At 62.4% G+C, this 41766-nt stretch carries 42 protein-coding genes and 3 pseudogenes; 19 read left to right on the top strand and 26 right to left on the bottom strand.

The features are described from left to right. Both AC1DF3_RS32885 and AC1DF3_RS32880 read right to left on the bottom strand, forming a co-directional pair. A pseudogene (locus AC1DF3_RS32885) lies at positions 1–138 on the bottom strand (IS5/IS1182 family transposase); the annotation flags it as partial. Between the two features lie 112 nt (positions 139–250). Then, positions 251–1360, bottom strand: coding sequence for an NADH:flavin oxidoreductase/NADH oxidase (locus AC1DF3_RS32880; protein ID WP_478142236.1), 1110 nt, complete (start codon positions 1358–1360; stop codon positions 251–253). Positions 1361–1497: 137 nt separating this feature from the next. On the opposite strand from AC1DF3_RS32880, the gene AC1DF3_RS32875 reads away from it, so the two are divergent. Then, positions 1498–2667, top strand: a complete 1170-nt coding sequence (locus tag AC1DF3_RS32875; protein WP_478142235.1) for a thiolase domain-containing protein — start codon at positions 1498–1500, stop codon at positions 2665–2667. A 3-nt stretch (positions 2668–2670) separates the two neighbouring features. Continuing rightward, positions 2671–3081, top strand: a complete 411-nt coding sequence (locus AC1DF3_RS32870; RefSeq protein ID WP_478142234.1) for a Zn-ribbon domain-containing OB-fold protein — start codon at positions 2671–2673, stop codon at positions 3079–3081. Positions 3082–3122: 41 nt separating this feature from the next. Here AC1DF3_RS32870 and AC1DF3_RS32865 read toward each other — a convergent pair whose 3' ends face one another. From AC1DF3_RS32865 to AC1DF3_RS32835, 7 genes are all read right to left on the bottom strand, one after another. Further along, a complete protein-coding gene (locus AC1DF3_RS32865; RefSeq protein ID WP_478142233.1) occupies positions 3123–4175 on the bottom strand; it encodes a flavin reductase in 1053 nt (350 codons plus the stop codon). Between the two features lie 121 nt (positions 4176–4296). Then, entirely contained in the window at positions 4297–4716 is a 420-nt protein-coding gene (locus tag AC1DF3_RS32860) for a hypothetical protein (RefSeq protein ID WP_478142232.1), read from the bottom strand. A gap of 347 nt (positions 4717–5063) precedes the next feature. After that, the gene (locus tag AC1DF3_RS32855) at positions 5064–5642 is read right to left on the bottom strand and encodes a nuclear transport factor 2 family protein (protein ID WP_478142231.1); all 579 of its coding nucleotides are present in this window, start codon (positions 5640–5642) and stop codon (positions 5064–5066) included. A 57-nt stretch (positions 5643–5699) separates the two neighbouring features. Then, positions 5700–6485 carry an enoyl-CoA hydratase-related protein gene (locus AC1DF3_RS32850; RefSeq protein WP_478142230.1) on the bottom strand — a complete coding sequence of 262 codons (786 nt, stop codon included), beginning with the start codon at positions 6483–6485 and terminating at the stop codon, positions 5700–5702. Beyond that, the gene (locus tag AC1DF3_RS32845) at positions 6482–8593 is read right to left on the bottom strand and encodes an acetate--CoA ligase family protein (protein ID WP_478142229.1); all 2112 of its coding nucleotides are present in this window, start codon (positions 8591–8593) and stop codon (positions 6482–6484) included. The genes AC1DF3_RS32850 and AC1DF3_RS32845 overlap by 4 nt, the downstream gene beginning before the upstream one ends. Then, on the bottom strand, positions 8586–9695 hold the full coding sequence (locus tag AC1DF3_RS32840; protein ID WP_478142228.1) for an acyl-CoA dehydrogenase family protein: 1110 nt from the start codon (positions 9693–9695) through the stop codon (positions 8586–8588). The genes AC1DF3_RS32845 and AC1DF3_RS32840 overlap by 8 nt, the downstream gene beginning before the upstream one ends. Further along, positions 9692–10855 carry an acyl-CoA dehydrogenase family protein gene (locus AC1DF3_RS32835; protein ID WP_478142227.1) on the bottom strand — a complete coding sequence of 388 codons (1164 nt, stop codon included), beginning with the start codon at positions 10853–10855 and terminating at the stop codon, positions 9692–9694. The genes AC1DF3_RS32840 and AC1DF3_RS32835 overlap by 4 nt, the downstream gene beginning before the upstream one ends. 322 nt (positions 10856–11177) lie before the next feature. Between AC1DF3_RS32835 and AC1DF3_RS32830 the strand changes: the two genes are divergently transcribed. The 12 genes and pseudogenes from AC1DF3_RS32830 to AC1DF3_RS32775 all read left to right on the top strand — a co-directional run. After that, positions 11178–12278, top strand: coding sequence for an LLM class flavin-dependent oxidoreductase (locus AC1DF3_RS32830; RefSeq protein WP_478142226.1), 1101 nt, complete (start codon positions 11178–11180; stop codon positions 12276–12278). Between the two features lie 21 nt (positions 12279–12299). After that, positions 12300–13538 carry a CaiB/BaiF CoA transferase family protein gene (locus AC1DF3_RS32825; RefSeq protein ID WP_478142225.1) on the top strand — a complete coding sequence of 413 codons (1239 nt, stop codon included), beginning with the start codon at positions 12300–12302 and terminating at the stop codon, positions 13536–13538. Beyond that, positions 13538–14341 carry an enoyl-CoA hydratase/isomerase family protein gene (locus AC1DF3_RS32820; RefSeq protein WP_478142224.1) on the top strand — a complete coding sequence of 268 codons (804 nt, stop codon included), beginning with the start codon at positions 13538–13540 and terminating at the stop codon, positions 14339–14341. The genes AC1DF3_RS32825 and AC1DF3_RS32820 overlap by 1 nt, the downstream gene beginning before the upstream one ends. A 48-nt stretch (positions 14342–14389) precedes the next feature. Beyond that, a complete protein-coding gene (locus tag AC1DF3_RS32815; protein ID WP_478142223.1) occupies positions 14390–15316 on the top strand; it encodes an SDR family NAD(P)-dependent oxidoreductase in 927 nt (308 codons plus the stop codon). After that, a complete protein-coding gene (locus AC1DF3_RS32810) occupies positions 15291–16193 on the top strand; it encodes a MaoC family dehydratase (protein ID WP_478142222.1) in 903 nt (300 codons plus the stop codon). The genes AC1DF3_RS32815 and AC1DF3_RS32810 overlap by 26 nt, the downstream gene beginning before the upstream one ends. A 67-nt stretch (positions 16194–16260) precedes the next feature. Next, positions 16261–16653, top strand: a complete 393-nt coding sequence (locus tag AC1DF3_RS32805) for a VOC family protein (RefSeq protein ID WP_478142221.1) — start codon at positions 16261–16263, stop codon at positions 16651–16653. Continuing rightward, positions 16650–17639 (top strand): Bug family tripartite tricarboxylate transporter substrate binding protein, encoded by a 990-nt coding sequence (locus AC1DF3_RS32800; RefSeq protein ID WP_478142220.1) that lies wholly within the window; start codon positions 16650–16652, stop codon positions 17637–17639. The genes AC1DF3_RS32805 and AC1DF3_RS32800 overlap by 4 nt, the downstream gene beginning before the upstream one ends. 205 nt (positions 17640–17844) lie before the next feature. Next, the gene (locus AC1DF3_RS32795; RefSeq protein ID WP_478142219.1) at positions 17845–18747 is read left to right on the top strand and encodes a LysR family transcriptional regulator; all 903 of its coding nucleotides are present in this window, start codon (positions 17845–17847) and stop codon (positions 18745–18747) included. A gap of 116 nt (positions 18748–18863) precedes the next feature. Next, positions 18864–19853, top strand: coding sequence for a Bug family tripartite tricarboxylate transporter substrate binding protein (locus AC1DF3_RS32790; protein WP_478142218.1), 990 nt, complete (start codon positions 18864–18866; stop codon positions 19851–19853). A gap of 1 nt (position 19854) precedes the next feature. Next, positions 19855–20655: an SDR family NAD(P)-dependent oxidoreductase gene (locus AC1DF3_RS32785; protein WP_478142217.1), complete on the top strand. Its 801-nt coding sequence runs from the start codon at positions 19855–19857 to the stop codon at positions 20653–20655. Between the two features lie 54 nt (positions 20656–20709). Continuing rightward, positions 20710–21624, top strand: a complete 915-nt coding sequence (locus tag AC1DF3_RS32780) for an SDR family NAD(P)-dependent oxidoreductase (RefSeq protein WP_478142216.1) — start codon at positions 20710–20712, stop codon at positions 21622–21624. Between the two features lie 110 nt (positions 21625–21734). Next, positions 21735–21932: pseudogene (locus AC1DF3_RS32775) on the top strand (hypothetical protein); the annotation flags it as partial. Positions 21933–22114: 182 nt separating this feature from the next. On the opposite strand, the gene AC1DF3_RS32770 reads toward AC1DF3_RS32775, so the two are convergent. The 6 genes from AC1DF3_RS32770 to AC1DF3_RS32745 are packed head-to-tail and all read right to left on the bottom strand — an operon-like array spanning position 22115 to position 27882. Further along, positions 22115–23143, bottom strand: a complete 1029-nt coding sequence (locus AC1DF3_RS32770; protein ID WP_478142215.1) for a cyclase family protein — start codon at positions 23141–23143, stop codon at positions 22115–22117. A 4-nt stretch (positions 23144–23147) separates the two neighbouring features. Beyond that, positions 23148–24167: a branched-chain amino acid ABC transporter permease gene (locus AC1DF3_RS32765; protein ID WP_478142214.1), complete on the bottom strand. Its 1020-nt coding sequence runs from the start codon at positions 24165–24167 to the stop codon at positions 23148–23150. Then, the gene (locus AC1DF3_RS32760; RefSeq protein ID WP_478142213.1) at positions 24167–25051 is read right to left on the bottom strand and encodes a branched-chain amino acid ABC transporter permease; all 885 of its coding nucleotides are present in this window, start codon (positions 25049–25051) and stop codon (positions 24167–24169) included. The genes AC1DF3_RS32765 and AC1DF3_RS32760 overlap by 1 nt, the downstream gene beginning before the upstream one ends. Positions 25052–25097: 46 nt before the next feature. Then, complete coding sequence (locus AC1DF3_RS32755) at positions 25098–25859, bottom strand: ABC transporter ATP-binding protein (RefSeq protein WP_478142212.1); 762 nt, start codon at positions 25857–25859, stop codon at positions 25098–25100. Further along, a complete protein-coding gene (locus AC1DF3_RS32750; RefSeq protein ID WP_478142211.1) occupies positions 25852–26637 on the bottom strand; it encodes an ABC transporter ATP-binding protein in 786 nt (261 codons plus the stop codon). Before AC1DF3_RS32750 ends, AC1DF3_RS32755 begins: the two co-directional genes overlap by 8 nt. A gap of 9 nt (positions 26638–26646) precedes the next feature. Continuing rightward, positions 26647–27882 carry an ABC transporter substrate-binding protein gene (locus tag AC1DF3_RS32745; protein WP_478142210.1) on the bottom strand — a complete coding sequence of 412 codons (1236 nt, stop codon included), beginning with the start codon at positions 27880–27882 and terminating at the stop codon, positions 26647–26649. 161 nt (positions 27883–28043) lie between these two features. On the opposite strand from AC1DF3_RS32745, the gene AC1DF3_RS32740 reads away from it, so the two are divergent. The 4 genes and pseudogenes from AC1DF3_RS32740 to AC1DF3_RS32725 all read left to right on the top strand — a co-directional run bounded on the left by AC1DF3_RS32740 (position 28044) and on the right by AC1DF3_RS32725 (position 31511). Continuing rightward, positions 28044–29000 (top strand): SMP-30/gluconolactonase/LRE family protein, encoded by a 957-nt coding sequence (locus AC1DF3_RS32740; protein ID WP_478142209.1) that lies wholly within the window; start codon positions 28044–28046, stop codon positions 28998–29000. A 611-nt stretch (positions 29001–29611) separates the two neighbouring features. Next, positions 29612–29686 (top strand): annotated as a pseudogene (locus tag AC1DF3_RS32735) (DUF6988 family protein); the annotation flags it as partial. Between the two features lie 54 nt (positions 29687–29740). Continuing rightward, a complete protein-coding gene (locus AC1DF3_RS32730; RefSeq protein ID WP_478142237.1) occupies positions 29741–30274 on the top strand; it encodes a VOC family protein in 534 nt (177 codons plus the stop codon). A 22-nt stretch (positions 30275–30296) separates the two neighbouring features. Further along, positions 30297–31511 carry an ABC transporter substrate-binding protein gene (locus AC1DF3_RS32725; protein WP_478142208.1) on the top strand — a complete coding sequence of 405 codons (1215 nt, stop codon included), beginning with the start codon at positions 30297–30299 and terminating at the stop codon, positions 31509–31511. Positions 31512–31659: 148 nt separating this feature from the next. On the opposite strand, the gene AC1DF3_RS32720 is transcribed toward AC1DF3_RS32725, so the two are convergent. Together AC1DF3_RS32720 and AC1DF3_RS32715 are read right to left on the bottom strand one after the other, a co-directional pair. Then, positions 31660–31905, bottom strand: coding sequence for a hypothetical protein (locus AC1DF3_RS32720; RefSeq protein ID WP_478142238.1), 246 nt, complete (start codon positions 31903–31905; stop codon positions 31660–31662). Then, positions 31818–32090 carry a TniB family NTP-binding protein gene (locus tag AC1DF3_RS32715; protein ID WP_478142207.1) on the bottom strand — a complete coding sequence of 91 codons (273 nt, stop codon included), beginning with the start codon at positions 32088–32090 and terminating at the stop codon, positions 31818–31820. Before AC1DF3_RS32715 ends, AC1DF3_RS32720 begins: the two co-directional genes overlap by 88 nt. Positions 32091–32196: 106 nt before the next feature. Here AC1DF3_RS32715 and AC1DF3_RS32710 point away from each other — a divergent pair, with 106 nt between their 5' ends. Continuing rightward, a complete protein-coding gene (locus AC1DF3_RS32710; RefSeq protein ID WP_478142206.1) occupies positions 32197–32469 on the top strand; it encodes a hypothetical protein in 273 nt (90 codons plus the stop codon). Position 32470: 1 nt separating this feature from the next. Here the strand turns inward: AC1DF3_RS32710 and AC1DF3_RS32705 are convergent, their stop codons facing one another. From AC1DF3_RS32705 to AC1DF3_RS32665, 9 genes are all read right to left on the bottom strand, one after another. Next, positions 32471–33148 carry a CoA-transferase subunit beta gene (locus AC1DF3_RS32705; RefSeq protein WP_478142205.1) on the bottom strand — a complete coding sequence of 226 codons (678 nt, stop codon included), beginning with the start codon at positions 33146–33148 and terminating at the stop codon, positions 32471–32473. After that, entirely contained in the window at positions 33145–33834 is a 690-nt protein-coding gene (locus tag AC1DF3_RS32700; RefSeq protein ID WP_478142204.1) for a 3-oxoacid CoA-transferase subunit A, read from the bottom strand. Before AC1DF3_RS32700 ends, AC1DF3_RS32705 begins: the two co-directional genes overlap by 4 nt. Then, positions 33827–34240 (bottom strand): methylmalonyl-CoA epimerase, encoded by a 414-nt coding sequence (mce, locus tag AC1DF3_RS32695; protein WP_478142203.1) that lies wholly within the window; start codon positions 34238–34240, stop codon positions 33827–33829. The genes AC1DF3_RS32700 and mce overlap by 8 nt, the downstream gene beginning before the upstream one ends. Further along, a complete protein-coding gene (locus tag AC1DF3_RS32690; RefSeq protein WP_478142202.1) occupies positions 34233–35414 on the bottom strand; it encodes a CaiB/BaiF CoA transferase family protein in 1182 nt (393 codons plus the stop codon). The genes mce and AC1DF3_RS32690 overlap by 8 nt, the downstream gene beginning before the upstream one ends. A 13-nt stretch (positions 35415–35427) precedes the next feature. Then, a complete protein-coding gene (locus AC1DF3_RS32685) occupies positions 35428–36312 on the bottom strand; it encodes an enoyl-CoA hydratase/isomerase family protein (protein ID WP_478142201.1) in 885 nt (294 codons plus the stop codon). A gap of 64 nt (positions 36313–36376) precedes the next feature. Further along, complete coding sequence (locus AC1DF3_RS32680; RefSeq protein ID WP_478142200.1) at positions 36377–37699, bottom strand: MFS transporter; 1323 nt, start codon at positions 37697–37699, stop codon at positions 36377–36379. A 365-nt stretch (positions 37700–38064) separates the two neighbouring features. Next, the gene (locus AC1DF3_RS32675) at positions 38065–38967 is read right to left on the bottom strand and encodes a LysR family transcriptional regulator (RefSeq protein WP_478142199.1); all 903 of its coding nucleotides are present in this window, start codon (positions 38965–38967) and stop codon (positions 38065–38067) included. Positions 38968–39041: 74 nt separating this feature from the next. Beyond that, entirely contained in the window at positions 39042–40427 is a 1386-nt protein-coding gene (locus AC1DF3_RS32670; protein ID WP_478142198.1) for an amidohydrolase family protein, read from the bottom strand. Between the two features lie 646 nt (positions 40428–41073). Next, a partial coding sequence (locus AC1DF3_RS32665) for a branched-chain amino acid ABC transporter permease (RefSeq protein WP_478142197.1) occupies positions 41074–41766 on the bottom strand: 693 nt, incomplete at its 5' end.

Below are 41766 nucleotides of genomic sequence, written 5' to 3'. Positions count from 1 at the left end.
TCGAGCCGGCTTTGGTGGCCGGCCAGCCCCTGGCTTGCGCACATAGATCTTGTCTGCCGCCGAGCGCGCAGGAATCAGCGGCTCCACACGCTGCCAGAACTCATCGGTCACCACCCACGACTCAACACGTTTCGCCAAGATCTCGATCCGTCGCCGCGCCCAATGCGGCTCGGATCGACAGTTTACCTATTTACGGATAAATTCTAACTCACGACACTAGCCATCGCAAATCAAAGTCCGAGCTTGGCACTCATGTCGCACGGACGATCGTGTCCTGAGACGGCATTCCAGCACGGGTTTCGCCTCGCATGTACTGGTGTGGAACCTGCGTCTTCGCACCCAAGGCCTCTGCCGCATGCCAAGCCCAGCGCGGATCGTTGAGCATGCCACGGCCCAAAGCCACCAGATCCGCCTCGCCGTCAGCGACGATCGCCTGCGCATGCAACGGGTCTCGGATCAATCCCACGCACATGGTGGGCACGTCGACCTCACGCCGCACCTGCGCGGCGTAAGGCACCTGGTAGCCTGGCGCCAGGGGAATTTCGGCTGGCGCACTGCCGCCCGATGACAAGTCCATGTAGTCGCATCCACGGGCCTTGAGCTCACGCGCAAAGGCCACCGCATCGTCCCCTTGCAGGCCCTCCGGCAGCCAATCGGTGCCGTTGAAGCGCATGCCCAACGGCTTTTGCGCGGGCCACGCCGCGCGCACCGCGTCGAAGACCTCCAGCGGAAACCGCATGCGATTGCGTTGACTTCCACCGTATTCGTCGGTGCGCCCATTGCCTAGCGGCGAAAGAAAGGCGCTCAAGAGATACCCGTGAGCAGCATGAATTTCCAACAAGTCCAGGCTCGCGCGGTCGGCACGCTGCGCAGCCTGGGCAAATGCGCACACCACGCGGTCCATGCCCGCCCGGTCGAGCGCGAGCGGCGCATCCCATCCCTTGTCGAAGGGCTGCGCCGTGGGCCCATAAGTTTGCCAGCCGCCTTCTTCTCGCGGCAAGGGACCGCGCCCCTGACCCGGTCGCCTCACCGATGCCTTTCGGCCTGCATGGCTCAGCTGGATGCCGATCGGCATGCTCGCGTAAGGGCGAATGGTGCGAATCACGCGCGCAAGCGCTGCTTCGTTCTCGTCGGACCACAAGCCCAGACATTCGGCGGTGATGCGCCCCGCTGGTTCAACGCCAGTGGCCTCAATCATCACGAGACCAGCGCCGGACACCGCGTATTGCCCCAGGTGCAGGATGTGCCAATCGGTCGCGCTGCCATCGACGGCGCTGTACTGACACATCGGTGAGACAACGATGCGGTTGGGCAACGTGAGGCCACGCAGGGTGAGGGGCTGAAAGAGAGCGCTCGACATCTTGTCTCCGGCATGTGGGAAAGCCATTGTCCGTGTCGCAGCGCGCCGCTCAAGCCATTGCGCCATTGAACGCCACAAAGCTGCTTTGCGCGCCTTGCAAGCATTGCTTGCAGGGCGCGCCGGTATGCTGTGTCGCCATGACGATCAAGGCACAGGCCTGCATTGCAGGCGCATTCGAACACCCCACTCGGCACGCACCGGAGAAATCCGTCGCCCAACTGCATGCCGAATGCGCGCGCGGCGCGCTGGCCGATGCGGGCCTCTCGAAGGACGACGTCGATGGCTACTTTTGCGCGGGGGATGCGCCTGGCATGGGTCCGTTGTCGATGGTCGACTACATGAATCTTCGCGTGCGCCACGTCGACTCGACGGACACGGGCGGGAGTTCCTACCTGATCCACGTCGCACATGCGGCACAGGCCATCGCGAGCGGAAAATGCAATGTCGCGCTCATCACGCTGGCAGGCAAGCCGCGCAGCGACGGCACGGCTACAGGCACGGCCCCGCGCCCCGGAAATCCCAACCAGCCCGATCTTGAATGGGAGCTTCCTCATGCGCCCGCCACCGTGAACATGTATGCAATGGCTGCCATGCGGCACATGCACGAGTTCGGCACCACGAGCGAGCAGCTCGCCTGGATCAAGGTGGCGGCGTCGCACCACGCGCAGCACAACGCCAATGCCATGCTGTGCGATGTTCTGACGGTTCGGCAGGTGCTGGATTCGCCGATGGTGGCGGACCCGTTGCACCGGTTGGATTGCTGCGTGATCAGCGACGGCGGCGGTGCGCTCATCGTCACGCGACCCGAGATTGCGAAGAGCCTGGGGCGGCCGATGGTGCGGGTGCTCGGGGCTGGCGAAAGCATCAAAGGCCAGATGGGCGGCGCCGTCGACCTGACCTACACGGGTGCGGCCTGGTCCGGTCCAGCGGCATTCGCCGAAGCGGGCGTGGCGCCGAAAGACATTCAGTACGCATCGATCTACGACAGCTTCACCATCACGGTGCTGATGCAGCTCGAAGACCTGGGTTTCTGCCGCAAGGGAGAAGGCGGTCGTTTCGTGATGGACGGCCAACTGATCTCCGGCGTCGGCGGCTTGCCCATCAACACCGACGGTGGCGGCCTGTGCAACAACCATCCGTCCAATCGCGGTGGCATGACCAAGGTGATCGAAGCGGTGCGCCAGCTGCGCGGAGAGGCGCACCCTGCCGTTCAGGTGCCCGACTGCCGGCTCGCGCTTGCGCATGGCACCGGGGGCTCATTGGGCACGCGCCACGGCAGCGCCACGTTGATCATGGAAAGGGTCTGAAGAATGAGCACGGTAGCTTTGGAAGAATCCACGCGCGTCCTGGCAGACGTTGGCCGTCAACCTGAATCGCTGAGGTTCCAAGAGGGCGCTGCGCAAGGCAGGTTCATGCTGCCCCGTTGCAGCGACTGCGGCCGCACGCACTGGTATCCGCGTGCCTTGTGTCCGTTCTGCTTCAGCGACAAGGTCGCATGGCACGATTCGCCGGGTCGAGGCACCGTGTACAGCTACACCGTGATGCGCCGGTCCAGGCCGGTCTACGCCGTAGCCTATGTCGCGCTGGAAGAAGGCCCTGCCATGATGAGCAACATCATCGGCTGTGACGTCGATGCCATTCGCATCGGCATTGCCGTGCAGGTCGTCTTCCACGCGGCGGGCAACGGCACGCTGGTGCCCATGTTCAAACCGGTGAACTGAGCACGGAAAACGCGGGCCTGGCCCGCGTGCCTGCACGCAGGTCAGGTCGGCATGGTTGGCGCGTTGGCGCTGGCCACCGCCATCTCGCGCTGGAACTTCTCGACATGCCCGAAGTACGTGGTCATGGCCTCCGTGGCGCCTTCCGCATCGCGGGCGCGCATGCGCTCCACCATCTTGTGCCGCAACGGTGTCAGCTCTGGCTGGTGCATGGCTTCCCAGGGCAGGGCCGCAGCCTGTGCCGTCACGGAATGCTGCATGAGCGTACCCAACGACTGGGCGACGATGGCCAACACATCGTTGTGCGCGGCCTGGGTCAACAGCTTGAAAAAATCGAGCGCTGCCACGGCGCGCGCCGCCATGTCACCGCGGGCCTTTTGCGCATCCATCTCCTGCAGGAGTTTCTCCAGCCCATCGAAGTCACCGTCATTGCCCTTCTCGCATGCCAGACGCAGAAGAACGCCATAGACCCTGGCGCGTGCTTCGATCAAGGCCGGCGTCGATACGCGACCCTCGGCCGATAACGCTCGCAGCGACTGGGCGAGCATCATGTACGCGCCCTTGTAAAACACCAACGGGTCTTCCTCGCGCCCGTGCTCGAAGTGCTCGACCTTGCCAATAAAGATCACATGGTCGCCAGCCTCGTGCTCGGAAGACGTGCTGCAGTGGAATCGGGCGACACAGTGATCGATGAGTGGCACACCACGAAAGCCTGGGCTGTGCGCAACGCCCTCGAACTTGTCCACGATCGAGCTTGTTGCAAATCGCGCCGAGAGCGCGCTCTGGTCCTCCGCCAGTACGTTGATGGCAAAGGCAGACGTCTCACGGAAAGCTTGCAGCAACTTGCTCGAGGTGCGCAAACTCCACAGCACCAGTGGTGGATCCAGCGACACGGAGCTGAACGAATTGCAGGTCAGGCCTACCGGCACACCTTCTCCGTCGCACGTTGTGATGATGGCCACGCCGGTGGGGAAAGTACCAAGGGCACGCCGAAATTCGCGTGGGTCGAATGGCGCGCACGCTGGTTGCTGCAGAGAGTTCATATCGGACATGTCGTTCCTTTGACCGCGCCGCTGCGGACAGTCGATGCGGTGCATTTCCGCCGATCGTTGGCGTCGAAAAATTCTAGGCATGCGAACGGCCAAACAGAAGCGCGTGGTGCGCACAGTTTCTTTGCGAGAACCGGAACGATTTCGGCATCGGCGCTGGCAGTGTTCGTCATACGCTGGGGATCGCCACGAACGCAAGCGCGTGCCCCCCGTCTGAAAGCGTTTTTACTTCGTGCGACGCAACCCCGTCATCGCGGTGCCCGACTTCCTCCCACGCTAGGACGCCCACGGCGATCTCGGCGGCACCTTCCCGCACAGTTTGAAACGCCACCCTCGCACCAACTACGGCGTGGTCATGGCCATGCGTGGCGGTACAGCGGCCATGCAACGCGACGGCCTTGGCCTGCTGTTTCCGGGCAGCCCCGAATGGGCCGACCGCGCCAGCAGTGACCCATTGCACCGCCCCAGCACGCAGCAGGACGAACTTCGGGTGTTTCAACCGCCGGTCTATGACTCGGCGATGCTGACGGAACAGCGCATCGGCAAGCTCGGTCCATCCACTATCGAAGATCGCATTGCTGCGTTTCATCCGGCGCGAGGGTGTATCGGATGCGGCTCTCGGTGCGGCATGCAAGGCCGTGGGACGGACCCTGGCCGCGCCTCCGTTTGACGCCTCGGTGACCCGGTGCGCATGGGGAACTGCAGTGGGTTCTCCCGCCATCGCAATTCGACAGCGTCATGGAGTTCTGCTGTTCGACACACCCTCGCACGCTACGGCGGCGCTGGAAGACGAAGCGTTTCACGCGGCGGCCCTCAAGCCGATGGACTTTGCTGCGGGCTCACAAGCCCGGGACGGATCTGCCCGCGACGTGCTGTATCGGGTCGATTTCTTTCACGAGCGCGTCGTCCCGGGCGCTCCGCATTGACGCCGATGCTTCAGAGACCGAGTTCCTGGCGGCGCGTGTACAAGAGATCGCTCTGATCGCGGACCGACAGCGTCAGCGCCGGGTTGACCGGTGCGCCGCGCTGGGCGATCCTGGAACGGTAAAGATCGAACAGGACGTCGCGGCGCTGGATGCGCCATTCACCCTCGCGCCGCGTGAAGTGGTCGACGTAGCGGCCAATGGCTTCGTTGTCCACCGAGTCGGTGTCGCTTGCAATCTCACCGTCCAGATACGTTTGCCGCGACGCACCTGCCGAGGGCGACAGGCGCTGGTACGCCGTGAAGTAGCTCTCGACCAACGCGCTGTCCGGCGCGTTGAATTCGACCAACACGTTGCTGACGACATGCATCGACTGCGCGATGTGCGCGTGACGCGCCACCAGCGAAGATACAAACCCGTCGATCGGACCTCTGTAGTTGCCATGGTTGTCGATCGCATCGGGGTGGTAGGCCGATCGGACAAGCGCCCAGTCTCTGCGATCGACACCACGCGCGTAGCGGAACAGCGCCTGTTCGATCGCCGTGACATCGGCGTGACGGTCTGCGGTGGTGTTGCATTTGGCGATGGGCATCGGGCTTCCTTGTCGGGTTTCCTGTGGTGGGGCGCAGCTGGACGGAAGCGCCACGTTCTATTTTCCGGTGAAGACCGGCGTCCGCTTCTCCAGGAATGCCGCCACGGCCTCCTTGTGATCGTCCGTGGCATACACCACGGCCATGTGCGAGGAGATCTGGTCCAGGTGGGAGGCCAGGTCCATGGTCTGCGCCTGGCGTGCGGCACGCTTGATCATGCGGATGGCGACGGGCGGCCCGGCGGCGATCCGCTGCGCCAGTGCCAGCGTGTGGCCCATTAGGCTTTCGTCGGAAACCACATCGCTCACAATGCCCAGCCTCAACGCTTCCTGCGCATCGACAAAGCGGCCGGTCCAGAGCAGTTCGAGAGCACGCGACATGCCGACGATGCGCGGCAGGAACCACGCCCCGCCATCGCCCGGCACGATGCCGATCTTCACGTAGCTTTCGGCAAAACGCGCGCTCGCCGCCGCGATCCGGATGTCGCCCATGAGCGCCATGTCCATCCCTGCACCGGTGGCCACCCCATTGACCGCGACGAGCACAGGCTTGTCCATCGCGAGCATCGTCAACGGGATGCGGTGCACGCGATCGGTGAGCGAATTCTTTCGATCAAGAGCAGTGTCTTCCGCCCGATCCTTCATGCCGCCGACGTCACCCCCGGAGCAGAAGGCCTGGCCCGCGCCGGTCAGCACGATGGCGCGCACATCGTCGCGTGCCTGCGACTCTTCAAGTGCGGCCGTCCAGGCCCGCAACATCGGGGTGTTGAATGCGTTTCGCTTTTCGGGCCGGTTCAGGGTGATGGTTGCGATGCCTTGCGAGACGTCAAAATCAAGTTCACTCATGGCGTGGGGCTCCTGACGCCCAATGCGTCAACGATGGTGAGACCGGCGCCCTCTTCGTGCACCAGGATCGGGTTGATGTCCATCTCCACCAGACGGTCTGCCGTGCTGGCCGCCAACTGTGACAATTTCACGAGCAGCTGGCACAGGGCCGGCACATCGCACGGCGGCCGCCCGCGGGCGCCGCAGAGCATCGGATAGCCCTTCAAGGACTGGACCATCTTCAGTGCGGTGTGGGCCGTCAGCGGCGCAGGCGCCAGCGCGGTGTCTTCGAGAACCTCGACGTAAATGCCCCCCAAACCCACCATCACCATCGGGCCGAAGCTCGCGTCGTTGACGATGCCCGCCATCATCTCGAGACCGGGTTTGCCCATGGCCTGCACCAGGACGCCGTGGATGTCGGCGTTCGGCACATGCAAGCGCGCGTTCTTCAAGATTGCTTCTGCGCCCTGCCGCACAGCCTCCGAGGTTTCGAGTTTGAGAAGAACGCCCCCGGCTTCCGTCTTGTGGGGAATGTGCGGGGACTGGATCTTCAGTGCGACCGCACCACCGATGTCGGCGGCGTACGCTACCGCTTCCTGGGAGGTCTTCGCCAGGCGCTCGGCAGGCAACCCGATGTCGAACGCGGCCAGCAGGTGCTTGGTCTCGTACTCGCACATCGTGGCTTCGGCTCCCTCCAGCGCACGCCGGGCATCGGCCGGCAACGCTTGCGCATCCGGCGCACCGAAGCGATCGTTCAACTCCTCCTGGAATGTCGAATAGGCTTGCAACCCCTGAAGACCGCGCACGCATCCCGTGAGGGTGGAATAACAAAAGAGGCCGAGCCGCTGCAGGATCTGCATGGAACTCGCGCTCGGCAGTGTGTAGGTGTAGATCAAGACGGGAATGTCCAACTCCTTCACCAGACGTGCAATCGCCTCGCCCTCCTTCTTCAGACGCGTATCGTGGGCAAAGGAAGACGCGATGATGATCGCGTCGATATAGTCCGCGTCTCCCAGCACCTCCAGCGTCTGGGCGTACGCGTTCACCCCCTGGGCCGTGATGTCCACGGGGTTGTTGGTCGACCCATACGACGGGATGAACTGCGCCAGCCGCGCCTGGCGTTCGTCGTCGATCGGTGGGACCTCGAATCCCATCTCTTCGCAGATATCGGTGAGCCAGACCGCGGTGCCGCCGGATGTCGAGACGATCGCCACGCGATTGCCGCGCATGCGCTTTCCTTGCGAGAAGGCGGCCGCCAGATCGAGCAGTTCGTCCTGGTCGTTGGCGCGCAGCACCCCATAGTGGTCGAGCACGGCATCCGTGACCCGAACAGAACCGGCCATCGCGCCGGTATGAGAAGCCGCGGCGCGCTGTCCGGCGCGGGAGCGTCCCACCTTGGCCACGATGAGCGGCTTCTCGAGTTGCGCTGCCCGTCGGGCAACCTCGAGAAAGCGTTTTGGCTTGCGGAAGCTCTCCACGTACAGCATCACGTTGCCCGTCCCCGGGTCGTCCAGCAGGTGGTCGATGTAATCGTTGAGTTCCAGATCCACCTGGTTGCCAACACTCACGATGTGGCTGAAGGCCATGTTGCGCTGGCGCCCCCGGTTGTAGAGCGCGAACCCGAGCCCCCCGCTTTGCGAGACGATGCCGGTGCCCACGCTGCCCTGGGGCGGCCTCGGCACATCCAGAGCTGGGCTGAAGGTGGCCGCAACGCCGGCATGCACATTGAAGAGGCCTTCCGAATTGGGTCCGTTCACACGGATGCCGGTGCGTTGGCAGATTTCTTCGATCTGGCGCTGCAGCGCCGCGCCTTCACCACCTTCTTCGGAAAATCCCGAACTGAAGATCACGGCATTGCGGATGCCCTTCTCGGCGCATTCGTCGAGAACACCCGGCACCTGGCGGGCAGGAACGGCGATCAAGGCCAGATCCACGCTGTCAGGCACTGCGCCGATCGACGGGTATGCAGCGTGACCCGCGATGCTGCTGCTCGTTCGATTCACCGGATAGAACCTGCCCGCGTACTTCTCACGCAAGAGCGTCAGCACGATCTTTCCACCAATCTTCGTGGCGTCGTCGGTCGCGCCGATGAGGGCGATACTGGTCGGATTGAAGAAGGTCTCAAGCATGGCGATCCAGCCGAAAACGGTTGGCCGACTCGAAGTCTTGCGCCGCGGTGACAAAAGCCCACAACTGGTCGCCACCGATGCCCGCCACCGTGCGGCCGATCCAGGCCGACCATTCGACCTCTGAGCCGAATTCGTCTCGCCAGGCCATCAGGCGACGCGTGCTCCGGTGCAGCGCGTGTTCGCGCGTGAATCCCATGGCACCGTGCACTTGGTGCGATATGGCCACCACATGCCCCGCCGCCTCGCTCACGCGGGCTTTGGTCGCGGCCACGGCGAGACCGGCCTGATGCCCGTCCGCCGCCGCTGCGACCGCGGCCGCGGCCGCGGCCGCTCCCGCCGCCACCTGCGACGCCATCATCGCCATTTGCTGCTGCACAGCCTGGAACTTTCCAATGGGGCGGCCAAACTGTTCCCGCTCCATCGAATAGCGCAGCGACAGGTCCAGCGCGGACTGCATGGCACCGACCATCTGAGCGGAGCGCCACAAGGCGGCGTGAAAGTACAAGGTGTCGGCATCAAGACCTCGACCCTCCTCCCCCACGGACGCAGCCGCCAGCGGCCATGCATCAAACAGGAAGTTGTCGCGCGGCTCACCCGCGTAGTTCTGACCCAGACTGGATGGCGTCGGCCGCGGAATGCAGACCGTGGCGTGCGACGCGCCGCAGCGTGCCACCGCGACGATGGCGTGCACGTGGCGCCCCCACGGTATGCGGTGCAGGTCTCCGCTCAGCAACCAGTCGGCACCCCGGCGTTCGAGCGCCAACACATCCGTCGTCAATACCGGGCCAAAGGCGAGGGGGCCTTCAGGCACCGCCAGTCCAGCGGCGTTCAGGGCGAACTGTCCCAGCAAGGTTTCGACAATGGGAATCGGCGCCGCTGTGGCACCCGCCGCCCGCGCAAGATCGGTCAGCAAGTCCAGGGGCAAGCACCGCCCGCCATCGTCTTCTGTGTCGATCGCCGAGGTCAGGCCGGTGTCTGTCGCCAGCCGCCACAGCTCGGCTGGCCAGCCGCCCCCCTCCAACCCGTCATATAGGTCGGCCGTGCACGCGTCGGAAAACAGGCGCGTGGCCGACTCGACCACCATATCGTTCAATTCGCTCATCGCATTCCCATGCTCTTGGCAATGATGCCGCGCAGAATCTCTCGGGTTCCGCCGCGGATCGAAAAAGAAGGTGCGTGCAAGGTGGCTCGCTCCAGCGCAGCCTGCAGCACATCGTTGTGGTCTGCCCCCAGGCGCGCCAGCTCGGGCACTACCATGCGTGCAATGTCCGGAATCTCGCGTTCGAATCCAGTCCCCAGATCCTTCACCAGCGCAGCTTCGGTGTAGGGCGTGACACCCTGCTGCAACATACCGGCGATCGACAACGACATCCGCTGAAGCGTCCATAGATGGACCACGAGTCGACCTGTCGCGGCATGCGATGAACCACTCGGCTGTCGCGCGGTATGCGCCACCAGTTGGCGAAGCAGGAAATAGGTGCTGAGCCAGCGGTCGGGTCCGCTTCGTTCATAGGTCAACTCGCTGCTCACCTGGTTCCAGCCGTTGCCGACGGTGCCGATCAGCATGTCTTCGGGGATGAAGACCTCGTCGAAAACGACTTCATTGAAATCGGATTCGCCTGCCAGGTTCTGGATGCCGTTGATGGTGATGCCCGGTGATTGGAGGTCGACGAGAAACTGGCTCACGCCGCCACGCCGATCTTCTTCCGCGCTCGCCGTTCGCGCAAAGAGAATCATCATGTGCGCGCGGTGCGCGTTGCTGGTCCACAGCTTGGCACCCGACACGCGCCAGCCGCCCTCGACCGACACAGCGCGGGTTTTGACCGAGGCCAGATCCGAGCCCGAGCCGGCCTCGCTCATACCAATGCAGAACGTGCATTCCCCCGCGGCGATGCGAGGCAGGTAAAGCTCGCGTTGCCGCTCGGTCCCGAAACGCAGGAGCACCGGACCGCTCTGCCGATCGGCGACCCAATGGGCACGCACCGGGGCACCGGCCGAGAGAAGCTCCTCCGTGACGACGTGGCGCTCCATGGCGGTTCGCTCATGGCCGCCGTACTTCTTGGGCCAGGTCATGCCCACCCAGCCGCGCGCCGCAAGCCGCTTGCTGAACCCGCGATCGAAGCCCGCCCAGCCCTCGGGGCCCGGGGTCCAGCTGCCCTGCTTTTCCTCATCGCTAAGGAAAGTCCGGACTTCTTTGCGAAGCGCCATCAGCGCCGGCGACTGAGGGAATGGCTCGAATCTGAAATGGGACTGTTGAGACAAGTCCGTCTCCTTTTATATGAAGCCGGAGCGGCGGCCTGAAGCCGCGCGCCAGGGCTGGGATATCGCTTTGGCGAAGGAATTATTAGCCGTGCCGAAAGGCGGATGCCTCACAGAAACTGCAAAGGTGCTTTTCGAGACTTACGAAAACCGATACGCGTTATCCAGGGGCGAACACTCCCTGGGTCGACCTTGATTCCGGTTTTTGCAAAGCAATTGTTCGTGTTGCTCCGCTTATCACACGCCGTATCGCTACCTAGAATTTCTTTCGTCCAGCGAGGGTCGTTGACCCCCCACGGCACCGCCACACAAACCAGGAACTGCAATGGACTTCGGCATCTTCAACCTCCTGCAACAACGCAATCAGACACTCTCATCTCACGAGATCGTCGCCAACACAGTCGAGCTCACACGCCTTGCCGACGAACTCGGCTTCGGCGCCTCATGGTTTGCGGAGCACCACTTTTCCAATTACGGTTTGTGCCCGTCGCCACTGATGTTGGTCGCCCATTGCGCAGCACTGACCAAAAACATCCGCCTGGGCCCCGGCGTCATCATCGCGCCGCTCTACACGCCTGCAAGACTCGTGGCCGAGATCGCTCTCGCGGACCAACTGTGCGGCGGGCGACTCAACCTGGGCATCGGCGGGGGCTACCAGCAGTTCGAGTTCGAGCGGTTTGGTGTATTGATGGACAACACCAAGGAGCGCACGCAAGAGATGCTGGACATCATTGAGCGCGGACTGACTCAGAAGAAGTTCAGTTACGACGGCACTTACTACAAGCAACTGCCGTCGTCGATCAGCGTGCGAACGGTGCAGAAGCCGATGCCCCCGGTCTGGATCGCCAGCGGAGATCCTGCGCTGATGCGACGTGCCATCCGTGACGACCATTCCATCTTCATCGGCGGCGGGCTCGGGAACTACAAGCGCATGGGCGGCTTGCGTGGTGTCATCGACGGCATCTGCGAGTCCGAGGGCAAGGACCCTGCCAAGGCCAAGCTGGGATTGTTGCGCTTTGCCTTTGCCAGCGATGACGACAGCGAAATCGATCGCTTCGTGGAATGCGCGCGCTACCAGCAGCGGGTGGCCGTCGCGCTGAAGACGCGCAAGGAGTCCGTTGCCGACGACTACATGATTCACGAGCAACCGTTCCCCGAAGAATTGACGCTTGAAAAGATCAAATCCAACCTCCCCGTCGGCAACGTCGACACGGTGATCGAGCGCCTGGTGCGCGACATCCGGATCGTGCGCCCGCACCACGTGGCCATCCACACCCAGATCGGCGACCTCCCGCACGACCGCATGTGCAAACAGCTGACGCTGTGGGCGGAGAAGATCATCCCGGCGGTCAAGAAGGAGGTTGCCAAGTTCGACCCGTACATCAGCGTCGCCCCCGCCGTGATCGAGGAGGCGGTCGGCCGTTGAGGCTTGCACGCGGACAACCTGATGCAGCAACCACAACAGAACATCACCCCGGCCGAAGACGACACCCACACGAGCGAGGGACCTTTGGCCGGGATCCGGGTCATCGACGTGAGCCGCGTGCTGGCAGCACCTTTCTGCGGTCAATTGCTGGCCGACATGGGCGCGGACGTCATCAAGGTCGAGGGACCGAACGGCGACGAGAACCGAGGCTGGGCGCCTTTCAACGCATCCGGCCAGAGTTGCAATTTCATGAGTGTCAACCGCGGAAAGCGCGGGATCACGCTCAACCTCAAGACCGAGCGCGGCCGTGAAATTCTCTACGAGATGCTCGCCAGCGCCGACGTGCTGATCCACAACTATTTGCCGGACGTCGCCGAAGTTCTGGGCATCGACGAAGCGCTCTTCCGCGAGAAGTACCCGCGTCTCATCGTGTGCGGCATCTCCGCATTCGGTGCCAAGGGTGACATGCGCAACCGCCCCGGATACGACTCGCTGCTGCAAGCGTTCGCGGGCATCATGGGATTCACGGGGGAGCGCGACGGGCAGTCGGTAAGGTCCGGCGTGTCGTTTGTCGACATGACGACCGGCGTCTTCGCCTACAGCGCCATCCTGTCTGCATTGATGGGCCGAGCGCGCACCGGCAAAGGTGCGAACGTGCGCGCTTCCCTGCTTGAAACCGCCTTGGGCTTGTTGAGTTACCACGGCGTCTCCTGGCTCGAAGCGGGTGTCCTGCCCCAGAAAGAAGGCTCCGGCCTCTGGAACCAGGTGCCCTACCAGGCCTTTCAGTGCAAGGACGTGGAACTGGTCACGGGCGCACTCAACGACGCGACCTGGCGGCGCATGTGCCAGGCCATCGGCCGCCTGGACTTGCGCGACGATCCGACGCTGGCGACCAACGCACAACGCCTCGAACGCCGGCAGGAAGTCATCGACATCTTTGCCGAAACCTTTCTCCAGGACACGGCCATCAACTGGACGCGAAAGCTCGGCGAGTTCGGCGTGCCCGTTGCACCCATGCACACGGTGGCGGAAGCACTCACGCACGAGCAGTCGCTGGTCAATGACATGGTGCTGAACATGACCGACCAGGACGGCAAGGCCATTCACCTGCTGGGTGTGCCGTTCAAGGTGGGCGACACGGCGAGTTTCGCCCGACGCCCTCCGCCGCGTCTGGGTGAGCACACCGAGCAGGTGCTGCGCGAAACCGTATTGCTGTCGACCGCCGACATCGCCGACCTGCGCGAGCAGGGAGTGATCTGATGGGACGGGTGGAGATCGCCGTGGGTGACAACGGCATGGTGACCTTCTGGCTGGACAACCCGGGCAAGCTCAACGCCTTGAACGAAACCATGCTGGCCACCTTGACCGACGGCATCCGCCACCACGGCGCACAAGCGGCTTGCCGCCTCATCGTGATCCGTGGCCGCAACGGAACTTTTTGCGCAGGCCGCGACGTGGCCGGTCTGCAGCGCACCGAAGGCTCGGCGCCGCTGGATGCCATGGAGCAGATCCGGCCGGCGCGAGAGCTCGCCGAGGCTTTGATCAATTGCCCCGCGCCGACGGTTGCGGCCGTGGCCGGCCGCACGGTCGGGCTCGGCATGGGCATGGTGGTCTGGTGCGACATGGCCATCTGCGAGACCGGCGCCACCTTCAGCGTGCCCGAAGCGCGCATCGGCATTCCGCCGAGCATGATCGCGTTCTCGCTCGTGCGCGCCATCGGTCCGCGCGCCACCGCCGACCTGGTCCTGCGTGGGCGCACGGTGGGCGCCGAGCACGCATCGCAGATCGGACTGATGCAGAGAGTCTGCGAAGACGCTTCGGGCATCGAAGCCGAGCTTGCCGCCCTGTCATCGGAAATCTGGCGCTGCAGCCCGGCCGCGCTCCGCAGCAGCAAGCGCCTCCTGCGCGAAATCAGCGACATGCCTTTCGAAGATGGTTTCTCGCGCGCCATCGAAGTGGCCGCGGCGTCGCTTGGCAGCGCCGATGCAATCGAAGGCATGGGCGCATTCCGCTCAAAAAGGCCGCCGGTCTGGACGCTGGCGCCCACATCGGCCCACAGCTGACGGGCGAAAAACGCCATCAACAAGATCAACGGAAAAGGAGACACGGCAATGGAAACGACAACAGGACTCGCGGGCAAGGTGGCCGTGGTGACGGGCGCAGGGCGGGGCATCGGGCGCGAGACCGCCCTGCTCCTCGGCCGCTACGGCTGCAAGGTGGTGGTAAACGACGTGGGCGCAAGCCTGCAGGGCGAGGGAGACGACATGGCGCCTGCCGATGAGGTGGTAAGCATGATAAAAGGCGCCGGCGGCGATGCGGTAGCCAACACCGACAGCGTGGCCGACTGGGACGGCGCAAAGCACATCGTGCAGCAGGCACTGGACACCTGGGGAGCGCTCGACCTGGTCGTCAACAACGCGGGCATCCTGCGCGACGGCATATTCCACCGCTTGAGCCCGGAAGCGTTCGATGCCGTGGTGAAGGTGCATCTGTACGGAAGCTTCCATGTGAGCCGCGCGGCGGCACCGCATTTCCGGGACCGCAGCACCGGCGTGTACCTGCACATGACATCGACCTCAGGGCTCATTGGCAGTCTGGGTCAGGCGAACTACGCATCGGCCAAAGCGGGCATCACCGGTCTGTCGCGTTCGTTGGCCCTGGACATGGCGCGTTTCAACGTCCGATCCAACTGCATCGCACCCCACGCATTCAGTCGGATGATCGAATCCGTTCCCGGCAAGAGCCCTGAAGAGCAGGCCGCCTACCTTGAGAAGCGCAAGGCTACAACGCGGCCTGAGCAGATTGCCACGGTGGCTGCCTTCCTGCTGGGCGATGGCGCCAAGGACATTACCGGCCAGATCTTCGGTGTACGTGGCAACGAGGTCTATCTGTACAGTCAGCCCCGGCCGATTCGAATCTTTCAGCGCGCCGATCCGTGGACGCCCGAGACCCTGGGTGAGCAGCTCGCACCCGCGTGGGCCAGTTCGTTTGTGCCGCTGGAGCGCACGCGGGATGTCTTCCCGTGGCAACCAGTCTGACGCGCAAGGGACGCTGACGATGACGTTGAACCGGCAACAGCTGCTCGAATGGAAGGTGGACGACATCGTCCAGACTTACACCGAGCGCGACACGATGCTGTACAGCCTCAGTCTCGGCCTGGGCATGAACCCGATCGATGTGGCCGAGCTTTCGTATGTGCTGGAGCCGGCGCCGAACGTTTTTCCGACGATGGCGCTGGTGCTGGGCAATCCCGGCCCCTGGACCGGCCATCCCGCTTTGGGCATCGACCGCAAGATGATCGTCCATGGCGAGCAGGGCATCGTCTGGCACCGTGGCCTTCCGGCTTCGGGTACCGTGATCGGCCAGACACGTGTGCTCGACGTGATCGACAAGGGCGCAGCAAAGGGTGCGCTTCTGCTTACCGAACGCAAGCTCTACCTGGCGGACTCGAACGAGCTCATCGCGTCGATCACGGGCACGACCGTGTGCCGCGGAAACGGTGGCTTCGGCGGTCCATCGGGGCCGGTGCCGCCGCCGCACAAGCTGCCCGATCGCGCACCCGATCTCACTGTGGACATGCCGACCACGCCGCAAGCAGCGCTTTTGTACCGGCTCAATGGTGACTACAACACCCTGCACGCGGATCCCGTTCGCGCCAGACAGGCCGGATTTCCGAGACCGATATCGCATGGGCTTTTCTCGTTCGGACTGTGCGCGCGCGCTGTCGTCCAAACCCATTGCGACATGGATGGCACCCGGCTGAAAGCATTCTCGGGACGCTTTGCGTCACCCGCCTACCCCGGCGAAACATTGCGCATCCTGATCTGGCGTGACGATGACGTCGTGTCATTCAGCGCCGTCGAGCCGCTGCGCAACGTGCAAGTGGTCAGCAACGGACGAGCGCATATCGCTTGAACGCATTTCCGCGCTGTTCCCCCGAGACCGGCATCCAGCACAACCCGAACGCCAGGAGACACCGTCCATGATCATCACGGTCCAGCGCATCCAGAACACCTACCTCGCGGCCAAGGATGCCGGCGCGCTCGCGCACTTCTACCAGTCCGCGCTCCAACTGAAGGAGAAGTTCCGCGACGGCGACCACTGGGTTCAATTCGATGCCGGAGGTCACAATTTCGCTATCGCCGGGCCGCGCGAGGCCGCAGTGGCACGGGGCGTGGTCGTGGTTTTTGAAGTCAACGACCTCGCTGCTGTGTGCCAGCGATTCGAGGAACTTGGTGGCCGTGTGGAATCTGTTCGGGATATGGGTTCGCACGGAAAGGTAGCGACCCTTGTCGACATCGCCGGAAACACGATCCAGTGCTTCCAAGGTGCCAGTGAGGGCGTTCGTATTGAACAGATACAGGAGACAACATGACGATGGTCAAAAGATTCAAATCGTGGGGCCTGGCGGCTTTGCTGGGACTCGCCTCGCTGGGAGCCGCGCATGCGCAGCCGGCCGCCCCCTTCCCCTCGCAGCCGATCAAGCTGGTTCTGTCGTATCCGCCAGGCGGGGTCATGGACCCCGTGGCCCGATTGCTCGCGCCGTACCTCACACAAGAACTCGGCCAACCGGTGGTCGTGGAGAACCGAACCGGCGCTGCGGGCACCATTGGTGCGGCCTATGTGGCGCGATCCAAACCGGATGGCTACACGATCCTGCTGGCGCCCAACGGCGTGACACTGCACCCCGTCACCATGAAAGCCACTGCCGGCTACGACGTGCGAACCGACCTCACCGCGGTCAGCATGATCGCAACGGGTCCCTACGTTCTGACGGTCAACCGCGACCTGCCGGTCAACAACGTGCGCGAGCTCGTCGAATACGCCAAGCGCAATCCCACCAAGGTGTTCTACGGCACAGCGGGGGTTGCATCGCCTCTGCATCTGTTGACCGAACTTTTCAATGGCGCAGCCGGCACCACGATGACCCATGTGCCGTACCAGGGCAACGGACCTGTGGTGAAGGCGCTCCTCGGTGGCGAGATCCAGGTCGGGTTTGATACCATTCCCGGTGCGCGCGCTTTGGCCGATTCCGGGCGCCTGCGCATGCTGGCCGTCACCACGCCCAAACGCAATCCTGCACTGCCCGATGTCCCGACGCTGGATGAGTCCGGCATCAAGGGCCTTGAGGCGGACCTATGGCAAGGCTTCTTCCTGCCCAAGAACACAGCAAGACCCATTGTCGAGCGCTGGAATGCCGCCATTGTGAAGGTGATGGCAGTGCCCGAGGTAAAGGAGAAGATGGCAGGACTTGGCTTTGAGGTTGCAGGATCGAGCCCCGAGCAACTCGACGCACGCATCCACCGCGAAATCGCTCAATGGGAGAAGGTGATGAAGACGGCCAACATCGATCTGAAGTGATCTTCCGCCAGCAGATCGGTGCGAGCCCTATCCCTGACGGGGAGATTCCTTTGCACGTGCGATTGACGTTCTGAAAGTTCAGTGCATGATTGTGCCAGTATCGAGGTCGTTCCTCGCGCCGGCGCTGGCCGCGCGGCCCAGCTCGGGTCTGGCCTCGCTGGTCACGGACGAACGCACAGAATCGCGTTGTATCGGATCAGACAGGATGTTCAACTCCATTAACCTATTTTTGAGAGTCGTGCAGGACGGGAGCCTTTCCGCCGCAGGAAAAACCTCCAACTTATCGCCCGCTTCCGTCTCCCGCCGCATTGCCGCGCTTGAGGAGGAACTGGGTATTCAGCTATTCAACCGAACGAGCCGAAAAGTCGTGCTCACGGATGCCGGAGAAGCCTATTACCAAAGAATCAAGCCGGTGCTGGAGGAGTTCCTTGACGTCCAGATTTCCGCCCGGCAGATGCAGGATGACGCACAGGGGTTGCTGCGAATTCACTCCAGAACATCGGTAGGCATACAGCTCATTGCGCCGGGCATCAAGGAGTTCTGCGAACTCTATCCAAAGGTCACCGTGGAGCTGCAACTCTCCGAAACCGCGGTGAACCTCATGGACAAAAACTTCGACATCGACATCCGTCTCGGCGAACTCGAGGATTCGTCCTTTCTAGTTCGCAAGCTCGCATCCAGCGAGCGCATCCTTGTGGCGAGTCCAGCCTACCTTGCCGCTCACCCATCGATCGAGAAACCCGATGACCTGATGCAGCACAACTGCCTGACCTATCGGCTGGATTCCGAAACGACATCCTGGCGATTCTCCAAGAAGGGCGAGCCAGCGCAGGAACTCAAAGTCGCGGGCAGCTTTCACACCAACAATGCCGAAGTTCTCAGACGTGTCACCCTCTCTGGGCTGGGCGTCTCGCTGCTCACGGACTGGGGTATTTATGCCGACCTTCAGGACGGTCGGCTGATGCAGGTCCTGCCCGACTACCGCACGACCAACTACACGTTCACCAACGGCATCTACGCCGTGTTCCGCCAAACCCGCTACGTGCCCAAGAAAGTTCGGGTGTTCGTGGACTTCATGGTGAAGCGAATGGGTGTCTCGCAGCCATAGGCGTCCGGGCATCGGGTGTTGCGGTTCGCGAAAGGATGATGTGCGTGCGCCGCACATGTGAACCCACGGGTTTCGTGCAAACATCCAGCGCGTCAGTTCAAAATATCGGAGACAAAATGTTCGCAGCCCTCACAAGACGCGCCTTGCTCGGCGCTGTCTGCATGGGTACCTGCATCGCAGCCACAGCGGTGCACGCCCAGGATCGTTTTCCCAGCCGTCCCCTCACCCTGGTGGTGGCGTATCCGCCTGGCGGGTCCACCGACCCGGTGGCGCGACTCCTGGCGCAGCACATGGCGAAGACCATGGGTCAACCGGTCATCGTCGACAACCGCCCTGGCGCGTCCGGAACCATGGGCGCTGCCTACGTGGGTCGCCAGGCGCCCGATGGCTACACGGCACTGTTCGCCCCCAATGGCGTGACCATCCACCCGGTCACCATGAAGAAGACCGCCGGCTACGACGTCCGCCATGATCTCGTGCCGGTGAGCCTGATTTCGCAGGGGCCCTACGTGTTGACCGTCGGCGCACAAGTGCCGGTCAACTCCGTGGCCGAATTGATCGCCTATGCCAAGGCTCGCCCTCAGAAGCTGTTCTACGGCACGGCCGGCGTGGCGTCACCCCTGCATCTGCTGCAGGAGGTGTTCAACCGGACCGCCGGCATCGAACTCACGCACGTGCCCTACAAGGGCAACGGCCCGATGCTGGTGGGCCTCATGGGCGGTGAAGTGCAGGTGGCGCTTGACACCGTGACCAGCGCACGCCCGCTGGCCGAAGCCGGCAAGCTGAAGATCCTTGCCGTGACCAGCCCGAAGCGCAACCGGGCGCTGCCGAACGTGCCCACGCTCGAAGAGGCGGGCGTGAAAGGTCTGACCGGGGGTACGCTGTGGCAGGGCGTCTTCCTGCCCAAGGGCACGCCGGCACCGATCGTCGCCAAATGGAACGCCGCCGTGCTGGACGCGCTGCGCGTGCCTGCCGTGGTGGCCATGCTGGCCGAGTTGGGCTTCGATGCCATCGGCACCACGCCGGCTCAGCTTTCTGACCGCGTCAACCAGGACATCGCCCTCTGGGAGGGCATCGTGAACAGCGCCAACATACCGCTCGACTGACATGCAGACAACATCCAACAAGCAAGAAGTCGCCGTCGTCATCGGCGGTGCAAACGGTATCGGTGCCGCCGTCTGCCGATTGATGGCGCGAATGGGCTGGCGTGTGGTGGTCGCCGATCGCGACGCTGCCGCGGCCGAAGTGCTCGCGCAGGAGATCGGTGGCGTGGCGCGGTCGGTGGACGTGACCGATGCGGGGCAGATCAACGCCCTTGCCAGTGGCGTCGAAACCGAGCTGGGCGGCGCCGATGCGCTGGTGGTGTCGTCAGGTGCATTTCAGCTGGTTTTGCCGCCGGAGCAGATCACCGAGGATGCCTGGAACCACATCGTGAACGTGAATCTGTCAGGGACCTTCCGCTGCAACACCGTCTTCGGTGTGCAGATGGCGAAGCGCGGCGGCGGCAGCATTGTCAACATCGCGTCGGTGACGGGCATGCAGGCCTCTCCCGTGCTGGCCTATGCGTCGACCAAGGCAGCGGTCATCAACCTCACGCAGAGTCTGGCTTGCGAGTGGGGGCACGCGGGGGTTCGTGTCAACGCGGTTTCTCCAGGGGTAACGCTGGTTCCACGCATCCTCAAACGCTGGTCCGAAGGCGGCGGCACCAGCGCGGCGGGCGATCCGGGACGACATGCGGCGCTGGGTCGCTGCGTGGAGCCCGACGAAGTCGCCGAGGCGGTCGAATTTCTTGCGTCGAAGCGCGCGAGCGCGATCACGGGCATCAATCTGCCGGTCGATGCGGGCTGGTTCGCGGCGAGCGGAACCGAAATGTACGGCGGTCCTCGCAGGGCAAAGGCCCCCTCCTGAAGCAGCGGACAGCGATCGTCATCGAAAAAACCGCCGGAGACGGCAAGGGCTGACATGACTTCACCATATCTTTCCGGCCGTGTGGTCATCGTCACCGGCGCGGGTCGTGGCATTGGCCGTGAATCCGCCTTGTTGATGGCGGCGGAGGGCGCGTCCGTCGTCGTCAACGACACGGGCACGGCGCTCAACGGGGACGGCGCAGACGCCAGCGTTGCGCAATCGGTGGTCGACGAGATTGCAGCGCGCGGCGGCAAGGCCATTGCCAGCAGCGCGGACATCTCGAAGACAGACAGCGGCGCCCAGCTCGTGGCGGCCGCGCTCGACGCCTTTGGACGCCTTGACGCCGTCGTGAACAACGCCGGCATCATGCGTGGCGCGCCCTTTTGTGAAATGGATGCCGATGCATGGGACCTTGTGCTGCGCGTCAACCTCAGCGGCGCCTTCTACTTGAGCCGTGCGGCAGCGCCGCATTTCGTCCGGCAGAGATCGGGTGCCTTTGTTCACCTCACCTCCACGGCGGCCCTGATCGGCTCGATGAACCAGGCCAACTACGCGGCGTCCAAGAACGGTGTGGCGGCACTCTCTCGCTCGCTGGCGATCGAGCTGGAGGCGCACGGCGTGCGGTCCAACTGCGTGTCGCCGCTGGCGTTCAGCCGCATGACCACAGGCGCGACCGGGCGCTCTGAAGAAGACCAGGTGGTGGTGAAGCAACGTGAGGCTGAAGGCGCCGCCGCCGTGGCCCCGCTGGTGGCGTATCTCGCGAGCGACGCGTCCAGGGACATCAACGGGCAGATCATCGGCGTGCGTGGCAAGGAAGTTCACCTCTATTCGCAGCCACGCCCCGTGCGCACGATGCACGAGAGCGATGGCTGGACGGTCGGCAAGATGACCCAAAAGCTCGCGTCGTCATGGCGGTCCTCGCTCACGCCGGTGGAACGCACGCGCGATGTATTCACCTGGGATGTCTAATCACGTCGCCACGTGCGGCGCGACATGGGCGCCGCGCTCCAGCATGCCGACCGGGAACCGGTGCGCCGCGATGCGGCTGCGGCCGGTGCACGCCTTGTGGACCGTAAAAACTGTTTCGTGAATCCGATGTTCCCAGCATTCACACGCGGCTGTTTCCTCGCACCGAAGGACTGGTAGACGAAGCCGGCTTTGGCGAGAATGAAGCGCCACGCCATCCTGGTCAACACGACGCGCGGCCCCATCGAGTCCATGAACGCGCGCTGGCGAATGCGCTCCGCCAAGGCCGCATCGCGGCAGCCGCCGTCGACGTCTTTGACGATGAGCCGCTGCCGGCGGCGCATCCGTTGCGCGACACACCTCGCCTCGTCCGGCCTCCATCTGGGTATGTGACCGAGGGCACCCACTGCCGCTTCTTTGGCCCGGCGGTCGAGCACATTCGCCCAGTCGAGGGACGGGACGCAAACGCGCCGGATGACGCCGCCAGGGTGATTCAGATCGTGGCGATGGGCGTCACAGGAGACCCGAACGCCCCTGGAAGACGCAGCGGTGGGGCCGTCAGCAGAAAAGCCGAACGCCCTTCGGCTTCAAGCGCTTGCGCCAGCTCGCCCAAGAACCACAGTTCGCCCAGATGGACCCCCAGCTTGAACAGGCAATGTTCATGCAACGGCAGAAAGGGCTTGGGTCGCGCCGCGTGAAACGAGCCACGGTCTACCACTTCCACCGCGTTGTTGTCTGCGCACAGGGCCACCACGCCGCTGTCGGTGACCCATTGCAGCAGGCGGCGATCGCTCCCGTCCAGCGCGGCACAACTCCGCCGCAGCCTTTCGTGGTCCGGCTTGCCTTGCATCTCAAGCAGCAAGTCGCTGTAGCCGGTGTAGATGCACACCATGTCGCCAGGCTGGATCTGAATGCGCTGCCGGTCAAGAGCCTCCATCCAGAGCTCGTAACCCACCACCACACGCGCGTCTCCGCACATCGCTCGCAGATTGACCAGCACGGCCCGCCCCTGAACCCCGGCTTTGGCCATCTGGTCGATCCCCAGCGGATTGGTCGGCCATGTCCCATCGACATCGGAAAGCTGAATGTCGCGTGCCTGAAATCCACCGTAGTAGGTCAGCTGCGCGCTCCCATTGCCAAGGATGTCGAAATCGACACCGACATGGCCAAGCCCGTCCCATTGCGTCGAATACTGTGTGTGCAGCGTCACCACGTCGTCACACACATAGCCCGTCGCTCCCGCCAGCAAGTCCGTGAACGGCCGATGAAAATTGCACCGGCAGCCCTCGTCTTCCGCACTGGCAGCCCAACGCGGCGGCTGCCGGCCGATGGACGATTCGCCGCCGGGCAGATTCAAGGGCAATGCGAGCGAAAAGACGCGGCCATCCCTGACCTCCTGCAACCCCCGCAACACCCGATCGGTGTCCAGCAGATTGAGCCGCCCCAGGCGGTCGTCTTCGCCGAAGTCGCCCCAGTTGGATCCCTCTGGTCGATGGGTCCATCGTTTCGTGTGCGCGGTCATCGGTTCAGTCTTGATTGACGGGATCGCGAACTGCGGCCGGCGCACGAGACCGGAACAGCCCCGGAGCACGGCGACCCCACGAACCCACGATGCCTTTGGGAAACAACACCACCACGGCGATGAAGGCGACCCCTTGCGTGATCGCCACCCACGATCCGAAGGGCGCGAGATAGTGCTCGATAGCGATGACCACAAACGCACCGACCAATGGACCCAGTTGGGTTCCGACGCCACCGATCAGGCTGATCAGCAGCACCTCACCCGACGTGGACCAGTGCACATCCGGCAGAGAGGCCACCTGGAACAACGTTGCCTTCAAGCCACCCGCCAGACCTGAGAGACCGGCCGACAGAACGAACAGTGTCAGTTTGTACCGGTAGACGTTGTATCCCAACGAAATTGCGCGTGGTTCGTTGTCCCGGATGGCCTGGATCACCTGACCAAAAGGGGAATGAACCACACGGTGTGCGAACCAGGTGCCGGCCAGAAAGACCACCGCGCAGAAGTAGTACGAGCCCCAGTCGTTGTTCAGCTCGAAGAAGCCCAGAAAAGGCAGCCTGGCGACACCTTGTATGCCGTCATCACCGCCTGTGAACGGCAACTGCACGCACAGGAAATAGACCATTTGCGCCAGCGCCAAGGTGATCATCGAAAAATAGACACCCTGCCGGCGAATGGCCAGGGCGCCGATAGGAACCCCCAAAGCCGCCGCACCGGCCACCGCCAATGGAATGGCCAGCTCAGGTGGGATTCCCCATGTCTTGGCGCCGTAGGCCGCGATGTAACTGGCCGTCCCAAAAAAGGCTGCATGGCCAAAGGACATCAAGCCGCCAAAGCCGATCAAAAGGTTGAACGCTGTGGCGAACAAGGCGAAGCACAAGACCTTGGTGAGAAACAGCGGGTAGAGGAACCAGGGGGTGATCAGCAGCAGGAGCGCGAGTCCCGCGAACAGCTGCCACGTACCCGAAGACGCGGCACATCTCAACCACCACGCGATGGCGTTTCCACGCTGCAAGCGGTTCATCACTTGTCCCTCCCGAAGAGGCCCGCGGGCCTGAGCGTCAGCACGACGGCCATGATGATGAAAATGACGATGTTTGAAGCAGGTGGGTAGAAGGTCTTGGTCAAACCTTCGGCGATCCCGAGTCCCATCCCCGCCACGACGGCGCCGGACAGGGAGCCCATGCCACCGACGACGATGACGGCGAACACCACGATGATCAGGTCCGCACCCATCACGGGATTGACGGAATACATGGGTGCCGCCAGCACACCCGCGAAGGCGGCCAGGGCCACTGCGGCGCCATACGTGAGCGTCGACAACAGCTTCACGTTGATGCCGAAACACTCCGCCAGTGCGCCGTTCTCCGTGGCGGCTCGAAGGTTGGCACCCAACTGGGTTTTTTCGATGCACAGGTAGGTCAAGACGCACAAAGTGAGTGACGCGCCCACCACCCAGACCCGGTAGTAAGGCGCAAAGACAAGGCCGAGGTCAAAACCGCCCTTGAGCGCCTCCGGCACCGAATAGGGCAAGCCCGCCGCACCGAAATGATCGCGAACCAGTCCTTGCGCGATCAGCGCCAGGCCATACGTCACCAACATCCCGTAGCGATGGTCGTAGGCCACGCGGGCGATCAACAGCCTTTCGAGCGCCAGGCCGACGGCGCCCACCGCCAATGGCGCAAGCAGCAATGACCACCAGTAGGAGATGCCCCAACTGTCGAGAAGAACCCATGCCACCAAGGCACCCAGCATGTACTGGGCACCATGGGCGAAGTTGATGACGTTCAGCAATCCGAAGACCACGGCCAGGCCCAGGCTGAGGATGGCGTAGAACGCCCCGTTGATGATGCCCAGCATGAGCTGGCCGGCCAAAGCCGTCATCGGCACACCGAACAAATCGAACATGAATTTCCCTGGCAAATAGACAGATGAAGAGAGGATGCGGGGTGTGTCAGACGCTGAGATAGCGCCGCAATTGCGCCTGCGCATATGGTGCATTCAGGTTGTCGAACGTGTCGACGACTCGACCCGTCTCCAGCACGCAGTACCGGTCTGTGACCGACGCAGCGAACTGGAGGTTCTGCTCCACCAGCAGGAGGGTGTAGCCCAGGGATCGAAGTTGCATCAAGGTGTCCCGGATCTTCTGGACAATCACGGGTGCCAGCCCTTCGGTCGGCTCATCGAGCAGGATGAATCTCGACCCCGTTCGGAGCACGCGCGCAATGGCCAGCATCTGTTGCTCGCCCCCGGACAGTTGCGTTCCCATGCTTAACAGCCGCTCCTTAAGATTGGGAAACAGCGCGAATATCTGCGCTTCCGTCATCCCCCCGTGTCGCAGCACCGGTGGGAGGCGAAGGTTCTCAAGCACGTTCAGGCGCGCATAGATGCCACGCTCTTCCGGCACATACGCAATGCCGAGCCGCGCGATGTCGCGTGGCCCCAAGCCACCGATATCCGCATGGTCAAACCGGATCGATCCGCGCTTCTTGCGAAGCAAGCCGATGATCGCGCGCAAAGTGGTGGTCTTTCCCGCGCCATTGCGCCCAACGAGCGTGACGACCTCACCGGGAAGGACCGTCAGCGACACCGCGTGCAACACGTGGGCATCGTCGTACCACCCATCCAGTTCCCGAATAGCGAGTCCGGCGGGACGTGCACTCGTCGTGTCCAGCGTCACACCCGCCGGCGACCGTTTGATCGTCTTCTCAAGCATGCGTCTGCCCCAGATAGGCCTCTATTACTTGCGGGTTGGCGGACACGTCCGCGTAGCTTCCCTCGGCGAGGAGGCGCCCTCTCGCCAGCACCGATACCCAACGGGACAGCCGGGAAACGACAGCCAGGTTGTGCTCCACCATGAGAATGGTCACGGAGGCCGCAACATCCTCGATCAGGTCGGCGGTTCGTTCGATGTCCTCGCTGCCCATGCCCGCGGTGGGCTCGTCGAGCAACAGCAACCGAGGCTTCATGGCCAAGGTCGTCGCAATCTCCAGAGCCCGCTTCTGTCCATAGGAAAGAACACCTGCCTGCACATCCAGAAAAGGCAAGAGACGGACCCGGTCGGCCAGCACTTCGATCTCGCCGTCCAGCTCGCGCAGGGTCGCAGCCGAGCGCCAGAACGCAAAGGTGCCGCCGTGGCGGCGCTGCAGTGCCACGCGAATGTTTTCCCGGACGGACATCAGTGCAAACACCGCCGATATCTGGAAAGACCGCACCATACCCAGCGAAGCAACCTCGTGAGGCGGTATCTGGGTGATGGGTTGGCCATCGAACCATATGTGGCCTGAACTGGGTGGTACGAACTTGGTCAGCAGGTTGAACAGCGTGGACTTGCCAGCTCCATTCGGACCGATGAGCGAATGCACACCGCCACGCCGCACGGCCAGATCAACACTGTCCACCGCCAGAAATCCATTGAAGCGCCGCGTCAGCCCTTCCGCTCGCAAGATGTGGTCAACGGGTTCAAGGCGCGTTTCGGCACTGGAACGGTTCATATGCGTTGATCAGGACTTACCGTCGCGCTTGACCAGAGGACATGCCTCACTCATTGGCGAATAGGCCTGTACACCGGGCACCCGAGAAACCACTTCGTACAGGTCGTACTTGTATTTCGACTGTTGCGGGGATTTGATCCGAAGCAAGTACATGTCGTGCAGCCCGCGCCCGTCCGCGCGGATTTGAATCGACTTGTTGTACATGTCGTTGATGGGCATCTCGCGCATCTTTGCAGCGACCGCATCGGCGTCGGTGGTCCTTGCCGCTTCGACCGCCCGCAAGTAATGCAGCGTGGCCGAATACGTGGCCGAATTCACTTCCGAAGGCACCTTGCCGGCGTACTGGTTCATGAAGCGTTTGGACCAGGCACGCGTCTCGTCATTCAGATCCCAGTAGAACGATGACGCGATCGTCATGCCCTGGGCCTTGTCAAGACCCAGCGCGACCACGTCCGTGATCATCACGAAGAAACCCACCAGCCGTTGCTTGCCGGAGTCAATGCCGAACTCGGCGGCCTGCTTGAGTACGTTGACCAGGTCCGTCCCCGCCAAAGCCAGTCCGATCACATCGGCGCCGGAACTCCGGGCTTGAAGCAGATATGACGAGTAGTCGATCGAGCCAAGCGGTGCGGAGGCCACGCCCACGATGCTGCCACCCGATTTCTCGATGAAGTCACGGGCATCGCGCACGATGTTTTTCCCGAAGGTGTAGTCAGCCGCTATGAAGAACCACTTCCCCCCACCCTGGCGAACCATCTGTGCGCTGGGCACATTCGTCATGGAGTACGTATCGAACGCGAACTGGAACCCATAGGGAGTGCAGGCTTTTCCCACCAGGTCGACGCTGGTTGACGCGGCATCCATCGTGATGGTCTTCTTTTCCTGGCCCACCTGTTTGAGCGCAAAGCCGACCACCGATGTGCCGCCGCCCTGAACAATGGCATTGACGCGCCCGCCGTCGATCCACTGCCGTGCGAGCGAAGTGGCCAGTTCGGCCTTGTTCTGGTGATCGGCGGAAATGAATTCCACCGGACGCCCCAACACCTTACCTCCAACATCTTCGATCGCGAGCCGAACAGCCACGTCGGACCCCTTGCCACCGATGGCTGAGTACGGGCCGCTCTGATCGCTGAGGATGCCAAGACGGATCGGTCCGCTATCGCCCTGGGCCTGGGCCATCAGCCACGGTGTCAGGCACAACGCTGCGCCAAGGCAGGCGCGCACGAAGGATTTCGAGAGGGGCATGTGGTTGTCTCCGGATCAGAATTTGTGCGGCAAATCATAGATACGGCAAGACGTCTGGTGCGTCTCGATTCGTGCATAGGATATGTTCGAAGAACGCAAAGAACAGCCGCGTCGCGCGGTAGCTTGCGTCGGTAAAGTGATCGGCCTCAAGGAGACCGTTCATGGAACCCGCTCAGATCTCACCTTCGATGATTTCCACCGCCTACGAAGGCATGGACAGGCCCGAGTGCATCTTGTGCACACGCGATTCGGGCATGTTCGTGTCGCACCGTCCCACGGGCGTTGTGCACTTGAAGCCGGATGGGACACGCAGGATCTTGGGTCAAGGAAAGAACGGCTTCACACCCAACGGCATCGCGCTTCGCGCCGATGGGAGCCTTCTCATGGCCAACATGGGCGCAGAGGGTGGCGTTTGGGAGATCACACCGAGTGGCGACATGAGACCTTTCCTGATGGAAGTCGACGGACGTGAACTCTCCGCCGCCAACTATGTGGCGGTCGACCACGAACAACGCGTCTGGATATCTATCAGTACGCAGACCAAGCCGCGAACGCTGGCCTACAACCAGCAGGTCCGGGACGGGTTCGTCGTGATGGCTGACCAACAGGGCGCAAGGATTGTTGCCGAGGGCTTCGGCTTCACCAACGAGTGCCGCCTGGCGCCCGATGGCAAGGCGTTGTATGTGGTCGAGACATTCGGCCGGCGCATCAGCCGCGTGCCGCTGGGTCAGGGCACGATCGGGTCTCCCGAGGTGTTCTGCGAACTGAGCGCCGGCGCATTCCCCGACGGCGCCGCGTTCGACTCGGAAAACCATCTCTGGGTGACCAGCATCATCAGCAATCGCCTGTACCGCATCGATCCCCAGGGCCATGCGCGCATCGTCCTGGAAGACCATGATGCGTCCACTGTCAATGCGATCGAGCGCTCATACCAAGACGGACGGCTCAGCCTCGAACAGCTCGGCTCGAACACCGGCAAATTCGTGCTTCCGATCTCAAGCCTTGCATTTGGCGGAAAGGATCTGAAGACCGTATATCTGGGCACCACCCATGGAAATGTCATCAAGGCGTTTCGAAGTCCGGTCGCAGGACATCCGCTTTCTCATTGGGCCCATTGAACACGACCGACGATCCGAAATTGAATCTCGCACGCGGGGAGGCGGACAAATATTCGGACCGGTTTATGCGGCAAACCTATGAATCTTTCGGTTTCAATGCATCTGCCGGCTCTGAAGCGCCTCCCGACTGACCCCGTATTCGCCGTACTTGCAGATCACCTTGCCTCCTCCGCTGACAACTGATCCGACCCGTTCGGATCGCCCGGCGCTCGAAGCTGTCCAACGAAGTTCGGGATCAGGTTGTCAGGCGACACGACAAACTGCCCGCCCCCGCCTCAGGGCCCGTTCACCCTGCTTGTAGGGTGCCGCAAGGCAGCAAAAGGCCGCAATCCGGGCGCGTGCCGCAGTCCATGCCGACGCATGGGCAAGGCGCGTAACGACGAGTGCGGCCTTTTGCCGCCTTGTCCGAAGGGTTGCGCCATGAAAGCAGGGTAAACAGGCCCTGATGGAATGGACACCCCCCTCGCGGCGGTAGCTATGTGCCGCAGGCATGCGTCGACCACCCGAAGCGAAACGAGCGTTCATCATGCAGTTTCGACAATTGACAGCCTTCCACCCAGCCTGATCGGTGTGGAGCCTGCGGGGCGCCCACTGTTGGCGGCTTCGTCGCCTCCGCCGTGCCGACCATGAGGATGCAGTTCGATGCGACGACGCGTTCAGCCTGGCTGCTCTTCGCCGAAACCGACGCCGCTGTCGCCCTCGCGGGCGGTCGGGACTGGGATGCGGCGGCGGCACTCGCGATGCGTAGACCGAATAGGCATGGCTCATGTTGCAATTCGGTCTACCAAAACTTCAGCCTACGTATGGACTTCAGGGCCAAGATGGAGGACAAACTGTACCTAGTTCTCATGGAGACAAAAAGCATGAAAATCAAAAGAATTGAACATATCGGAATTGCAGTTGACCAATTCCAAGAAATGATCAGCCTATTCAGGGACAAGCTTGGCCTGCCCCTTGAATATGTGGAAGAACTAACCGGACACGACACCCGGCTCGCCATGCTCCCCGCAGGCGAAACCTACATTGAACTCCTTGAAGCTGTCACCGCGAAGTCAATCGTTGCGAAGCGGATTGCCGAACACGGCCGCGGCCTCTATCACATCTGCTTTGAAGTCGATGACATCGACGCGGCGATGTGTGAATTGAAGGAAAAAGGGGTTGCCTTGGCGCAAAGCGCACCGATGGCTGGCCATGGAAATTCGAGAATCTGCTTTTTGGATCCTGAGGCGACGGGCAATGTACTGATCGAGCTTGCCGAGTTGCCGTCGCATTAACCATCGAATTCCGGAGACAATCATGATAATTAAGACGATTTCGCGCGCCGCCCCGCTGGGCATTATTTGCCTCGCGGCGGTCGGCGCTTCTGCGTATGCGCAGATTTCTGACGATGTCATAAAAATCGGATTCATCACCGACATGTCAGGGCCCTATCTCGACATCGATGGACCGATCGGCGCCGAGATGATCAAGCAGGCAATCGCAGACGCCGGCGGATCAGTGGCTGGGAAGAAGATTGAATTCTTCGTTGCTGACCACCAGAACAAGACGGATATCGCCTCCTCCAAGGCGCGAGAGTGGTTTGATAGACAAGGCTTGGACATGCTCATAGGGGGCACAAACTCAGGCGCCGCTCTGGCCATGGCAAAGGTGGCAGAACAAAAGCGCAAGCCGTTCATCGCCATCGGCTCCGGCACGTCCGCGCTAACCAATGAACAATGCTCGCCGTTCACGGTCCACTATGCTTACGACACAGTTGCCACCGCGAAGGGAACTGCACCGGCTATCGTCAAGAGCGGCGGCAAGACCTGGTTCTTCTTGACGGCCGACTATGCATTCGGGACGCAGTTGCAGGCCGACGCAACCGCTGTCATCAAGACTGCAGGGGGCACGGTCCTCGGCGCGGCACGGGCACCGCTTTCCGCCAGCGACTTTTCGTCCTTTATTCTGCAGGCCCAATCCAGTGGAGCGCAGATCCTGGGCATGGCCAATGCGGGTTCTGACACCATCAATGCGGTGAAGGCCGCCAACGAATTCGGCGTCTCAAAGACGATGAAGATCGTGGCGCCGCTGATGCAGATCAACGATGTTCACGCGCTTGGCCTCAAGGTCGCGCAAGGCCTCTATCTGACCGACAACTGGTACTGGGACCAGACGCCCGAATCACGTGAGTGGTCCAAGCCCTTCTTTCAGAAGTTCAAGAAGATGCCAACGTCGCTGCAGGCGGCGGACTATTCGGCAACGCGCTTCTACCTCGACGCCGTCAAGGCAGCAGGCTCGGACGATGGCGACAAGGTGATGCAGCAGATGAAGGCGCGCAAGGTCAACGACATGTATGCACGTGATGGCTACGTGCGCGCTGACGGACGCATGGTGCATGACATGTTCCTTATGCAAGTCAAAACGCCTGCTGCTTCCAAGAGCCCCTGGGACTACTACAACCTTGTGGCGACAACCCCTGGCGACGTCGCCTACACCTCCAAATCAGAGACCAAGTGCGCACTTTGGCAATAGCGCGACGCCCGTTTCGACGGTAAGTCCGCATGACTGCGGCCTTGCCTTTCAATGGGCGAAGAGCTGGCGTGCCCGCGCGCCGCGATGGCAGCCAGGGTGGCCATCGCCTCCTCCGGGAATGGCCTCGGCGCGACGGGCCACGGGCAGTTCAAGCAGGCACCTTTGCCACATAGTCCAGATGCGCCAGTGAGACGCTCTCCGCAGAAACTCGGCTGGCAAGTTCGGCCACTTCATTGAGTATGCGCACCACCTCCCCTGCAAGCCCCGCGCTGGCGACCAGTATGAACTGCAGGACCTCACGTTCGGTCAGCTCCAAGGCCTTGCGCAAGGCAAGCAATTTGCCGAAGGCGGCAAGAAAGCGCCGGAACTCGTCGTTCTCACGCCAACGCGGCAATTCGAACGGAGTGAACGGCTACTCATTTGCGCATCGTTTGGCAAGGCAATCGGCGCATCGTCCGTGCCGACCAACACAACGCTCAGGCGCAGATCGTTCGCAAGATACTTCAGCAGATTGAGTGATGCGCCTTGCTCACGGTAGCTGCCCGCCAGAGAATGATGCACCTCGTCGACCACCAACATCCTCGGGGCGATCCGACGAAGCAGGTCACGCCGAGTTCAAACAAGCGAGCGCTGTAGAACCGGTGCTGCCCGGGTTTCGTCGCCGGCATCTGCATCGCCAGTTTGCGTGTCCACGGGCGGCGAATTTGAAGTGCCGATCGGGGTGGAGATCGATGGCGTGCATATCCTGCGCTCGAGACAGTGGCGAGGCATCACCAAGACGCCCGAGCCGATGATCAAGCAGCGCAGCGCCATCGAACCGGCCATCAAGCACATGAAACGGACGGGGGGGCTGGGCCGCGATCCGCTCAAGGATGCGCCGGGCGATGCGCTGTATGCGGTGATGTGGGCGCCGACCTGTGGCCTGGCAGCGCCCCGCCATCGGCAAGTACCACCTTGATTCAAGTCCCCGTGTACGGCCGAGCGCCCTCTGCCGACGTCCGCAGCGTGAAGCCCAGCCGTTCCTGCAAGCTCATCAAGGACCATCCCTCCAAGAGTTCCAGCACGCGCACGCCCGTTGCCGTGATCTCGAACACCGCTTGGTCGGTATAGACCCGTTTGACGACCTGGGCTGCAGTGATTGGAAGTTTGCACTGGTCCACAAGGCGGGGCGACCCGTCGCGTGCGAAAAGGTCCATCATCACCAGCACGTTCCTTGCGCCGACGGCGAGGTCCATGGCGCCCCCCGGCGACGGCGCCTGACCTGGCTTACCCGTCGACCAATTCGCGAGATCGCCGTGCATGGATACTTCAAAGGCACCAAGCACCGTGATGTCCAGGTGTCTGCCCCGCACGATCGCGAAGGAATCGGCATGGTCGACAAAGTGACCGCCCCTGACCAATCGGACGGGGCGCCTGCCTGCATTGATCAAATCCATGTCGGCATCGTCCCCGTCTTCCAGGACCGGTCCCGAGCCGATCACGCCGTTCTCCGTGTGAACCAGGATATCGGGAGAACTCAGGAAGTTGCCAACCAGCTCGGGCATGCCGATGCCCAGGTTGATCACTGAACCGGCGGGGATGTCGCGGGCCACGCGGCGCGCAATGAGGTTGCGATCCAGACCTTTAGGGTTGCTCATGCAGCTTGCTCCATTGCCACGCCAGAGCGCAGGCCTCGCACGACGCGGCGGACGAACACGCCGGAGGTCACGACGCTTTCGGGGTCTAGGTGCCCTAGGGGCATGATCTCATCGACCTCCACGATCGTAGTCCGGCCGGCCATGCACATCACCGGGCCGAAATTTCGTGCGGCCATCCGATATTGAAGGTTGCCCCAACGGTCGGCGCGGCGGGCTTTGACCAATGCGAAGTCGCCGACGATGGGAGTTTCGAGTACATGGCCGACGCCGTCGATGATGCGCGTCTCCTTGCGCTCAGCCAGAAGGGTCCCGTAACCTGTTCGCGTGAAGAAGCCGGCAATGCCGGCCCCGCCGGCGCGGATGCGCTCCGCAAGGGTCCCCTGGGGGACGCATTCCAGTTCGATCTTTCCTTGCTGGTACAGGCCTTCGAACACATCGGATTGCCAGGACCTCGGGAAGGAGCAGATGATCTTTCTCACACGGCCTTCAGCGAGAAGTCGGGCCACGCCTTCCCGGCCGTTGCCTGCATTGTTGTGCACCAGCGTGAGGTCGCGGGCGCCCTGGTCGAGCAATGCGCCAATGAGCCCGGAAGGAACGCCGGCGCCACTAAACCCGCTGACAAGGACCGTGGCTCCGTCGGAGATGTCCGCTACAGCTTCTTCGAAGCTATCCAGCACTTTATTCATGGGATGACTCTTCAAGCTCGACAAGCACCCCGAGAAAATTCTTCGGATGCAGGAACGCCATCTTCTGGCCGAAGACGTTCTTCGAGGACGCTCCGCCCAGCGGGCTCACACCGGCAACGCCCAGCGCACCCAGGCTTTCATCGAGGTCGGAGACGCCGAAGGAGATGTGATGGATACCGCCGCTGGGGTTGCGCTGAAGGAACTTTCCGATCGGGCTATCAGGTTGCGTTGGCGCCATGATCTCAACGCCGGTCCGACCTTCCAGCGTGACGTGGAACATCCTGATCTTCTGATCGCGATTCTCGGAAATCTCACTGATCGGCAGACCGTAGACATCCCGGCACAGGCGCCTGGCCGCTTCGAGGTCCGGTACGGCGATGGCGACATGCGAAACGTGGTCAAACATGGCTCGCGCTTTGAATTCTCAGTGATCCCAGCACCTCGTCGGTGTGGGCACCCAGCAAGGGAGGGGGACGGGAAATGGCCGCCGGCGTTGCCGAAAACTTGACGGGGAATCCAAGCGTCCGGCCGCTGCCTCCCGAGGCGAGCGGCATCGGCAGAACCATCTCTCTGGCCTCGCACTGAGGGTCACCGAGCGCCTCGGAAACCGTGTTGATCTTGCCGGCGGGGATGCCTTCCGCGCGCAAGCGGCCGATCCAGTGATCCGCCGACCGAACCGCTATCGCAGCACCGATGACACGGTCCAGTTCATCGCGATTCGCGACCCGCAGGGCGTTGGTCGCGAAGCGGGGCTCCGCGGCCACCTCTGGCATTTCCAGCAGACGCGCAAGCCTTTCGAACTGCCGATCGTTGCCCACCGCCACCGCGATGGCTCCATCCTGCGCTTGGTAGGTGGTGTATGGCACGATGTTCGGGTGGCCGTTCCCGTAGCGCTTAGGAGGAGCGCCGGTTGCAATTGCGTTGCCCGCAACGTTGGCCAGGAGAAAAAGTCCGGACTCGAATAGCGAGGCCTCCACTTTCTGCCCCTTGCCGGTCTGGGTCCGCGAATAGAGTGCCGCAACGATGCCATTGAAGGCCAGCAGGCCGGTCGTGATATCCACGACGGCGATACCGAACTTCATCGGCCGGCCATCAGGTTCCCCGCAAAGGCTCATAAGGCCCGATTCCGCCTGCAGAATGAAGTCGTAGCCTGGCAGTTCGGCATTTGGCCCGGAGGTGCCATAGCCGGTAATGCTGCAGCGTATAACCCTGGGCGCGTTGAGCTCGAACCAACCGTCGTCCAGGCCCCACCGACGCAGTGTTCCCGTCTTGAAGTTGTCGACCACCACATCGGACGTCCTGATGAGTTCCTTCAGTTGTGCCAGCGCGTCGGCCGTGCTGAGGTCGAGAACCACGCTGCGCTTGTTCCGGTTGAAGGTCAGGAAGTAGGCCGATTCGCCGTCGACGAAGGGGGGACCCCATTGGCGCGTATCGTCGCCGCCGGGTGCCTCGATCTTGATGATTTCTGCTCCGAGGTCCCCCAACTGCATGGTGCACAGGGGTCCCGCGAGGATGCGGGTCAGGTCGATCACCCGTACACCCGCTAGCGGACCCGGTCGACCTTCGGTCTGGGAGTTCATGGGGTGCCCAGTTTCAGGAAGCTTGTCGACGCAGCGACGGGGGGCTGTTCAGATCCTGAGCGAGCCCTTCCAGGTAGGCCTTGACCTGGTCTTTGTTTTTGAGCCGGAAGCTCTGGAAGTCGGGTTTGCGGCCTTCGAGGAATGCATTCATGCCCTCCAGGCACTCTTCCGAGCCCCAGACATGGGCCAATAGTTCCATGCCGTGCTGCCACGATGCGTAAAGCTGATCCGACTCGAAGTTTAAGCTCTTCTTTGTCAGCCGAATGGTCTGCGAGCTGTGATCCTTGATCGAAGCGCACCACTTGAGCGTTTCCTCGAGCAGGTCGTCGTGCGGCACGCACTTGTTGATCAGCCCAATGTCCGCGGCTTCGGCTGCGGTAAAGCGCCGCGCCAGGAAAATCATCTCCCGCGCCAATCGCTCGCCAATAATGCGAGAAAGATATTGGGTCGCGCCCACGGTCGGGCATGCACCCACCTTGGCACCGCTCTGCCCAAGCACTGCCCTGTCGGAGGCGATGACCAAGTCGCACCACAGGGCAAGTTCGTGGCCGCCCCCCATGCACCATCCATTTACCATTGCGATCACCGGAATGGACAGGCCGCGAATCGTCATGGCAACGCCTTGCATGCGGTCGTTCCACATCGCGCCATTGGTGAAATTGAGGCGGCGCATCGCGTAGAAGTCGCCGCCCGCGGAAAAGGCTTTGTCGCCGGCACCCGTGATGACCACGCAAGCGATGGACGGGTCGTCCTTGGTGGAACTCAGCGCCGCGATCATTTCGTCCAGAGTCTGCTCGCGGAAAGCGTTGTGGATCGAGGGACGGTTGATCGTAACCCAGGCTACTTGGTCCTTGACTTCATACAGGATGTCCGAGAAGTTTGGTTGAGTTTGAGTCATGTTTTTTCTCCTTAGTACGTGAATGGGTAGGCTTTGTTGATTCAAAGGGTGGTGTGGGAATGGGTCAGGGAGTCAACGCAGAAAGGTTCTTTCGAGGACTGTCGGTAACGGTCGCTGAACCGGGCTGACGCTGGAAGAGGTTGTTTCGCTCAGCAACTAGGATGGCAAGGATGCCCAGCGTGCTCGTGACCACCATGCACACTGCCACCCACCCGGAACCGCCGGACCACGAGACCAACCCTGTGGCGATGACGGGTGCGAATGCCCCGCCGATGACGGATGCGCTTTCTCGCCCAATCGAAATACCGCTGTAACGCACCGCCACGGGAAAGAATCTGGCGAAGTAATCCGGCTGCACTGCAGAGATTGCCGCGTTACCGACTGCAAAACCAAGCGCCAGCGCTACAAATATCATGGCTGGCGCCTTGCTCTCGAGCAGCCAGAAGAATGGAAATGCGAGCGCGGCCTGGAAGAAGAGCCCCCACAAAAGCACGTTCTTACTGCCGACTCGGTCGGCCAAATGCCCGTACAGCACGCAGGTAACGCATTCGATCAGGGCTGCAACCAGGATCGCGTTGAGCACAATGCTCTTGGGCAGTCCAACTACCGTCGCCACATAGGTGAGACTGAATGCAGCGAAAATATAGAAGCTGAAGCTCTCGGCCACTCGGATGCAGAAGACGACCAGGATGCTTCTCCATTCACGCAGTGCCGCAACGGCAGGGCGGTCTTCCCGCAAACCGCGCTCTGTGGCGGCGGAAAATTCGGGAGACTCGGAAATGCTTAGGCGTATATAGAGTCCTACGGCAACCAGCACCGCGCTCATCAGGAAGGGAAGGCGCCATCCCCACGCAATGAACTTCTCCTCGGGCAGCAGCGACGCCAGGCTGAAGACGAGGGAGGCCAGGACCAAGCCTGACATGATCCCGACAGTGATCAGGCTACCCCACAGACCGCGGCGCCTGCCACCTGCGTGCTCAACAGTCATAAGTGCGGCACCGCCCCATTCGCCACCGGTCGCAAAGCCTTGCGCGAGGCGAAGGATCAGGAGAGCAGCCGGCGCCCAGATTCCGATCTGGTCATAGGTAGGAAGCATCCCGATGAGCAGCGTCGAGAGACCCATTATCAGCAGCGTAGCGGTCAGCAGCGCTTTTCGGCCGACCCRGTCGCCGTAGTGCCCAGCCACCAACGCACCGACTGGGCGGGCCAGAAAGCCCGTTGCTGACGAACCGAAAGCCAACATCGTTCCTACCAGCGGATCGAACTGCGGGAAGAAAATGCGATTGAAAACCAGCGCTGCAGCCGTACCGTAGATAAAGAAGTCGTACCACTCGATCATGGTTCCGACGGTCGCGGCAAAGCCGACCTTTCTCATTGAACTTTTCATGTGTCTCCTTCGATATTTGGACCGAGTCCGCCAGTCCTTTTGCGCGGTATGCGAGGGAGTTTACGAGCTGGTCCGAAGGCGCACAAAGACCGAATCGCGATCGGAGCTATGCGCAATTGGCTTAGCCATAACTTCCGAACAACACGAATCGCATTCGCTTGTCGCGCCCGCTCGCTGGTGCCCGCTTGAAGTAATGACGGGCAGCAGGCTCTCCTTGGCTCGACGCGCTCGTCGTGCGCGCGGCTGGGCTGGCAAAGGGGTGCCTTCAAGAACGGCGCGGTTCCAGCGGCGAGTTGGCGTGTCCATCCCAGCGGACGGCACTGCCGCTGCGGGCGATGCCAGCTCCGCAATCGGAGTCAGCGCCTCTACTGCGCCGAGGGAAGCTGCGTCGGCAAGCGAGCCAGCTCTTCGAGCACGAGGCCTTCGACTGCTTCGATCGCTGGTGTGACTTCGCGTTTAGCGCTGCGCGCAAGCGCTACGATGCGCTTGACCGCCGGCTCCAGACGTAGAAAACCGAGCCTGCCGGCCGAAATGTGCGGCTCGGCAGTGCTGTACGGAGCGATGGTCGCGAGCCGCCCTTCCATCGCCATGCTCAGCACCACGTGGATACTGTCCAACTCCATTTCATAGTCGAGTTCCACACGATGGATGACGAGCCATGGCTCCAGGACCACCCGGAAGCCATGAGTTACGGCCAAAGGAAACCTGCGAAGCTCCTCGATCCGCACGACCCCTTCGTACCCCAAAACCATTTCCGGCGCCGCCACCAGCACCAGCTCCTCGTCGAACACGCCACGCGCTTCGATCGCCCGGGAGCGCGATGGACTGGTCAGGACGGCGACATCGATGCGTCCCACCTCCAGCCACTCAACGATGAAGACGCTCAAGCCTTCGATGACGCGCAGCACCAGGCCAGGATACTTCTCCCTTACTACGGTGTGCAGGGGACCGGCGAGCAGGAAGGACAGCGACGGCGGAAGGCCTAGGGTGACATGGCCCGTGACCCCTTCGCGAGGCGCGACCAGTTCGAACTTCAGGCTCGCGATGTGCGCATTGATCTTCTGAGCGTGCTCGAAAAGTCGCAGGCCGCTCGAAGTGGGCTGGACGCCTCGGGCCTTCCGGATGAGCAGTTGCACGCCGAGCTCATCCTCCAGCGCGAGGATCTGACGGCTGAGCGCCGGCTGTGCGATGTGCAGGATTTCGGCTGCCGCGCTAAAGCTTCGCGACGAGACGACGGCGACGAAGTACTTGAGTTGACGCAGCTCCAAGGCAAGATCCGGCGACTAGTTCAGACTCTCTCACTTTACACTGCTCAAAGTGCGCGCGAGCGCCGCGGGGGTTTTCACTCGAAGCTCCAACGCGTGTCGATGGACACGCCGCTGCGCGTGAGCACACCCTGACCAGCGGCATTGCAGCGCCGGATCACGTCAATTTCGTCGACCGTCTGGACCTTCCGGTCCTTGAGCAGAATGCGGCCGTTGACAAACACGGTTCGGACGGCATCTCCGACGGTCGAATAAACCAGGTTCTGGAGCTCGTTGTGGTTAGGCGCCCATTCCGGCCGCAGCATGTCGAGCAGGACAACGTCAGCCTTCTTGCCGACTTCCAGCGAGCCGATTTCCTTGTCCATGCCCAATGCCCGGGCGCCGTTGATTGTGGCCATTTCAATGGCCGTCTCGGCCGTTCCCGCCGCGGGGTCGCCGCAGTACTCTTTAGGTAGTAGAGCGGCCAGGTGCATGGTACGAATCATGTCGGCATGATTCGAGGAATCGGAGCAGTCAGTGCCCAGACACACGTTCACGCCCCGCTCCAGCATCTTGGGGAATTTGGCGTTTTCGAACAGCCCGCAGTTCAGCTTCACGGCCGTCGCAGGGCAATGCACGACATTCGAGCCTGTGTCGCTCAACATCTGCACCTCGTCGTCTGAGACATGGACCATGTGCACATAGACCACATTGGGGCCGGCCACGCCCAGCCGGTTCAGGTGCTCCACCGGTCCCATGTTTTTTGTCTTGCGCATGTGAGCCACTTCTTCCGGGAAGGCGGCCAGGTGGAAATTCAGCAGCGTCCCGAAGTCGTCGGCCATCGCTTTCGATTCGACATACAGTTTGTCGGTGCAGCGGCCCAGGCCGACCACATCGACACACGCCTTGACCAGGCCACCGTTGTAGCCGTCACGGTACTTCCTCATGAAGGATTTGTTGCAGCTAAGGCATTGTTCCGTATCTTCCATCAGCATGCCGTGGCCCAGGATCGCCTGGTCAAACGATCGGCGACCCATAAGGCCACGCATCCCCACACGGCTGATCGCCTCGATGACCGCGGCCGGGTTGTACGACCCGGCTTCCAGGAAGGTGGTTGTACCCGACTTGAGCATCTCGATGAGGATGGCGAGCCCACCTGCCACCTCGTCCTCGGCCGTCAACACCGGCGCGATCTTTCCGTGCACGAAGTTGGACCAGTCCCAAGAGCGCAGGCGCTCGGGCGTCAGCCCCCGGTGTAGCGTGTGATAGAAGTGCACGTGGGAGTTGACAAAGCCCGGAAGAATCAGCTGGTCCGAGCAATCGACCTCGTTCCTTGCTTCCACTGTGTGCGCGAGCTGTTCGCGCTTGCCTACAGCCACAATCATGGCACCACTAATGGCCACCGCGCCGTCACGAATCACGCGCCGCCGACCGTCCACGGTGACGACTGTGCCACCACTCAACAAGTAGTCTGCCTGGATCAAGATCTAGTCTCCTTTTTTGGTAGAGCCGCACCGGGCTGAGATTATCGGTCGGCTGCTTAACATGTTTGACGCACCAGCCCGCACACATCACGCGTCGGCTCATTGCCGAACGCTCTCGAAGGGCTGACGCGCTACCTTAGCCAGCTTTCAACAGCAACGCAAAGACCAAAGGCGAATCTGGCCAATGCCGCGACGGCATGGGCCGCCCCACGAAACGCTGCGCGCACCACGCGATGTCCGTCCGCGCCCGCTCACCCATCCCCTAGGCCTGCCTACCTTCTCCTCTCTCGCCGCTCTCGCCGTCTGGTTGTCAATAACCAAAAGCAACTGTGCCGCATCCACTGCTAAGTAACTTCCTTGGCGAGTACTGGCTGGGCAGCCGATGGAAAAGCTGATCCAAGACCCTCTGAGTTAGTTGGACGCGAACTTTCCTGGCGCGCAGCGACAGGGGGCTTGCCCAACGGCCCGGCCCAGCCTTGGCACGCAGTTCACGAGCCCTCGGATGTCCAGGGTGAACTCATGTCCCGTGAAAGAAAGGTCAGTTGCATACCCCCGCGCTCCTGACGCTCGCGATTTTGATGCACAACGCCAGCTGCCGAGAGAAGGGGCGCAATGTTGAGTCTGGGCAAGCCTTACCGCTCTGGCGTCAACGTCGAATCCGCCTCAGCCAGGCATCCACGCCTCCCATGATGCCCTTTCGGAAGGCCAGCACGCAGACGACGAAAGTCAGCCCCGTGACCATGGTCACGGATTCGCCCAGCGTGTTGAACCAGTCGACGGTCGTGATGCGGGCCAGCAGGTGGCCCAGCTCGCCGATCTTGTTCTCGAGCAGCACCACCACGGCCGAGCCGACCAGCGGCCCCGACAAGGTGCCGAGCCCGCCGACCAAGGTCATCAGGATGACCTGGCCCGAGGCGCTCCAGTGCACGTCCGACAAGGTCGCGAAGCCCAGCACCAGCGTCTTGAGCGAACCGGCGAGCCCCGACAGCGCGGCCGAAATCACGAAGGCCAGCAGCTTGAAGCGGCTCACGTCATAGCCCAGCGAGAGCGCGCGCGGCTCGTTCTCCTTGATGCCCTTCAGCACCTGGCCAAAGGGCGAATGGATGGTGCGGACGATCAGCAGGAGGGCGGCCACCACGATCACCAGCGTGACGTAGTACATCGTGAGGTCGTTCTGCAGGTCGACCAGTCCGAAGAGCTTGCCGCGCGGCACGCCCTGCAGGCCGTCCTCGCCGCCGGTGAACTTGGCCTGCAGCGCGACGAAGAACACCATCTGCGCCAGCGCCAGCGTGATCATCGCGAAGTAGATGCCCTGGCGTCGGATCGCCAGCAGGCCGAA

It is taken from the genome of Variovorax sp. 10N432 (genome assembly GCF_056394465.1).
The sequence above is the reverse complement of the archived record's forward strand: the minus strand, read 5'-3'. Positions and strand labels throughout refer to the sequence as shown.

What these genes read in the sequence shown, in the direction of transcription:
- AC1DF3_RS32850 (WP_478142230.1), bottom strand. Translation starts at nt 6,485, where the DNA reads ATGAGTGAACTTGATTTTGACGTCTCGCAAGGCATCGCAACCATCACC.
- AC1DF3_RS32805 (WP_478142221.1), top strand. Translation starts at nt 16,261, where the DNA reads ATGATCATCACGGTCCAGCGCATCCAGAACACCTACCTCGCGGCCAAG.
- AC1DF3_RS32745 (WP_478142210.1), bottom strand. Translation starts at nt 27,882, where the DNA reads ATGCCCCTCTCGAAATCCTTCGTGCGCGCCTGCCTTGGCGCAGCGTTG.
- AC1DF3_RS32750 (WP_478142211.1), bottom strand. Translation starts at nt 26,637, where the DNA reads ATGAACCGTTCCAGTGCCGAAACGCGCCTTGAACCCGTTGACCACATC.
- AC1DF3_RS32780 (WP_478142216.1), top strand. Translation starts at nt 20,710, where the DNA reads ATGACTTCACCATATCTTTCCGGCCGTGTGGTCATCGTCACCGGCGCG.
- AC1DF3_RS32685 (WP_478142201.1), bottom strand. Translation starts at nt 36,312, where the DNA reads ATGACTCAAACTCAACCAAACTTCTCGGACATCCTGTATGAAGTCAAG.
- AC1DF3_RS32830 (WP_478142226.1), top strand. Translation starts at nt 11,178, where the DNA reads ATGGACTTCGGCATCTTCAACCTCCTGCAACAACGCAATCAGACACTC.
- AC1DF3_RS32705 (WP_478142205.1), bottom strand. Translation starts at nt 33,148, where the DNA reads ATGAGCAACCCTAAAGGTCTGGATCGCAACCTCATTGCGCGCCGCGTG.
- AC1DF3_RS32755 (WP_478142212.1), bottom strand. Translation starts at nt 25,859, where the DNA reads ATGCTTGAGAAGACGATCAAACGGTCGCCGGCGGGTGTGACGCTGGAC.
- AC1DF3_RS32810 (WP_478142222.1), top strand. Translation starts at nt 15,291, where the DNA reads ATGTCTTCCCGTGGCAACCAGTCTGACGCGCAAGGGACGCTGACGATG.
- AC1DF3_RS32880 (WP_478142236.1), bottom strand. Translation starts at nt 1,360, where the DNA reads ATGTCGAGCGCTCTCTTTCAGCCCCTCACCCTGCGTGGCCTCACGTTG.
- AC1DF3_RS32760 (WP_478142213.1), bottom strand. Translation starts at nt 25,051, where the DNA reads ATGTTCGATTTGTTCGGTGTGCCGATGACGGCTTTGGCCGGCCAGCTC.
- AC1DF3_RS32725 (WP_478142208.1), top strand. Translation starts at nt 30,297, where the DNA reads ATGATAATTAAGACGATTTCGCGCGCCGCCCCGCTGGGCATTATTTGC.
- AC1DF3_RS32715 (WP_478142207.1), bottom strand. Translation starts at nt 32,090, where the DNA reads ATGTTGGTGGTCGACGAGGTGCATCATTCTCTGGCGGGCAGCTACCGT.
- AC1DF3_RS32825 (WP_478142225.1), top strand. Translation starts at nt 12,300, where the DNA reads ATGCAGCAACCACAACAGAACATCACCCCGGCCGAAGACGACACCCAC.
- AC1DF3_RS32790 (WP_478142218.1), top strand. Translation starts at nt 18,864, where the DNA reads ATGTTCGCAGCCCTCACAAGACGCGCCTTGCTCGGCGCTGTCTGCATG.
- AC1DF3_RS32785 (WP_478142217.1), top strand. Translation starts at nt 19,855, where the DNA reads ATGCAGACAACATCCAACAAGCAAGAAGTCGCCGTCGTCATCGGCGGT.
- AC1DF3_RS32730 (WP_478142237.1), top strand. Translation starts at nt 29,741, where the DNA reads ATGCGTAGACCGAATAGGCATGGCTCATGTTGCAATTCGGTCTACCAA.
- AC1DF3_RS32840 (WP_478142228.1), bottom strand. Translation starts at nt 9,695, where the DNA reads ATGAGCGAATTGAACGATATGGTGGTCGAGTCGGCCACGCGCCTGTTT.
- AC1DF3_RS32740 (WP_478142209.1), top strand. Translation starts at nt 28,044, where the DNA reads ATGGAACCCGCTCAGATCTCACCTTCGATGATTTCCACCGCCTACGAA.
- AC1DF3_RS32855 (WP_478142231.1), bottom strand. Translation starts at nt 5,642, where the DNA reads ATGCCCATCGCCAAATGCAACACCACCGCAGACCGTCACGCCGATGTC.
- AC1DF3_RS32870 (WP_478142234.1), top strand. Translation starts at nt 2,671, where the DNA reads ATGAGCACGGTAGCTTTGGAAGAATCCACGCGCGTCCTGGCAGACGTT.
- AC1DF3_RS32865 (WP_478142233.1), bottom strand. Translation starts at nt 4,175, where the DNA reads ATGCACCGCATCGACTGTCCGCAGCGGCGCGGTCAAAGGAACGACATG.
- AC1DF3_RS32845 (WP_478142229.1), bottom strand. Translation starts at nt 8,593, where the DNA reads ATGCTTGAGACCTTCTTCAATCCGACCAGTATCGCCCTCATCGGCGCG.
- AC1DF3_RS32815 (WP_478142223.1), top strand. Translation starts at nt 14,390, where the DNA reads ATGGAAACGACAACAGGACTCGCGGGCAAGGTGGCCGTGGTGACGGGC.
- AC1DF3_RS32765 (WP_478142214.1), bottom strand. Translation starts at nt 24,167, where the DNA reads ATGAACCGCTTGCAGCGTGGAAACGCCATCGCGTGGTGGTTGAGATGT.
- AC1DF3_RS32820 (WP_478142224.1), top strand. Translation starts at nt 13,538, where the DNA reads ATGGGACGGGTGGAGATCGCCGTGGGTGACAACGGCATGGTGACCTTC.
- AC1DF3_RS32770 (WP_478142215.1), bottom strand. Translation starts at nt 23,143, where the DNA reads ATGACCGCGCACACGAAACGATGGACCCATCGACCAGAGGGATCCAAC.
- mce (WP_478142203.1), bottom strand. Translation starts at nt 34,240, where the DNA reads ATGTTTGACCACGTTTCGCATGTCGCCATCGCCGTACCGGACCTCGAA.
- AC1DF3_RS32860 (WP_478142232.1), bottom strand. Translation starts at nt 4,716, where the DNA reads ATGAAACGCAGCAATGCGATCTTCGATAGTGGATGGACCGAGCTTGCC.
- AC1DF3_RS32875 (WP_478142235.1), top strand. Translation starts at nt 1,498, where the DNA reads ATGACGATCAAGGCACAGGCCTGCATTGCAGGCGCATTCGAACACCCC.
- AC1DF3_RS32700 (WP_478142204.1), bottom strand. Translation starts at nt 33,834, where the DNA reads ATGAATAAAGTGCTGGATAGCTTCGAAGAAGCTGTAGCGGACATCTCC.
- AC1DF3_RS32800 (WP_478142220.1), top strand. Translation starts at nt 16,650, where the DNA reads ATGACGATGGTCAAAAGATTCAAATCGTGGGGCCTGGCGGCTTTGCTG.
- AC1DF3_RS32690 (WP_478142202.1), bottom strand. Translation starts at nt 35,414, where the DNA reads ATGAACTCCCAGACCGAAGGTCGACCGGGTCCGCTAGCGGGTGTACGG.
- AC1DF3_RS32795 (WP_478142219.1), top strand. Translation starts at nt 17,845, where the DNA reads ATGTTCAACTCCATTAACCTATTTTTGAGAGTCGTGCAGGACGGGAGC.